Source organism: Alicyclobacillus sendaiensis NBRC 100866 (assembly GCF_001552675.1).
GTDB lineage: Bacteria > Bacillota > Bacilli > Alicyclobacillales > Alicyclobacillaceae > Alicyclobacillus > Alicyclobacillus sendaiensis.
This window is the reverse complement of sequence record NZ_BCRQ01000018.1, coordinates 1-44506: the sequence shown is the minus strand read 5'-3', so window position 1 is coordinate 44506 and position 44506 is coordinate 1. Positions and strand designations below refer to the sequence as shown.

At 63.1% G+C, this 44506-nt stretch carries 38 protein-coding genes and 2 tRNA genes; 8 read left to right on the top strand and 32 right to left on the bottom strand.

Features of this window, described 5'->3' with window-relative positions:
- Positions 1-165: 165 nt before the first annotated feature.
- Positions 166-1575, bottom strand: a complete 1410-nt coding sequence (locus tag AS26_RS05410) for an amino acid permease (RefSeq protein WP_062306929.1) — start codon at positions 1573-1575, stop codon at positions 166-168.
- A gap of 13 nt (positions 1576-1588) precedes the next feature.
- The gene (locus AS26_RS05405; protein WP_062306928.1) at positions 1589-2512 is read right to left on the bottom strand and encodes a proline dehydrogenase family protein; all 924 of its coding nucleotides are present in this window, start codon (positions 2510-2512) and stop codon (positions 1589-1591) included.
- Positions 2513-2668: 156 nt separating this feature from the next.
- On the opposite strand from AS26_RS05405, the gene AS26_RS05400 reads away from it, so the two are divergent.
- Entirely contained in the window at positions 2669-4003 is a 1335-nt protein-coding gene (locus AS26_RS05400) for a sigma 54-interacting transcriptional regulator (protein WP_062306926.1), read from the top strand.
- Here the strand turns inward: AS26_RS05400 and AS26_RS05395 are convergent.
- The gene (locus tag AS26_RS05395; protein WP_062306924.1) at positions 3969-5342 is read right to left on the bottom strand and encodes an FAD-binding oxidoreductase; all 1374 of its coding nucleotides are present in this window, start codon (positions 5340-5342) and stop codon (positions 3969-3971) included. The genes AS26_RS05400 and AS26_RS05395 overlap by 35 nt on opposite strands.
- A 131-nt stretch (positions 5343-5473) precedes the next feature.
- On the opposite strand from AS26_RS05395, the gene AS26_RS05390 reads away from it, so the two are divergent.
- A complete protein-coding gene (locus AS26_RS05390; RefSeq protein ID WP_062306921.1) occupies positions 5474-6709 on the top strand; it encodes an MFS transporter in 1236 nt (411 codons plus the stop codon).
- Positions 6710-6736: 27 nt separating this feature from the next.
- On the opposite strand, the gene AS26_RS05385 is transcribed toward AS26_RS05390, so the two are convergent.
- Both AS26_RS05385 and AS26_RS05380 read right to left on the bottom strand, forming a co-directional pair.
- Complete coding sequence (locus AS26_RS05385) at positions 6737-7678, bottom strand: alpha/beta hydrolase (protein WP_062306919.1); 942 nt, start codon at positions 7676-7678, stop codon at positions 6737-6739.
- A gap of 115 nt (positions 7679-7793) precedes the next feature.
- Positions 7794-9416, bottom strand: a complete 1623-nt coding sequence (locus AS26_RS05380) for an L-lactate permease (protein ID WP_062306916.1) — start codon at positions 9414-9416, stop codon at positions 7794-7796.
- A 368-nt stretch (positions 9417-9784) separates the two neighbouring features.
- Here AS26_RS05380 and aceB point away from each other — a divergent pair, with 368 nt between their 5' ends.
- On the top strand, positions 9785-11389 hold the full coding sequence (gene aceB / locus AS26_RS05375; protein ID WP_062306915.1) for a malate synthase A: 1605 nt from the start codon (positions 9785-9787) through the stop codon (positions 11387-11389).
- 100 nt (positions 11390-11489) lie between these two features.
- On the opposite strand, the gene AS26_RS05370 is transcribed toward aceB, so the two are convergent.
- From AS26_RS05370 to AS26_RS05355, 4 genes are read right to left on the bottom strand one after another with little or no spacing between them, the layout of a single operon-like run.
- A complete protein-coding gene (locus AS26_RS05370) occupies positions 11490-12278 on the bottom strand; it encodes an IclR family transcriptional regulator (protein WP_373278152.1) in 789 nt (262 codons plus the stop codon).
- A gap of 1 nt (position 12279) precedes the next feature.
- The gene (locus AS26_RS05365; protein ID WP_062306912.1) at positions 12280-13809 is read right to left on the bottom strand and encodes an FAD-linked oxidase C-terminal domain-containing protein; all 1530 of its coding nucleotides are present in this window, start codon (positions 13807-13809) and stop codon (positions 12280-12282) included.
- Entirely contained in the window at positions 13806-15134 is a 1329-nt protein-coding gene (locus tag AS26_RS05360) for a (Fe-S)-binding protein (protein WP_062306909.1), read from the bottom strand. Before AS26_RS05360 ends, AS26_RS05365 begins: the two co-directional genes overlap by 4 nt.
- Before the next feature lies 1 nt (position 15135).
- On the bottom strand, positions 15136-16446 hold the full coding sequence (locus tag AS26_RS05355; protein ID WP_062306906.1) for an FAD-binding oxidoreductase: 1311 nt from the start codon (positions 16444-16446) through the stop codon (positions 15136-15138).
- 394 nt (positions 16447-16840) lie between these two features.
- Here AS26_RS05355 and pgaC point away from each other — a divergent pair, with 394 nt between their 5' ends.
- A complete protein-coding gene (pgaC, locus tag AS26_RS05350; RefSeq protein ID WP_062306904.1) occupies positions 16841-18073 on the top strand; it encodes a poly-beta-1,6-N-acetyl-D-glucosamine synthase in 1233 nt (410 codons plus the stop codon).
- Positions 18070-18510 (top strand): poly-beta-1,6-N-acetyl-D-glucosamine biosynthesis protein PgaD, encoded by a 441-nt coding sequence (gene pgaD / locus AS26_RS05345; protein ID WP_062306901.1) that lies wholly within the window; start codon positions 18070-18072, stop codon positions 18508-18510. Before pgaC ends, pgaD begins: the two co-directional genes overlap by 4 nt.
- Positions 18511-18603: 93 nt before the next feature.
- On the opposite strand, the gene pdo is transcribed toward pgaD, so the two are convergent.
- Positions 18604-19251 carry a protein disulfide oxidoreductase gene (gene pdo, locus AS26_RS05340; RefSeq protein WP_062306898.1) on the bottom strand — a complete coding sequence of 216 codons (648 nt, stop codon included), beginning with the start codon at positions 19249-19251 and terminating at the stop codon, positions 18604-18606.
- Between the two features lie 510 nt (positions 19252-19761).
- Between pdo and AS26_RS05330 the strand changes: the two genes are divergently transcribed.
- Positions 19762-19835 (top strand) — tRNA-Gly (locus tag AS26_RS05330).
- Between the two features lie 60 nt (positions 19836-19895).
- Entirely contained in the window at positions 19896-20243 is a 348-nt protein-coding gene (locus AS26_RS05325) for a hypothetical protein (RefSeq protein ID WP_062306893.1), read from the top strand.
- A gap of 707 nt (positions 20244-20950) precedes the next feature.
- Here the strand turns inward: AS26_RS05325 and AS26_RS05315 are convergent.
- From AS26_RS05315 to AS26_RS05275, 9 genes are all read right to left on the bottom strand, one after another.
- Positions 20951-21916, bottom strand: coding sequence for an SdpI family protein (locus AS26_RS05315; protein WP_245629630.1), 966 nt, complete (start codon positions 21914-21916; stop codon positions 20951-20953).
- 48 nt (positions 21917-21964) lie between these two features.
- Positions 21965-22041 (bottom strand) — tRNA-Ile (locus tag AS26_RS05310).
- Between the two features lie 101 nt (positions 22042-22142).
- Positions 22143-22793, bottom strand: a complete 651-nt coding sequence (locus tag AS26_RS05305) for a cyclase family protein (protein WP_062306887.1) — start codon at positions 22791-22793, stop codon at positions 22143-22145.
- The gene (zwf, locus tag AS26_RS05300) at positions 22794-24356 is read right to left on the bottom strand and encodes a glucose-6-phosphate dehydrogenase (protein ID WP_062306885.1); all 1563 of its coding nucleotides are present in this window, start codon (positions 24354-24356) and stop codon (positions 22794-22796) included. It lies immediately after the preceding gene.
- Between the two features lie 118 nt (positions 24357-24474).
- Positions 24475-25627 (bottom strand): peptide chain release factor 2 gene (gene prfB / locus AS26_RS05295; protein WP_157068452.1). Its coding sequence is split into 2 segments (ribosomal slippage): positions 24475-25548 and positions 25550-25627, totalling 1152 coding nucleotides; the frame shifts between segments, so codons are not numbered across the junction.
- Positions 25628-25816: 189 nt separating this feature from the next.
- On the bottom strand, positions 25817-28207 hold the full coding sequence (gene secA / locus AS26_RS05290; RefSeq protein ID WP_062306879.1) for a preprotein translocase subunit SecA: 2391 nt from the start codon (positions 28205-28207) through the stop codon (positions 25817-25819).
- A gap of 143 nt (positions 28208-28350) precedes the next feature.
- Entirely contained in the window at positions 28351-28893 is a 543-nt protein-coding gene (hpf, locus tag AS26_RS05285) for a ribosome hibernation-promoting factor, HPF/YfiA family (protein WP_062306877.1), read from the bottom strand.
- 157 nt (positions 28894-29050) lie between these two features.
- Complete coding sequence (locus AS26_RS05280) at positions 29051-30163, bottom strand: glycosyltransferase (RefSeq protein WP_062306874.1); 1113 nt, start codon at positions 30161-30163, stop codon at positions 29051-29053.
- Positions 30164-30168: 5 nt separating this feature from the next.
- Positions 30169-31242 (bottom strand): glycosyltransferase, encoded by a 1074-nt coding sequence (locus tag AS26_RS05275; protein WP_062306872.1) that lies wholly within the window; start codon positions 31240-31242, stop codon positions 30169-30171.
- A 160-nt stretch (positions 31243-31402) separates the two neighbouring features.
- On the opposite strand from AS26_RS05275, the gene AS26_RS05270 reads away from it, so the two are divergent.
- A complete protein-coding gene (locus tag AS26_RS05270) occupies positions 31403-32257 on the top strand; it encodes a methyltransferase domain-containing protein (RefSeq protein WP_062306931.1) in 855 nt (284 codons plus the stop codon).
- A 7-nt stretch (positions 32258-32264) separates the two neighbouring features.
- Here AS26_RS05270 and AS26_RS05265 read toward each other — a convergent pair whose 3' ends face one another.
- The 13 genes from AS26_RS05265 to AS26_RS05205 form a co-directional block, all read right to left on the bottom strand.
- Positions 32265-34529, bottom strand: coding sequence for a glycosyltransferase (locus tag AS26_RS05265; protein ID WP_062306869.1), 2265 nt, complete (start codon positions 34527-34529; stop codon positions 32265-32267).
- On the bottom strand, positions 34495-34881 hold the full coding sequence (locus AS26_RS05260) for a hypothetical protein (protein WP_062306867.1): 387 nt from the start codon (positions 34879-34881) through the stop codon (positions 34495-34497). Before AS26_RS05260 ends, AS26_RS05265 begins: the two co-directional genes overlap by 35 nt.
- 13 nt (positions 34882-34894) lie before the next feature.
- The gene (gene fliD, locus AS26_RS05255; RefSeq protein WP_062306864.1) at positions 34895-36424 is read right to left on the bottom strand and encodes a flagellar filament capping protein FliD; all 1530 of its coding nucleotides are present in this window, start codon (positions 36422-36424) and stop codon (positions 34895-34897) included.
- Positions 36425-36485: 61 nt separating this feature from the next.
- On the bottom strand, positions 36486-37340 hold the full coding sequence (locus tag AS26_RS05250) for a flagellin N-terminal helical domain-containing protein (protein WP_062306861.1): 855 nt from the start codon (positions 37338-37340) through the stop codon (positions 36486-36488).
- 107 nt (positions 37341-37447) lie between these two features.
- Positions 37448-38416: a flagellin N-terminal helical domain-containing protein gene (locus tag AS26_RS05245; RefSeq protein ID WP_062306859.1), complete on the bottom strand. Its 969-nt coding sequence runs from the start codon at positions 38414-38416 to the stop codon at positions 37448-37450.
- A gap of 18 nt (positions 38417-38434) precedes the next feature.
- Positions 38435-39898 carry a flagellar hook-associated protein FlgK gene (gene flgK, locus AS26_RS05240; RefSeq protein ID WP_062306857.1) on the bottom strand — a complete coding sequence of 488 codons (1464 nt, stop codon included), beginning with the start codon at positions 39896-39898 and terminating at the stop codon, positions 38435-38437.
- Between the two features lie 18 nt (positions 39899-39916).
- Entirely contained in the window at positions 39917-40207 is a 291-nt protein-coding gene (locus tag AS26_RS05235) for a hypothetical protein (protein ID WP_062306855.1), read from the bottom strand.
- Positions 40194-40391, bottom strand: a complete 198-nt coding sequence (locus AS26_RS05230; RefSeq protein ID WP_062306853.1) for a flagellar biosynthesis anti-sigma factor FlgM — start codon at positions 40389-40391, stop codon at positions 40194-40196. Before AS26_RS05230 ends, AS26_RS05235 begins: the two co-directional genes overlap by 14 nt.
- Positions 40392-40537: 146 nt before the next feature.
- Positions 40538-41098: a sigma-70 family RNA polymerase sigma factor gene (locus tag AS26_RS05225; protein WP_245629629.1), complete on the bottom strand. Its 561-nt coding sequence runs from the start codon at positions 41096-41098 to the stop codon at positions 40538-40540.
- Between the two features lie 19 nt (positions 41099-41117).
- Complete coding sequence (locus tag AS26_RS05220) at positions 41118-41507, bottom strand: TIGR03826 family flagellar region protein (RefSeq protein WP_062306851.1); 390 nt, start codon at positions 41505-41507, stop codon at positions 41118-41120.
- 148 nt (positions 41508-41655) lie between these two features.
- The gene (locus AS26_RS05215; protein ID WP_062306848.1) at positions 41656-42393 is read right to left on the bottom strand and encodes a ComF family protein; all 738 of its coding nucleotides are present in this window, start codon (positions 42391-42393) and stop codon (positions 41656-41658) included.
- A gap of 28 nt (positions 42394-42421) precedes the next feature.
- The gene (locus AS26_RS05210) at positions 42422-43711 is read right to left on the bottom strand and encodes a HAMP domain-containing sensor histidine kinase (protein ID WP_062306846.1); all 1290 of its coding nucleotides are present in this window, start codon (positions 43709-43711) and stop codon (positions 42422-42424) included.
- The gene (locus AS26_RS05205; protein WP_062306843.1) at positions 43708-44427 is read right to left on the bottom strand and encodes a response regulator transcription factor; all 720 of its coding nucleotides are present in this window, start codon (positions 44425-44427) and stop codon (positions 43708-43710) included. Before AS26_RS05205 ends, AS26_RS05210 begins: the two co-directional genes overlap by 4 nt.
- Positions 44428-44506 lie beyond the last annotated feature (79 nt).

Here is a 44506-nt window from a genome sequence, read left to right as displayed (position 1 = left end):
CGCCGATTTGAATCTCAAAAATCTACATGATAATCTGACATATTTGCCTGGACGCTTGCAAGTGTCGCCTCTGGTCGCTTGCGCCCGTTCCAGACGCACGGGCGGCCCTTTGCACGAGTTTCAGCGGGCGGCGACGTCCGCCACCGCCCGCTTTGGAGACCGAGCTCACCGCTCGACGGCACGGCCCGCGTTCCCAGCACGCCCCACATACCACCGCTTCACGCCGTACAGCACGAGAAGCACCGCCACGCTCACCAGGCTCAGCACCAGTTGCGACAGATCGCCCGGTTGGAACGCCATGGCCACAATCACGGCGGTCATGGCCGCGATGCAGAGGTACGTCAGGAACGGGAACAGCCACATGCGCACCTTCAGATCCTCGCCCTCCCGCTCCATCCGGCGGCGCATGACGAGCTCCGAGCAGGCGATGAGGAGATAAATGAAGAGCCCCACCGCGCCGGAGGAGTTGAGCAGGAACAGGAAGACGTGCTGAGGCGACACGTAATCCATGATGATGGACAGGTACCCCACGATGGTGCAGAACAGGATAGCCCGCGCCGGCACGCCGCGCCGGTTGGTGCGGAGCAGCGCCTTGGGGGCGTTTCCCTGGTACGCCAGCGCAAACAGCATGCGCGAAGCCGTGTAGAGCCCGGAGTTCAAGCAAGATAGAACGGCCGTAATCACCACCACGTTCATCGCAGCCGCCACGCCCGGAATGTGAAGCATACTGAGCGCGCTGACGTACGGGCTCGCGAGCGCCTTGCTGTCGTTCCACGGGATCATGGTGACGATGAGGAAAATCGACAACACGTAAAACACCAGCACGCGCCAAATGACAGAGTTGGTCGCACGCGCCACCGCCTTGGCGGGCTCCTTTGACTCAGCCGCCGCAATGGTCACAATCTCCGAGCCAAAGAAGGAGAAAATCAGCGTCGTGACGTCCGCGAACAGCGCTCCCACGCCCTTCGGCGCAAACCCGCCGTGCGCGACGAGATTCGAGAAATTGAGGTGCGATCCCGGCCACAACCCGAGCACAAACAACCCGCCCAGGACGATGAAAACCACGATGGCGGCCACCTTGATCAAGGCAAACCAATACTCAAATTCGCCGTAGGACCGCACAGACAAGAGATTAGACAGTGTGAGAAGCAAAAGTAGAATCAGCGACAAGACCCACAGCGGCACGCCTGGGAACAGCCAGTTGTGAAGCGTCAGCGCGCCCGCCGTGGCCTCCACCGCGACGACAATGACCCAGAAGTACCAGTACAGCCAGCCCATCAGGAAGCCAGCCCATTCGCCGAGGGCCATGCGCCCGTACTCCGCGAACGAACCGACGGCTGGCCGCGCCGTCGCCATCTCGCCAAGCATCCGCATGATGAGGATGACGAGAAATCCGGCCAGCGCGTACGACACCACCGCCGCCGGCCCGGTGGTCTGAATCACCGCACCGCTCCCGACAAAGAGCCCCGCGCCAATCACGCCGCCGAGCGAAATCATCGTCATATGGCGCATGCGAAGCGCCTGGCGAAGCGAGGCGCGTTCACGCCCCGCCTTGATATTCGCCTGTGTACCCATCTCCCGCTCCCCCTCACGCCTTGACGAGCGATTTCAGGACAAAGCCGACGTTCGCCGGGCGCTCCGCGAGACGGCGCATGAAGTAGCCGTACCAATCTTCGCCGAAGGGCACATAGATGCGGACCTTGTACCCCTCGCGGGCGAGCGCCTCCTGCAGCTGCGGTCGAATCCCGTACAGCATCTGAAACTCCCAGCGCTCGTCAGGCACGTGGAGTTCGCGCACGCGCTCTTTCGCCCATCGGATGATGGCTTCGTCGTGCGTCGCAATCGCCGTTTTACCGCCAGACTGCAGCTGCAAATCGATGATGCGCTTGTAGTTCTCGTCCACGTCGCGTTTCTCAGGGTATGCGACGGATGGTGGCTCCTTGTACGCCCCCTTGACCAGGCGCAGATTCGGCTTGAGCGGCGCGAGCGCGCGAATGTCGTCGGCACTCTTGTACAAATACGCCTGGATGACCGTCCCGATGTGCTCCGTCCCAAATTCCGCGTGCAACTTTCGATAGATGGCGAGCGTCACCTCGTTGTGCGCGTAGTCTTCCATGTCAATGCGGACAAAGCGCCCCGTGTCGCGCGCCCGGGCCACAATCTTGCGCATGTTCTCCATGCAGAGATCCTCGTCGATGTCGAGCCCGAGTTGCGTCAGCTTCACCGAAAGATACACGTCGTACGGCAGGTCGGCGAACCGCTCGAGTGTGCGCACGCAGAAATCGGCCGCTTGGCGAGCCTCGTCGGCGCGATCGACGAATTCGCCGAGGTGATCCAACGTCGCGGCGAGCCCCCGCCGGTGCAGCTGTTCCACGGCGCGCACCGCGTCCTCCAGCGACTCGCCTGGGACGAATCGCCCGGCGCCGAGCCGGAAGCCAAAGCGTCGCGCCCACCGCTCCGCGCGGCGGTTGCGCGAGAGCCAGAGCAGTGTATTGCGCATCACTTGCTCCATGCGCATCCCCCTCCTCCATGTTGCGAACCCTCGCTGTCTGGGCACATGCACAAAGTGTCTAAAAATTTGACAATGAGTTCGTGATGTGTCTCCATTGTAGACACATGAACTATGAAAGCGCAATATGTTCCAATTGTCGCCGCTGGAGGGGTGCGAATGGCGGGCGAGATCGCGCAGATATCCGGGCTGCCAACCGACGTTGTCCTCCGTGCGCTGCTCGACGTCCTCGACGACGCCGTGACGGTGGTGGACGCGGCTGGGACGGTCGTCGCGTGGAACCGGGCGGCCGCAGCGCTGTACGGCATCCCTGCGGAGGACATCGTCGGGCGCCCCATCACCCACTTCTTCGCGCTGGAGTCCCTTGCCGTGCACAGCGTCCTCTCGACCGAGGCGCATATCGATCACGCGTACCACCGCCCGCGCCCGGACGTGCATGTCCTCATCTCCGCGGCACCCGTGCGGGATGAGCGCGGCGCGGTGGTTGGCGCCATCGCCGTGGAGCGAGACATGACGGTCCTCGTGCGCATGGGCGAGGAGAACGCGCGCTATCTCGCCAAGGCGCAAGGAGACGTGCTGCGGACGCAGACGGTCGATCGCGCCCTCCAGGCCCTGAGCGCGCCAACCGGGTCGAGGCACGCGCTCGTGGTTGGCGCACGCGGCACGGGCAAGCGCACCATCGCGGAAGCCTCCCACCGCCTGCTTGGGCTTGACGGGCCGTTTCTCGCCGTGCGCGCCGAGCCTGGCGCCGCAGCGCTCATGGACGCCGCCCTGTTTGGCGCGGACGGATCGCTCCTCCTATCGCCGGACGCTTGGCGAGCGGGTTGGCTCGAACGCGCCGCCTCCGGCACGCTGCTGCTTCAGGACGCACACCTTATGCCGAGCGCGGTGCAGGCAAAACTCGCCCGGGCCATCGAGGAACAACGGTTTCGGCCGCTCGGCGGACAGCGCGACCTGCCGCTGCGCTGCCGCGTGATTGCGACGGCACCGGAGGTGGACGCCGTCGACCCGGCGCTCGCCCGAGCCCTGCCGGTGGTCGAAATCCCAACGATGGCGGAGCGGCGCGACGAGAGCCTGCCTCTCTTTCACTTCTGGCTGGCGCGCTTTTCGAAGGAGCGCGGCATCATTCTGCCGCGCGTGTCGGAAGAAGCGTCCGGGCTCATCCAGACCTACCCATGGCCCGGCAACGTCGCGGAGATTGTGCAGGCCGCGCGGCGCGCGGCGGCGCTCGCGGAGCACGACGTGCAGCCCGAGCACCTGCCCGAGGCCGTTCAGGCCCTGCGCCTGAGGCCGGCGCGGCGGCGCGTGCCGCTCGCGCACCAATCGAGGGAGCTGGAGCGCGCCCGCATTCTGGAGGCGCTCGAGGAGTGCGAGGGGAACAAGTCTCGCGCCGCCCAGCTTCTTGGCATCTCCCGGGCGGCGCTGTACTACAAGCTTCGGCAATATGGCCTCGACGACGTCACGCGATCCCGTCGACCAGCTTCCCGGGATTGAGCAGATTGGCCGGATCGAGCAGGCGTTTCACGGCCTGCATCAGCGCGAGCGCCTCCCCGTGCTCCTGCTTCTGGTATTTCATCTTGCCGAGCCCCACGCCGTGCTCGCCCGTGCAGGTGCCGCCGACGGACAGCGCGTACTCCACCAGGTGGTGAGAGAGCTCGTAGGCGCGGCCGAGATCGTCCGCGTCATTCGGGTTGACCATGAGGCTCACGTGGAAGTTGCCGTCGCCGACGTGTCCGACAATGCCGCCGCGGATGCCGAGGCGCTCAATCCACGTCTCCGCCACGTCGACCGCCTCCGGCAGCTTCGACATGGGCACGCAGACGTCGGTCGAGAGATGGGACAGCCCGGGATACGTGCGCATCAGGGCGTACGCGGCGTTGTGGCGCGCGTGCCAGAGCTTCTGGCGATCCCGCTCGTCCATGACAACAGAGACGCGAGCCGCGCCGGCGTCGCGCAGGATCTCATCGACGGTCGTCATGTCGGCCTTAACCGCGGCCTGCGATCCCGACAGCTCGAGGAACAAGGTCGGCGCGGGCGTGTACGCGGTGTCAAACTGGCGGTTGATGATCTCGATGTACGGCTTCGTCACGAGCTCGCAGCGCGTGAGCTGGAGTCCGCTGCCGATGAGCATGCACACGGCGTCCACCGCCTCGCGCACGGTCGCGAACTCGGCGGAAGCGGCGAGCGTCGCCTCGGGCACGCCGTAGACGCGAAGCCAGAGCTTCGTGAACAAGCCTAGCGTTCCTTCCGATCCGACAAAGAGCTCGACGAGGTTGTAGCCCGAACTGGATTTGGCGGCGAGTGTGCCCACCTGGATGACCCGCCCGTCCGCGAGCACCACCTCGAGCTTGCGCACGTTCGCCTTCATGGGGCCGTATCGGACCGCCGTGGTGCCGCTCGCGTTGGTCGCCGCCATGCCGCCGAGCGACGCATTGGCGCCGGGATCGACCGGGAACATGAGGCCGTACGGGCGCAGCGCGTCGTTCAACTGCTGCCGGGTGACGCCGGGCTCCACGCACACGAGGAAGTCGTCGGGCCGAACCTCGAGAATGCGGTTCATGCGCGAGAAATCCACGGAGATGCCGCCGCGCACGGGGATGGCTTGGCCCTCGAGGCCCGATCCCGCCCCGTACGCCACAAGCGGCACGCCGTGCGCGTGCGAGAATCGAGCAAGTGCCACGACATCGTCCGTCGTCTCCGGATACGCGACGGCATCCGGCAGGTGTTCCGGATGATACGATTCGTCCTTCGCGTGAGACCGGCGCACGCTCTCGCCGAAGCTCAGCTTGTCGCCAAGCGCGTCTTTCAGCGTCTCCCAAGGGATGGTCATCATCTCGTGCCCCCATTCCGGTTGAACCGATGTGCGCGCAGCCTGTCCCAGGGGCTTACGCGGCGCGCAAAAGTCGTATAGGATGAAAAGGGATACATGTCGGCCTGTTCTGATTCTAAAGCGAGGTGACTCGGATGTCGACTGCGTACGTGCCCGTGCCCAATGCGGCGAGGCAGAAGGCTCCCCTGCGCGCACTCATCTCCATCGCGCTCGCCTGGGCCTTCGACGCCATGGACTTTTCGCTCCTCACGTTTGTCATCCTGGACATCATGAAGGACTATCACGTGGCGCTCACGCTCGCGGCCTCCGTCTCGTCGGCCACCACCTTCGCGCGGCTCGGCGGCGGGTTTCTCGGCGGCCTCTTGAGCGATGCGAAAGGGCGCAAGTTCAGCCTGGTCTTCTCCATCTTCTGGTTCAGCGTGTTCGAGTGCCTGACCGGCTTCTCGCTCGGCTTCACGCTTCTGATGGTCGTGCGAATCCTGTACGGCTTAGGCATGGGCTCCATGTACGCGAGCGGAACCCCCATGCTGATGGAGATGATCCCCTCCCGCTGGCGCGGCTTCGCTTCGGGCCTCTTGCAGTCCGGTTTTTCGTTTGGCTACATTTTCGCAGCCATCATCTATCGCCTGGGGTATAGCCACCTCGGCTGGCACGCGATCTTTTTCATCGCCTGCATTCCGGCCGTGATCGTCGGCGTCTTCATTGCCTTTGCGCTCCCGGAGTCGGACCGGTGGAAGGAGGTCCGCAGCGAGGAATCGAGGACGCTTCCGGTCGGCGAGCTGTTCAAACGGGGCCGCGTGTGGAGCACGGTGCACGCCGCCATTGTGGCCATCGTCGCGTTCAGCGTGACGTATCCCATCAACACGTTCTACGCCACGCTGCTCAAACAGACGGGGCATTTTTCACCGGCGACGGTGGCGAATACCATCATCATCCTGAACGTCGCCGGGATCGTCGGCAATGTGGTGGGCGGGTTCGTTTCGGATTGGATAGGCCGCAAGTGGACCCTCATCCTTTCTGCGATCGGAACGGCGCTCACCTCCGTCGTCTTCTTGCATATTCAAAGCGCAGGGTACCGCAACATCTTCACGTTTCTCATCGGCTTATTCTCGATAGGCGGCGTCTGGTCGGTCATCCCGACGTATCTGGCCGAGCACTTCCCGACCGCCGTTCGGTCCACGGGACAGGGGACGACGTATCACATCGGGGCCGCGCTCGGCGGCGCGGTGGTGCCGCTCATCGTGTCGTCCATCGCGCCGTCCGTCGGCGGTCTGGCGCACTCGATGACGTACTCGGTGGCCGCCGCGTCCATTTTGACCATTGTGGTGGCGCTGTTGTGGAGAGAGTCGAAGGGAGAGGCGCTGGAGTAAAAGGAGGGCCGCACGTCGCGGCCCCCCTCACCCACGCTTTCGCCGAATCACCTGCTCCACGAAGTGCCAGACGTCCTGGTACACCTCGGCGCGGTTCGTCTCATTGAGCACTTCGTGCCGCGCGCCTGGATACAGCTTGACCGTCACGTCGCGCACCCCCGCGGCCGTAAGCGCCTTCGCAAGCCGCTCGACGCCCTTGCCCATCTTTCCCACCGGATCGCGCGATCCCGCGATGATGAGCACCGGCAGCTCGCTCGGAATGCGGCGGAGGTTCTCGGCGCGCTGCAACGACCGCACGCCGCTGAAATAATCGATGAAAAAGCCGCAGGTGTGCATCTGCCCGCAGCGCGGGTCCGCGATGTACGCGTCCACCACCGCCTCATCCCGCGACAGCCAATCGAGCGGCGTGCGATTGGGCTGAAACGGCTTGTTGAAGTTGCCAAACGTCATCCTGTACAGCTGTTCGCTTGGCGATCGCGCCCCAAGCCGCGCCGCTTCGCGTCGCGCCAGATACAGCCCCGCCGCCAGCTCCAGGCGGCTGACAAAGCCCCCGCCCGACAGCACGGCGCCCCGGAGCCTCGCGCCGTGCTGCTCCATGTAGGCGAGCGACAGCCAGGATCCCATGCTGTGGCCCAGCAGGACGATGGGCACGCCCGGGTGTTCAGCCTCGATGCGCGACGTGACCCGCGCCATGTCGTCAATCACGCGCTGAAACCCGTCGTGATCGCCAAAGTGGCCGAGCAGCCCCATGTCTTCGCCCGTCCGCCCGTGGCCGCGGTGATCGTGCCCGTACACGGCGCACCCGCGCGAGGCGAGAAACTGCGCGAAGTCGCTATATCGCTCGATGTGCTCGGCCATGCCGTGGGCGATTTGCACGCACGCGCGCGGCTCCCCACGTAGCACGGGCGCCCAGGTGCGCCCGTGGATCCTTACCCCGTCCGGCGCATCGAGCGTCCATGTCTCCGCCATGCCTTTCACCCCTTCGTCGCCGTCTGGTTTCGACGCTGAAATCGCATCTCCTGCCACCCCTTCCACACGGCGGCGGCGCCAGCCAGAAGCTGACGCCGCGTCCTTGCGCAGGGCGTCACGGGTTCGGCACCATGCCGCTCCATGCATGGGCCTGCAGCACCACGAGCACGCCGAGGATCACCGTCAGCACGATGCTGTGCCAGAACGTGCGGCGGATGACGAGTCCCTCCTTGCCGCGAAGTTCGCCCGTGGATACGCCCGTCGTCACGTTTTGCGGCGAGATCATCTTGCTCATCACCGCGCCCGAGGAGTTCGTCGCCGCCATCAGGATGGGATTCAGGTGCAGGCGGTTCGCCGCCACCACCTGCAAGTTGCCAAAGAGCGCGTTGGACGAGGTGTCCGATCCCGACAAGAAGCACGCAATCCACCCGAGGAACCCGGAGAAGAACGGAAACCAGCTTCCGAGGGCCGCCACGGCCACGCCGAGCGTGTACGCCATGCCCGAGTAGTTGTACAGATAGGCGAGCCCGAGGATGAACATGACTGTGAGGATGGGGAACGTCAGCTGCTTCCACGTGTCGGCCGCGGCGAGCCAAAACGTCTTCCAGCCCGCGCGCAGGAAGAAGGCCGTGAGAATGACGGCCACCAGGATGGCCGTGCCCGTGGCGAGCGGCTGGAACGTCCATACCGCCTCGTACGGCTTGTTGTAGAGCGTGAGGAACACCTGCTTGTCGAGCCCCGGCCAGTGCACCTTCTTCGCGCCGATGTCGGCGATTTTCAGGAAGGTCCAGACAATCACGACGCCTGTCACCGTCAGCCACGGCACCCAGCCCCGCCATAGTCCTCCGGCCGGCGCTTCGGACGCCGCCGCCATCTCGCGATACACTCCCGTGTGCACGTACGAGCGGAATTGATCCGTGTCCTTGGGGCGCCACACCCTGGTGAAGAGCACGATGCAGACGAGCGAGACGAGCGCGGCCAAGACGTCCGGCAGCGCCGGGCCGATGAAGTTCGCCACGGCGAATTGCGTCAGGGCGTACGACAGTCCGCCCACAAGCGCCACCGGCCAGGCACCGCGGAGCGCCTTCCACCCGCCCATCACGGCGATCACGTAGAATGGCAGGATGAACGCGAAGATGGGCAGCTGGCGCCCAACCATCGAAGATAAAGCGCTTACATTGAGGTTCGTGACGGACCCGAGCGTCACGATGGGAACCCCCAGCGCGCCGAACGCGACCGGCGCCGTGTCGAAGATGAGCGCATACGTGACCGCGTCGAGCACAGGGAAGCCGAGCCCGACGAGCAGCGCGGAGGCAATGGCCACCGGCGTGCCAAACCCGGAGATCCCCTCCATCAGGGCGCCGAAGCTGAACGCGATGATCAGCATCTGGATGCGGCGGTCCTCCGTCGCATACCGGTACATCCAGTCGCGGAACTGCGCGAAGGCGCCCGTCCGCTGACTCAGGTTGTACAGCCACATGGCGTTCCACACAATCCACATGATGGGCCACAGGGCGAACACCATGCCCATGGCGACCGAGTCAAACGCCAGATGAGCGGGCATGCGCCAGCCCGCCACGGCTTCTATCAAGCCCGCGACGAGGCCCGACAGCGCCGCAATCCAAGCCGGGGCCCGTACGACGCCGAGCAGCACAAGCACGATGAAAATGGGAATGATACCGACCAAAAACGAGAGGCCCGTCGAATTCCCGATGGGCGTCAACAGTTGATGAAACACGCGCTTCCCTCCATCCAACGCCTTCAAGATGGGCTTCGCTTGAGTCCGTTCGTCCGGCTGGCTATTTCGCGCTGCCGTCCCTCCCTTGTTCCAGGGGCCAAAGCCCCCGCTTTTGAGGTCATTGTAGTTCGGGTCTTGCGCGCCTGAGAACAGGGGATGCGCGCCGTTTCAAAAGATTCTGCATCCCGGAATTCATCCACCAACAGCTGGATGAAGGCGGGCCACGCTCCGAGGTCCTTCGCATGAACACGCCCATCCGCGGAGCGCATCCTGTTCCGTAATTCAGAACAGTGTTTCTTCTTGCACAACGACATGTTATCATGAAAGCGTACCCAGGGATGCGAAGTTGCGAGGGAGGAGAGATTCGGATGGCGGCATCGTACGCTTGCCCACAGGGCGTGGAGATCACGGGCGAGTACCGGCCCGAATTCGCAGAAATTCTCACGACGGACGCACTGCAATTCATCGCGGAGCTCGAGCGGCGCTTCGCGCCGCGGCGAGACGAGCTGCTTCGCCTACGAAAGGAGCGGGACGAGCGGCTGCTCGCGGGCGAATGGCCCGACTTCTTGCCCGAGACGAAGGAGATCCGCGAGAGCGACTGGACGGTCGCCCCCATCCCCGCGGACCTGCAGGACCGGCGCGTCGAGATTACCGGGCCGAGCTCGGACCGGAAGATGGTCATCAACGCCTTGAACTCCGGGGCCAAGTGTTTCATGGCGGACTTCGAGGACGCGTGCGCGCCGTCGTGGGAGAACGTCGTGCAGGGCCAGATCAACATGCGCGATGCGGTTCGCCGCACCATCGAGTACACGAGCCCCGAAGGCAAGCACTACAAGCTGAACGACGAGATCGCCGTGCTCATCGTTCGCCCGCGCGGCTGGCACCTGCCCGAGAAACACATCCGCGTGGACGGGCGCATGGCCACGGGCGCGCTGGTCGACTTTGGGCTTTACTTCTATCACAACGCCAAGGAGCTCTTGGCGCGCGGGACCGGGCCCTACTTCTACTTGCCGAAGATAGAGAGCCACCTCGAGGCGCGCCTTTGGAATGACGTGTTCAACTACGCGCAGGACGCGCTCGGCATCCCCCGCGGCACCATCAAGGCCACGGTGCTCATCGAGACCATCCTCGCCACGTTCGAGATGGACGAGATCCTCTACGAACTGCGCGATCACGCCGCCGGGCTCAACTGCGGCCGCTGGGACTACATCTTCAGCTACATCAAGAAGTTCCGCAATCACCCTGAGGTCATCCTGCCGGATCGCGCGCAGGTGACAATGACGGTGCCGTTCATGCGCGCCTACACCCTGCTCACCATCCGCACCTGCCACCGGCGCAAGGCGTTTGCGATGGGCGGCATGGCCGCGCAGATCCCCATCAAGAACGACCCGAAGGCGAACGAGGAGGCGCTCGCCAAGGTGCGCGCGGACAAGGAGCGCGAGGCGCAGGACGGCCACGACGGCACGTGGGTGGCGCACCCCGGCCTCGTCCCCGTGGCGATGGAGGTGTTCAACCGCCTCATGCCCACGCCCAACCAGCTGCATCGCCTGCGCGAGGACGTCCAGGTCACCGCGGCCGATCTCGTCGCGGTCCCCGAGGGCACCATCACGGAAGGTGGCCTGCGCACCAACGTGGCCGTGGCGCTCCGCTATATCGAGGCGTGGCTGCGCGGCTCTGGCGCGGTGCCCATCTTCAACCTGATGGAAGACGCGGCGACGGCGGAGATCTCCCGCGCGCAGATCTGGCAGTGGATCCACCACCCGAAGGGCGTCCTCGACGACGGACGCAAGGTGACGGTGGAACTGTTCCGACAGATCCTGGACGAAGAGCTGCGCAAGTTGAAGGAGGAGATCGGCGAGGAGGCGTACGCACAGAGCAAGTTCGCGCTCGCAGCGCAACTCCTCGACGACATCTCCACGAGGGACGACTTCGTCGACTTCCTGACGCTGCCGGGGTACGAGCACCTGGCGTGAAGCCCATCTCGCCTTCCGGCGCAGGGCGCCGGGACCATCCCCACATGAAAACCCCGCCAAACTGGCGGGGTTCTTTTTGGCGCCGGAGGAGGAACGCGGCTCAGGGCGCGACGCGCTCCCGCCGATAGCCGAGGCGCTCTGAGATGCGCTCCCCCGCCCGCTTCACGAGCGGCACGAGTTCCACCATCCGCTCGCGCGTCATGCGCAGCGCGGGCCCGGACACGCTCACCGCAGCCATCACGCACCCGTCGTGCGCAAAGATGGGCGCCGCGACGCAGCACACGCCTTCCTGGTGCTCCTCGATGTCAAACGCGAAGCCGGTCGATCTCGTCTCCTCGAGCGACGCCCAAAACGCGTCCGCGTCCGTGATGGTGTGCGGCGTGAGGCGCGGCAGGCCGTAGCGCCTCACGATGTCCTGCACCTCGCGCTTTGGCAGAAACGCGAGGATGGCCTTGCCAAGCCCTGTGGCATGCACCGGCACGCGCGTCCCGACGCGGGAGTGCATGCGGATGGTGTTGGGGCTTTCCACCTTCTCGATGTAGACCACGGATCCCCTGTCCAAAAGGGCGAGGTGCACCACTTCCCCAGAGGCGAGCGCGAGCTCCTGCAGCGCGGGCATCGCCTCGCGGCGCAGATCGATGGAGGAGAGGAGCTTCATGCCGAGATCGAGCACCGTGTAGCCGAGCTTGTACCGCCCGCTCACGGGGTCTTGCTCGATGTAGCCTCGCCTCATCATGGTGCCGAGCAGGCGGTGGACCGTGCTCTTGTACATGCCGACCGATTGGGCCAGCTCCGTGATGGCAATGCCGTCCGGGTGTTCGCTGACCACCTCGAGCAACAAAAGCGCCTTGTCGACCGACTTGACCGTGTAGTCCTCCAAGCGGTTCACCTCATCCTTGCGCGCTCGTCGAGGCCTCGTGCGCAGCTTCGGGGGCCAAGGCGCCCCGCGCCTTGACGGCCGCCTGATCCGGGAACGAATTCAGGATCTCCCAATTCTCTTCGATGATCTCGCGCGCTCGCTTCACCTCGACGCATCGGCCGGGCAGCGGAATGAGCTTGCCGGCGTTCACGATGCCCTTCGGATCGAAGCAGGCCTTCACGGCTCGCTGCGCGTCCAACTCGTCCTTGGAAAACATATAGGCCATCTCGCCAATCTTCTCAATGCCCACGCCGTGCTCCCCCGTGATGCTTCCGCCTGCGTCGACGCACGCGCGCAGCACCTCCGATCCGGCCCGGACCGCGCGCTCGGCCTCCCCAGGTACGCGGCTGTCGTACAGGATGAGCGGATGCAGGTTGCCGTCGCCTGCGTGAAACACGTTCGCAATCTTGAGTCCATACCGGCGGCTCACGTCGTCGATCTTCTGCAGCACCTCCGTGAGCCTCGTGCGCGGAATGACGCCGTCCTGCACGATGTAGTCGGGCGAAATGCGTCCCATGGCGCCAAAGGCCATCTTCCGGCTCGACCACCACAGCGCGCGCTCGGCGTCCGACTGCGCCACGCGCACCTCGCGCACGCGGTGGCTGCGGCAGATGTCCACGACGCGGGCCATGACCTCGTCCACGCCTGCGGCCAGACCGTCCACCTCGATGAGCAACACCGCTTCGATGTCCGTCGGATAGCCGACGTGGTAGTTGCTCTTGTCGACCGCCTGCATCGCGAGCTGATCCATCATCTCGATGGCCGCCGGAATGATGCCCGCCCCGATGATGTCCGTGACCGTGTCCGACGCGTCGGCGACGCGATCGAAGTAGGCGAGCGCGGTGCGCAGTGCCTCGGGCTTCTTGAGAATGCGAACCGTGATCTCCGTCGCGATGCCGAGCGTCCCTTCGGAGCCCACCAAAAGCCCGAGCAAATCGTACCCCGGCGCGTCGCCAAACGGCGCTCCGACGTCGATCACGTCCCCCTCCGGCAACACCACCTTCGCCGCGACCACGTGGTTCGTGGTCACGCCGTACTTGAGGCAGTGGCTGCCGCCCGCGTTTTCCGCGAAGTTGCCGCCGATGGTGCAGACCGACTGGCTCGAGGGATCCGGCGCGTAATAGCAGTCGGCGTGCGACACGCGGCGCGTGAGCGAGAGGTTCACGAGCCCCGGCTGCACCACGGCCCGCAGGTTGTCGAAGTCGACGGCGAGCAACTTGTTCATGCGGGCGAGGCTGATGACCACCTCCCCGCCCGATGGTGTCGCGCCGCCCGACAGGCCTGTGCCGGCGCCGCGCGGCAGGTACGGAATGTCGTTCTCGTAGAGATACCGGCAGATCCGCGAGACCTCCTCCGTCGACTCGGGAAAGACCACCGCGCGCGGCAATCCCTCCTCCGCCGTGTAGCCGTCGCAGGCGTACGCCTTCACCTGGTGCGGGTGCCAGAGGCAGCGCCGCTCGCCGACGATCTCGACCAGCCGATCGATGTGGACGTCTCTCATCGCGCTCCCTCCCTCTGGTAGGCGAGATCGAGCACCTCGACCGTGTGCATGACGCGCAAGGGCCGGTTCCTGCGCTTGACGCCGAGCCGGATTTGCATCATGCAGCCGGGATTGCCCATGACGATGGCCTCCACGCCCTCCGGCACATCGTCCATCTTCCGCTCGAGAAGCTCATTCGCCATGGCCGGATGCGTCAGGTTGTAGATGCCGGCGCTTCCGCAACACCGGTCGGAATCCGGCATCTCGCGAAGCGTCAAGCCCGGCACCGCCTTGAGGAGCGTTCTCGGCTCGTGCCGGATCTTCTGGGCGTGGCACAAATGGCACGCGTCGTGGTAGGTCACGGCCATCGGCAGCTCGGCTTTGGGCGGATCGAAGCCCACCTCGACGAGGAGCTGCGAGATGTCCCGCACGCGGGACGAAAACTGCACGGCGCGGTCCCGCCAGGCCGGATCGTCCCGAAACAGCTCGGGGTATTCCTTCAGCGCGGCGCCGCACCCGGCCGCATTGATGGCGATGTAGTCCGCGCCCGACCGCTCGAACACCTCGATATTTCGCTTCGCCATCTCGCGGGCCATGTCGCGATCGCCCGCGTGAACCTGGAGCGCGCCGCAGCAGACCTGATCCTTCGGCACCCGCACCTCGATGCCGTTTCGCACGAGGACGCGCGCCGTGGCCTCGTTGACGTCGGAGAAGAAGACGTCCATCACGCAGCCGGTGAAAAGTGCCGCGGACGCCTTGCGCGCTCCGCGCGGGGCGAGGGTCTCTGGCAGCACGTCGATGGCAGGCCCCCGCCCGATGTTCGGAATGACGTCCTCCATCTCGCGCATCTGCTTTGGCAGCACGTTCAAGAGACCTGTGGCGTGCGCCACGCGACGGAGGCCAGAGCGCTGATAGAAACGCATGAGGCGGCGGATGGCGCGGAGGCGCGCAGGGCGCGGAAAGACGCCGCGGAGGAAGAAGCGCATGACGGGATCGCGCTTCCCCTGTGCATCGCGCGCGTAAAACACCTGACCGCGGGCCTCTTCGACGAGCGCGCCCACCTGCACGCCGGACGGGCACACGGTCTCGCAGGCCCGACAGTCGAGGCAGGTGAAGACGGGATCGATCACGCTCTCGTCAAGCGGCAGCTCGCCTTCGGCGCACGCCTTGATCAGATACACGCGCCCGCGGGGTGAGTGATTCTCGTCTCCCCATGCCTGGTACGTCGGGCAGACCTCCAAACAGAACCCGCAGTGCACGCAGACCGAGTACTTCTCCTCTTCGGGCGCGTCCGGAAAGCGAAAGTCGGACGACGCGGGCGCAACGGCCGTCTGCTCGTTGGCCATCTCAAATCCCTCCCACAAAGCGGCCTGGTGACAAGAGGTTGGCCGGATCGAACGTGTGTTTGAGCCGCTGCATCAGTGCGAGCGATGCGGGCGCGAACCTCGGCTGGTGCCTCGCGCGGATCTCGGCGGGCGCGCGCTCCACCACCATGTCGAGGCCAGCGCCTTGCGCCACGTCGGCGAGCGCGCGAAGTGGCGCGGGGTCGTCTGGAGCGACGCGGGCGGGATCGAACGCGATGCGCGCGACGCCGGTGAGACCTCCGGCGGTCGCGACGACGCCCTCCGCGCGCTCGGCGAGCGAGACCGCCGCTTCGACCGCGCGCGGCATGGCGGCGAGCAGGGACGTGGGCGGACCCTGTAAGCGGATACAAACCCGACCGCGCGCAAGCCTATCCGCGAGCGCCGCCCACCACGCGTCCGCGCGCTCACCCTCGATCACGTCCAGGGCCAGGCCGAGATCGCGCGCCATCGACCGAACGGCGCCCGTCTGCGCTTTGGCGGACGGCTTCGGCTCGTCGCAGTCGACGGCGAGGGCGAAGTTGGTGTCCGAGTCGGCGCCCCACACCATCTCGAGGCGGCTCGGCACGAGCGTGGACTGCGCGATCCGCGAGCGCAGTTGGATGAGCGACGCGGCGGGGCCCCGCACGAGGACGGTCTCGCGGTGCATGGGCAAGGGGCGGAGTTTCAAGGTAATCTCCGTGATCACGCCGAGCGTGCCGCAGGCGCCGATGAAGAGCTTGGTCATGTCGTAGCCGGCGACATTCTTCACGACCTTCGCGCCGGTGCGAATGACGCGCCCGTCCGCGAGGGCGACGCGAAGGGCAATGGCGAGATCGCGCAAGCTGCCGTACAGGGCGCGGCGCGGGCCGCTGAAACCTGCCGAGAGCAGGCCGCCCAGAGTGGCGTCGGCGGGCGCGGGCGGATCGTACGGCAGCATGAGCCCGTGTTCGGCGAGAACGCTGGCGAGCTCGCCGAGGGTGATGCCGGGCTCTGCGGACGCGACGAGATCGCCCGGCGAGAAGCTGGTGACGCGGCGCATGGGCCGAAGCGAGAGGGCGATGTCCGGCACCTCTGCGGGCGGGCCGTAGGCGAGGAGGCGCCCGGAGCCGTAGGGCAACACGGTCAGGCCGCGCTCCCGGGCGTACGCGAGCACGGCCACGACGTCGGCCTCGCGCTCGGCCTGCACGGTGCAGGTGTCCTTCGATGACTCGACCGGATGGACGGTGCACATGGGCACGGCGCGAGCGGGAAGCCCCGTCGCCTGATGAAGCGCATCCGCCGTCTCGGCCGGCGACGGCTTGGATTGGAGCGGCAATGCAATCGCCTCCGTGTGTCGCAGGCAGAGCAAAGCCCGTTCTGCGATGCGGAATACTGTTCTGAATTCTTATATGTATTCTACGACAACGAAATGACCAAAAACAATCGGAAGGTTGCGCCAAACTGCGAGCCACTTCCTGTTGGTGTGGGTAAAAGGAGATGATATTCTAAGGGCAAACAGGGTTCGCAAGGGTGGAAGCACGCTGCATGCCGTCGTCTCAATTGCACAAACCCAGGCTGGCGCCTGGGCACACGCCGTCGGATGTCCATGGCAGCCAACATGTTCGTACACGAGGCTCGCGGTGCGACAAGCGAGCTCGCGGCACTCGGAACAGGGACTCGGCCGAGCAGCCGTGGGGAAAAGCCCGAGTCCAGTGAGGAGCAAACGTCGCATGCTGCATAGTTTTTTGTTCCTGTATCCGTTCGTCATGAGCGTTGTCTGGATGGTCGGCGGCTGTGTGTACGCCTGGCGGCGCGAACGCCATGCGTGCCACGAACCCCCGGACCTTCCCGAGACGCCGCTGGTCTCCATCCTCGTCCCCTGCCACAACGAAGGGGATGTACTCGAGGACACCATCGGGCGGATGCTTCATTTGGATTACCCTGCGTATGAAATTGTCGCGCTGAACGACGGCAGCACGGACAACACGCGCGCCGTGCTCGAGCGCATGGCGGAGCAGGACGCGCGGGTGCGCGTGGTCAACCTCCCGGTTCAGCGCGGAAAGGCGCACGCCTTGAACGCCGGGCTCGTCGTGTCGCGCGGCGAGATCCTCGTGACCGTGGACGCGGACGCCGTGTTGGCGAAGGACGCGCTGCGCTACCTCGTGTGGCACTTCGTCTCGCCCGGCAGCGAGCGCGTTGGCGCCGTGACCGGAAACCCGCGCATTCGAAACCGCGGCACGCTGCTTGGCAAAATTCAGGTGCTCGAGTACGCGAGCATCATCGGCCTCATCAAGCGCGCACAGCGCGTGCTCGGCAAGTTGATGACGGTCTCCGGCGTCATTGCCGCCTTTCGCAAGCGCGCCCTGGTGGACTGTGGCATGTGGGACGAAGATTTGGTGACGGATGACATTGCGGTGTCGTGGAAGCTTGAGCGGCGGGCTTGGGACATCCGGTATGAGCCGCGGGCGCTCTGCTTCATGTGGGCGCCGGAGCGCCTGGCGAGCCTGATCCGGCAGCGCGTTCGCTGGGCGCAGGGCGGCGTGGAGGTCCTCATCCGCAATGCCTCGGTCCTGTGGACGTGGAAGAATCGGCGTATGATTCCCCTCTACATCGAAGAGGTTCTGAGCGTCATCTGGTCGTACCTGTGGGTTCTGAACCTGGTGTGGATCGTCTTGCTTGGCGTGGTGCATGGCGTTCCCTGGACCGTCGTGGCGGAGGCGGGAACCTGGCTCGGCCTGACGTCGCTCGTGCAGACCTCGGTCGCCCTCTGGATTGAGCAGCGATACGAGCGCGACCCGCTCTGGCGCTACTATTTCTACGCCATCTGGTATCCGGCCGCGTATTGGATGGTTGGCGCGTTCGTCGTGGTCTGGGCCGTGCCGAAGGCGTGCTGGGCCATGTGGGCGGCACGCCGCGGGCGGTATGCCACGTGGCAGAGCCCGGATCGGGGGGTGTCGGCATGAACCGCGAGAAGTCCCCTCTCGATTGGGAGGAACTCATCGTCCGGCGCGGGTCGCGATCAGCGCGGCCCAAGCGGTGGTTCGAAGCCGCCGTGACGCTGACGGGGTGGCTTTGGGTGAGCGCGGTGGCGTTGCAGCTCCTCCTGTCCACCATCCTGTGGGTGCTCGGCTGGCACAAGTTTCACGTGTACGTGCTGAACCTGCTGCCCAGCGCCACGCCGCTTGAAGTCGTCCGCCTTGGGGCGATGATGACCGCCATGGCGACCGCCTTGTTCGTAGGCTGGGCATCGTACAACCGGCTGCGATTCGGCCGCCTACGCAGGCGCAGGCCACCCGCGCCCGTGTCCGACGCGGAACTCGCCGAGATCGCCGGCGTGCCGGTCGACGAAATTGAACACTGGCAGCGAGAAAAGGTCATCGATTGGCCGTTGGACCGATAACGACAAGGGCGCAGGGGAATCCCTGCGCCCTTTGAATGGAATGGCCGCTTCGCACCTGTGTCGGTTGGCCTGCGATGGTGGACTCGTGTGGCGTCAAGCCTGTGTAGCGAGGACCTGCTCCAAGAGGACGTCCTCCGGCACGGCGCCTTCCAAGGCGTACGCCTCCGAGTCGTTGATGACCGTCTTGGGCACGCCGTAGACGTTGAACCGCGTAGCCCAATCGGGAAATTCGGTCGCTTCAATCATGCTGGCTGTCACAAGCGGCGACTCAAGCGCGAACCTGTGCGCGAGTCTGACTGCCGCCGGGCAGTACGGGCACGTCGGCGTGACGAAGACCTTGAGGTCCACCGGCGCTTTCAGCTCCGCGAGGCGCGCCTTCGTGCCCGCGGAAAGTCCAGAATCGCCCGTTCCGACCATTAGAATCGCATCCAGAAACGTGGCAAATTCGTACCCCGAGGGAGCGCCAAAGAAACGTATGCCGTAGTCAGTGCCCTCCTGGTCCGTGACGACAATCGCCGGAGCCCTATCCACCTGGTACCGCTTGGCCTCGTCCTCATCGATATACAGGTTGTGCACGACCACCTCCAGTCGTTCCGACTGTTCCGCCACGTCGCGCAGCAAACTCCGAACCTCCGGACAAGACAAACAGCCCAGGGAAGCTTCGAAAAAGTGCAGAACCACATGGCGATTTAAGGCTTGCAGCCGATCCCGCACTGCCTCACGCTGCTTAACCGATAGCATCGACACGACCTCCTCCAAAAACGTCTCTGAACATCTATATACCCATACGGGTATCAGGTGTCAAGAGCAAGTTGCCGCTCGCATCGCATTTTGCACCCGCAGGGGGCTCCGGCGCGAATGGATGTGGAGATGCACTTATATTAAACTAACTATTGACGTTAGGGCTATCTAACTGTTAATCTAATCTTGCCGAGGTTGAACGTTGGTCCCAGAGGTTGTTCAACCCACCCCCGACCTCGGCCGAACCCCATCTCTCACATGGAGGTCGAGCGAGGTGCAGCCGCAGCCAGGCACCCTGCGGGAGCCGATGAGCTCGACAGCCCGCCTGATGGCTCATTGGGCCACGGCCACTCCTCTTGCTACCTTCCTACCTTCCTACCTTCGCATGGCCGGTCCGCCTGGGCCGGTTGACTTTTTGGAGGGGATCATAGGCTTCACAGCCGCGTGGCTGCAGAAGAACATGCTCTTGCGAAAGCCGGGGCGCATTCGGTATACTAATCACCGTCGCATGCGGGTGTAGTTCAACGGTAGAACTCCAGCCTTCCAAGCTGGCGGCGGGGGTTCGACTCCCCTCACCCGCTCCACCTCATCGCCACCGTGTCAGACCTCATCTGGCCGGTGGCTATTTCGTTGAACGAGGTTCGATGTTCCTCCTTGAGACTGATTCAACTCGGTCGCTCCTCGTCACGCTTGCTTTGTCCGCTGCTACCTCGGCTGCCGATTGGCTGATCAACCTCCTGGAAACCAGACACGCTGTACCACTCATTGCGGACGCCGCCGCAGCGCTCGTCGTCCTCTTCTTCACCCTGGCGACCACGAACTGGTTCGCCGCAAAGACGTGTTTTCCGTTTCGCGGCACCCCACGCTGGCATACGAGTCTGCGGCGTTCACTGGGGCCCATCGTCGCTGGGGGCATGTTCGTGTGGATGAGCGCCGCCGAGATCGCCTATCCCCCCTGTCCTCCCAACATCGAGCTGCGCTTTCAAGTGTGAAGATTTTGATTTTTATTGCCGCCTTCATGTTGGATTTCGGTGCCCTCACAGTCACCGGCGTTGCGCTGGTCTTGGTGTGGCCAGCGGACTTGGCAAGAATAGTCGCCACAGTTTCGCTCCCGCTGTGCAATGGTTGCCATCCCGCCCTTGGCCCTTGGTCCTCACGTCTGCCGCTCTGACGGCGTTGGAGAAGGTGGCTTCACTCGCCGTCAGCGCGATTGAAAACAGGGCGGTAACCCAGTTTGTGCGTGACATAATTCTCCTCGCGTACGGGCCTCTCTGGATATGGTGTTTCGCCAAGGTGGTCGGTGAAGCTCGGCCGCCGTCTCCGGAGCGGCTATCAAAGGCTGCGTCCCGGAGCGAGGGGCGCAGCCTTTTGTTCAAGGTGAAAAAGGCAGGCCGCATCCCGAGTGAGCAGCCCGCCAGTCCATCCCCGAAGCCTGAGCATTCCATGCCGCGAGAGGTAAATGACTGATTACGGCGTTCCGACGCCACCAGCTCAGACGCCGTTGTTGTACGCCGGAACCAGCAGGAAGAACAGCACGAAGATGATCAGAAACACCACGGCCCACTGCGTGTAGGCGCCAAAGCATCCGCCGTACATGATGGCCGCTCCCTCCCCGAGGATCACCACCATGCTACGGAGAAACAGGCCGCCGAAAGGACGCGGTCTTTGTCCCGGCCAGCGCGAAACGGTCGACACATCCTCAGGCGGTGCGCGGCGTGCCGAGGTTCGCCCGCCACACGGCGCCCCAAAGCACGGCGACGAGCACTTCCACGATGGCCCCAAGGAGACATCCTGCCCACGTCATGCACGAGATGAACGTGAACAAGACGCCCAGGCCAATCGCCATGCCAATTCCCCAACGGTAGAAACTGGCCCTCCGCATATACCCGTCGGGACGCCCCGTCACGCCCCAGTGCGACGTCACGCGATCCGGCACGCGCATGCGGTAATGACGCCACATGGCCACATGCACGACGACCATGGCCGCACACACGACAAGAGTGACGACGCCCGCAAGGGGATGGACCGGGAAGACACTCACTGGCGGCACCGGGGGAATCGCACCCATGGCGACGTGACGCGCGAGCGCGCCGAGGCCGGGTGTCGCGAGCACGACGAGCGTGTGGCCGTCCGATACGGCGAGCCGAGGCACACCCGCGAGTTCATACACGTGTGCAAACTCCCCATTGTTGAGACGAAACAGGCCGCTCGCGTACGCGCCTGCGCTCGTCCCGAGCACCCGATCCGCCAGCGCGTACAGCCCGTTTTGCGTCACCCAGGCTGCGTGGGCGCGGGCGAGATCGATCTCGGCCATACCAGCGTCCGTGCGCACCTGCAGCACGCTGCCCACGATCCGCCACCCGCTCTGAAGTCCTGTGACGAAGATGTAGAGCGCCATGAGAAGCGGTAGACAGGATAGGGTCCAAAAGGCGGTCAACAGTCCTTTGGCTCCGTGCGCTTCCAACGCGCGGCGCCTGAGAAGCCCCACCGCGATCAGCAAAATCGCGATGCCGACGCAAATCCAAATGCTCGGATCCTGCAGCACCATGCCCACCGTGGGCCGGTAGCCAACCCCAACTGGCCCGTCCTCACCCCCTCGCCCATGCGCCCTGGCCAACGCCTGCCCGGAGCGCCTTGCGCTCGTCCCCTGCCGCCCAAAAGCCACAGCCCCGAAACGTCCCGTCGTCGGGCGTTTCGGGGCGTTCTGCACCCGTGGTGGGCCCACCAGGACTTGAACCTGGGACCAACCGGTTATGAGCCGGCCGCTCTGACCGACTGAGCTATGGGCCCTCGCACTTCTGTTCACAGTATATCACATCGCGACCATGTTGTCACTGCGAAGAAGCGCACCGCGGGGCAAAGGCGGAAGCGTCGCGATCGCACCACACAGATCAGGCAAACGCGAGGGACCCCAACTCCAGTCCATCAAACAACACGACGCGAGCCGGCGCCGCATCGATGCCCGTCAGCTTGAGCGGCAGGGCCACCATGACATACTCGCCGGCCGGCACGTCCTTCAGGCGCAACCCCTCGAGCACCACGATGCCCTGGGACAGCAGGGTGACGTGCGTCGCGTGATCCGGCTGGGATCGCTCGACGCCGAGGCCGTCCGTTCCCACGCCGCGCACGCCGATCTCGGCGAGGTACCTGGCGCCGTCTTCCTTCAGATAGATGAACTCGAAGTTGAACGTCTCCTCGAACGAGTTCCGCGTCTTGAAGAGGAGAAACTCGCCCGCCTTGGGGGCGTGCGGCTCGAGGTCGGCGCGCGTGATCCCGTCCTGCACGCCGGTGAGATCGATCACGCGGCACGGGCCGATGAGCTTGTCCAGGCCGACGGCCTCAATGGTCTTGCCGCCCGGCACCATGTGCAGCTCGGCGTCGATGTGCGTGCCGGTGTGCGCGTCCAGGTGCAACCGGGTCTCGTGTGCAGACCCGGTTTGAAAGTCGGACGTGGTCTCGAATTTCGGCCGCTTGTCGTCTTTGTTTTTGTACACCTGCATGCCCTCGTGGATCAGCATGCTCACGTCGTACACCTTCGCCATTTACCGCTTCACCTCCACGAGGTGGCCGACGGCCCGCTCCAGATCCTGCATCGGCGACTCGTTCCCGTAGAGCGGCCACCACAGGCCCGGGTTGGGCTGGACGAGATCGTCCGAAGCCTTCGGGCCCCACGTGCCGGCCTTGTACGTATCGAGCGGCACGCGGTCCTCGGCGAACGCATGAGCGATGGGATCGACGAACTTCCACGCGAGCGCCACCTCGTCCCAGCGCGTGAAGAAGGTCGAATCGCCGTGCATGGCGTCGTGCAGCAGGCGCTCGTACGCCTCGGGAGACTTGTCCGCCGGTTGGCTGAACTCGAGCGCAACCGGCACGACGACGTTCTCCGTGCCCGGCCGCTTCACGTTGAGCTGCAGGTACATGCCTTCGACCGGGTTGATGCGGATGACGAGCAGATTCGGGCCGAGCTTGCCATCCTGGTTGAAGTACAGGTGCTCCGGCATGTTGCGGAACTGGATGACAATCTCCGTCGACTTCTTCGGCATCCGCTTGCCGGTGCGGATGTAAAACGGCACGCCGGCCCAGCGGAAGTTGTCGATGAAGAGCTTGGCCGCGACGAAGGTCTCCGTCTTCGAGTCCGGCGCTACCCCTGGTTCCTCGCGATAGCCCGGCACGGGCTTGCCGTCGATCTCGCCCGCGGCGTACTGCCCGCGCACGACGTACTGCCCGACCTCGTCCTCGCGGAAGGCGCGAAGCGACCTCAGCACCTTCACCTTCTCGTCGCGGATGGCCTCCGTGTGCAGCCGGCTCGGCGGCTCCATGGCGACCATCATGACCATCTGCAGCATGTGGTTCTGCACCATATCGCGCAGCGCTCCGGCCGACTCGTAGTACGAGGCGCGGTCCTCGACGCCGACCGTCTCGCTCGACGTGATCTGCACGCAGGCGATGGAGCGGTTGTCCCACAGGGGGCCGAACATCGAGTTGGCGAACCGAATCACCTCGATGTTCTGCACCATCTCCTTGCCGAGGTAGTGATCGATGCGGAAGATCTCGTCCTCCGAAAACGCGGTCGACAGCTCCTGGTTGAGTTCTGCCGCGGACTGGTAGTCGTGTCCGAACGGCTTCTCGATGATGAGCCGGCGCCAGCCCTTCGTGTCGGCAAGCCCCGCCTTCTTGAGGTTGAGCGCCGTCTCGCCGAAAAAGCGCGGCGCCATTGAAAGGTAAAACAGCCGGTTCCCGCCGTGATCCTTCTCGTTCTCGATCTCGGCCACGAACTCGGCGAGCTTCCTGAAGTCATCCTCGTTGTCCACGTTGCCCGAGATGTAGTGGATGCGCGGCGCGAGGCGCGACCAAACCTCGTCCTCTACGCCCTCCTTGACGAACGAATCGAGCGCCTTGCGCACCTCGTCGCGGAACGAATCGTCCGTGTAGCTGCGGCGCGCGGTCCCGACGATGCTCATCCCGTCCGGCAAGAGCCCCTTTTTCTCCAACTGATACAGCGCCGGGAACAGCTTGCGGTGGGCGAGATCGCCCGTTGCGCCAAACAGCACGAAGACGTGCGGCGGCACCTGCCTGCGGGTGTTGACCTGGCTCTCCACTCCCATAGCACTCCATCTCCTCTTTGTATATCAGTCCGGTTCCATTCTACACAAAGTCGTCACAGACATACAGAGGCCGAGCGGGATGCCCACTCGGCCCTAGTCTTCGATCTTTTGCCCGATGTTATGTCGCGTCCCGCACGGCCTCGTTCGCACGCTGCTGCTCGCGCGCGAGTTCCCACCGGAGGTACGCGTGAATGAACGGGTCGATCTCGCCGTCCATCACCGCCTGCGTGTTGGACGTCTCGTAGTTCGTCCGGTGATCCTTCACCAGCGAGTACGGGTGAAACACATACGAGCGGATCTGGCTGCCCCAGGCGATTTCCTTCTGCTCGCCGCGCAGCTGCGCGAGCTCCTGCTCCCGCTCCTCCCGGCGCCGCGCCGCCAGGCGCGATTTCAGGATCTCCATGGCGCGCGCGCGGTTCTGGATCTGGGACCGCTCGCTCTGGCACGTGACCACAATGCCGGTCGGGATGTGCGTGATGCGAACCGCCGAGTCGGTGGTGTTCACGTGCTGGCCGCCCGCGCCCGTCGAGCGATACGTGTCGATGCGCAGCTCCTCGGGCCGGATCTCGATGGAATCGTCGTCCTCCGCAATCTCAGGGATGACGTCCACCGACGCAAACGACGTGTGCCGCCGCCCCGACGCGTCGAAGGGGGAGATGCGGACCAAGCGGTGGACGCCCTTCTCCGCCTTCAGGTACCCGTACGCGTTGTGGCCCTTGACGAGCAGCGTGACGCTCTTGATCCCCGCCTCCTCGCCCGGCAGGTAGTCGAGCACCTCGACCTTGTACCCATGATCTTCGGCCCAGCGCGTGTACATGCGCAGGAGCATGGAGGCCCAGTCCTGCGACTCCGTGCCGCCCGCGCCGGGGTGAAGCTCGAGGATGGCGTTGTTCTTGTCGTACTCGCCGGACAGCATCAGCTGCAGCTCGAACTCGTCCATCTCGGACTTCAACTGGTCCGCGAGGCGGTTGGCCTCGGCGAACAGGTCGGGATCGTCCTCCTCCTGCGCAAGCTGGAGCGCCACCTCGGCGTCCTGGTGAAGCGATTCGAGCCGCTTCATCGTGTCGACGACCGACTTGATGCCGTTCATCTCCGCGATGATCTTCTGGGCGCGGTCGGGATCGTCCCAGAAGTCAGGCGCAGCCATCAGCGCCTCGAGCGTGGCGATGCGGTGCTCCTTGCCCGCGACGTCAAAGAGACCTCCCGAAGTCCGCCAACCGGGTGGCCATGCTCTTCAACTCTTGGCGAAGCTCGCCGTACGTCTCTGCCATGAGATGCATCACTCCTTGCTATGTTTCGCTGGCTATTGTATCAAACGGAGGGCCGCCGCGTGCGCGGGCTGGACGGCGCCACCTCAGCCCCTTGCGGCCTCAAGCGTGCCTCGGCTTCGCCGTGAACGGGCCAAGGCCTGCGGCGCAGCGAAAGCCCATGCGGCGGGATGCGGCACCCGCGCCGCGCCGTCACCCTCCCTGCACCGGCACGGCGCCGTGCCCCACCGGCTGCTGCGGGACCGCCTGCACGTTCGCTTTGAACACGTAGAGGATGACCTCTTCCTCGATGGAATGGATCATCGCCTCAAACATCTCGAAGCCTTCCTTTTGGTAGATGACGAGCGGATCGGCCTGCCCGTACGAGCGCAGGTGGACGCTCTGGCGGAACTGGTCCATTGCGTCGATGTGGTCCATCCACTTCGAGTCCACCGCGCGCAAGAGCACGAGCCGCTCGAGCTGATGCATGATCTCGCCGAGCTCCTCGCGCCGCTTGTGGTAATTCTCTTTCCCGAGCTCGAGCAACCGCGCCTTGATCTCGTCCCGGTCCAGCTTGCGCAGCTCCTCGACCGTCACCTGGCCCGGGTGCAGGAAGTGGTGCTCCGCGTACTGAATGAGCGCCTGCAGATCCCAGTCCTCCGGCACCTGCTCTTCGGAGCAGTACACCTCGAGCATGTGATCGATGAGGTCCTCGAGCATGCCCTCCACGATACTCTGCAGATCTTCGCGCTCGAGGATTTGCCGGCGCTGGCGATAGATGACCTCGCGCTGCTTGTTGAGCACGTCGTCGTAGCGGAGCACGTGTTTGCGGAGGTCATAGTTGTTGCCCTCGACCTTCTTCTGCGCCCGCTCGATGGCGTTGGTCAGCATCTTCTGCTCGATGGGCTGATCCTCGTCGAGGCCGAGGCGGTCCATCAGACGCTTGATGTTGTCCGATCCGAAGAGCCGCAGCAAGTCGTCCTCGAGCGAGAGGAAGAACTGGGACGAACCCGGATCTCCCTGGCGCCCCGCGCGGCCGCGCAGCTGGTTGTCGATCCGCCGGCTCTCGTGCCGCTCGGTGCCGATGATGTGCAGTCCGCCGAGCTCCGCCACGCCCTCGCCGAGGATGATGTCCGTGCCGCGGCCCGCCATGTTGGTGGCGATGGTCACCATGCCGCGCTGGCCGGCGAGCGCGACGATCTCGGCCTCGCGCTCGTGGTGCTTGGCGTTCAGCACCTGGTGCGGGATGCCGCGCTCGTGCAGCATGCGCGAGAGGATCTCCGATTTTTCGATGGACGTGGTGCCCACAAGCACCGGCTGCCCCTTGGCGTGCCGCCGCGCCACCTCTTCCACCACCGCGCGGAACTTGGCCCGCTCCGTCTTGTACACGACGTCGTCGAGATCGACGCGGATCATCGGGCGGTTGGTCGGAATGACCACCACGTCCATGCCGTAGATCTCGATGAACTCCTTCTCCTCCGTCTTGGCGGTGCCCGTCATGCCGGCCAGCTTCTCGTACATGCGGAAGTAGTTCTGGAGGGTGATGGTCGCGAGCGTCTTCGACTCGTTCTGGACCTTGACCCCTTCCTTGGCCTCGATGGCCTGATGCAATCCCTCGCTGTAGCGCCGGCCGTGGAGGATGCGCCCGGTGAATTCGTCGACGATGTGCACCTCGTCGCCAATCACGACGTAATCCTTGTCGCGCTTCATGAGGCCGTGCGCCTTCAGCGCCTGCGTGATGTGGTGCATCAGCGTGACGTTGTCGGGATCGAACAGATTCTCCACGCGGAAGAACTGCTCGGCCTTCTTCACGCCGGACTCGGTCAGGTTGGCGGTGCGCATCTTTTCGTCGATCTCGTAATCTTCCCCGGGCTTCAGGCGGCGCACGAACATGTCCGCGCGGAAATACAAATCGGCCGACTTTTCAGCCGGTCCCGAGATGATGAGTGGCGTCCGCGCTTCGTCGATGAGGATGGAGTCCACCTCGTCCACGATGGCGTAGTGGAGCTTGCGCTGCACCATGTCCTCGAGCGACATCACCATGTTGTCGCGCAGGTAATCAAAGCCAAACTCGTTGTTGGTGCCGTACGTGATATCGGCGCGGTACGCTTCGCGCTTTTGCGCGGGCGTCATATCGGGACCGTTGTAGCCGACCGTGAGGCCCAAGAACCGATGCACTTTGCCCGTGTATTCGGCGTCGCGCTTCGCCAGATAGTCGTTCACAGTGACGACGTGCACGCCTTCGCCCGTGAGCGCATTCAGATATGCCGGCAACGTGGCCACGAGCGTCTTGCCTTCGCCCGTCTTCATCTCCGCGACGCGGCCTTCGTGCAACACAATGCCGCCCATGAGCTGCACGTCGAAGTGGCGCTGGCCCAACACGCGCTTGGCCGCCTCGCGCACGACGGCAAACGCCTCGTACAGCAGATTGTCCAACTTTTCGCCGTTCGCCAGGCGCTCGCGGAACTTCGCCGTCATCGAGCGCAGCTCGTCGTCCGACATCTTTTCGAATTCAGGCTCTAATGCATTGATCCGATCCACCATGCGGCGCAATCGGGCGATTTCACGTTCGTTCGCGTTGAAGACCTGTTTGAGGAGTCCCACCGAACGGTTACACCCCCATATGCGGTGAACTTCTAACAATTCATTGTACCGCACGAAAGGGGCCGGGACAATATCGAGTTGGGAATGAACTTCAAAAGAGGCGTCACGAGGAAAGGGGCCGGCGAACGCCGCGCCCCGGACGCTCAGATCTGGGGTTCGATGAGCCCATAGTCGCCGCTGCGACGTCGGTACACGACGTTGACCTCTTCCGTCTCAGCGTTCATGAAGACAAAAAAGTCGTGCCCAAGCAATTCCATCTGCAGGACGGCTTCCTCGACGTCCATTGGTTTGATGGGAAACCGCTTGACGCGCACGACTCGAATTTCATCATCCGCTTCGGTCACCGCGGCGCGATCCTCCAGCTTCGGTTGCGACCGCGATCCGCGCGCTCGAAACCGCCGATTCAATTTCTCTTTATACCGATGGATTTGTTCTTCCAGTTTGTCGGTGGCCAAGTCGATGGAAGCGTACATGTCAGGCGATTTTTCTTCCGCTCGGAAAATCACGCCGTTGACGAACACGGTCATCTCCACGCGGTGATCCAAGCCCTCAACAGCCATGGTGACGTATATTTGCTTGTCCGCGTCTCGTTCAAAGTAACGAGTGAGGCGCGCGATCTTTTTGTCTACGTAATCTTGCAGTGCGGCTGTGACGGCGATGTTGTCGCCATGAACCTGTGCCTTCATCGACAACCCCTCCTTCGTGGGTGCATCCATTATAACGCGATTGCCCCCACGAAGAAGTTGAAATTTTGTAGCCATTGATTGTCGATAAACGAAGTAGTCCCTGTGAAGCAGGTGGCACTAACGCCTGTCTTGCGCGTCGTTCGACTTACTGACGTGACTAGCGTAGGAAGGGCGGAAACGCCTTGGGTTGGTACAGAGCGCGCACCGCGTAGAGCGCTTGCTCAAGACGGTCGATCACTGCGTCCGTCCGATAACGCTCCACAGAATGAACGCACACCACCTGTGCTGGCAACTGGAGATCACCGCACGCGAGCCGGTCCAGAAGCGCCGCCAATTCATCTGACCGTCCGGGGTCGAACAGCCAACCGTTGTATCCATCCTGGACGATTTCCACAGGACCTGAACAGCGCGTCGCGACGACAGGGATACCCCGTGCCAGCGCCTCCACGAGCACCATGCCGAAACCCTCGACATCCGAAGTTAAGAGCAGGAGTGAAGCTTCGGTGACGCACGACCACGGATCATCCATCCATCCCAGCCATTGCAACCGGCTAACCAGGCCAAGCTCGTGAATCAGCCTTTCAATCGCCTGCCGGTCCGGTCCGTCTCCGATAATCGTTAAACGAAAATTCATCTCCGTTTGGGCGAGAGCTTCCAACATCACATCGAGCCGCTTGTGGGGGTTGTCGATTCTGCCGATAAACAAGAGCTCCCACCGATCCTTCGGGCGCGCGACCTGTCGTACCCCTTCCCGAGTCACCGGATTCCCAATGGAAAACACAGGTGCACCGTCGGACACGTACCGGCGAAGGGACGCCTCGACGCCCTTTGAGATCGCGAGGTGCCCATCCGCATACGCGAGGAGCTCTCCTCCGCCGTATGCCTCCGCGGGTCCATGAAGCCACGAGATGATAGGCGGTCTCCGCTCGCCAAACACGGCAACGGCCAGGTGTGCAAGGAGCGACAAATAAGGCGTATGGGTCGCGAGCAAGACGTCGGGCGGGCCGAGCTCGAGTATCTTCCTGCGATAGCCCAGTGCTTGGCGAAAGATGGGAACCTCACCTGGAAAAGTTCGTTCCTGACCAGCTGCGATGGGATCGTAAAAGTGCATCTCGGGCAAGGTGGACACCCACTCCGGGTGCTGTGGAGGTTCAAATTGAAACATCCTGACGCGATGGCCCCTCTGCTGCAGCGCCTGGCTGACAGTCGTGAGCACGGACTCCAAACCACCGCGGCCGAGCGCGCGACCGAGCACAATATCGATGACCAACGCACTCACCTCCCGACCTTTAGGCACGCTGAAAGCGAAGCCAGCATCCGCCCCACGACGCGATCGACGGAAAATTTCTGTACGCTCTGGACGGCGATCTCGGCCATGCGTTCACGCTCGGCGTCGGACCGCGAGAGTAACAGCGACAACTTTCGGCACAAGTCGAGGGAGTCGCCACTTCGAAACAAATAACCGTTTGCGCCGTCCTCGACGAGATCGCGCGGGCCGGTGGGACAATCCGCCGCAACAACGGGAACACCGCGAGCCAGTGCCTCCGCGAGCACCATGCCGAAACCTTCGATATCCGACGTGAGCAGGAGTGCGGATGCCTCGCTCACTCTCTCCCACGGAGACGGCACGTAGCCATGCCATGTGATCCGTCCGTCGATGCCGAGGCTTTCCGCCCAGTCCTTGACCAATCCACGATCGGGTCCGTCCCCGTAGACGTCGAGGTGCCAGTCCTCGTCGAGTTGGCTTAGGCCGTGGAGCAGCACATCCAAGCGCTTCTGACCATTTTCGAGTCGTCCCATGTAGAGAAAGCGTGGCTTCCCCGTGGGCGCGGGAACCCTTGACACGTCGATTCGCACCGGATTTCCAATCCAGTGAACATGCGCCGCCCCACCGACGAGCTCCGCGATAGATGACGCAATCCCCGACGAAATACACCAGTGAAGATCCGCGTATTGGACCAGATGGGGCTCGGCGAAGAGGTGTAGCGGAGCGTGGAGCCAGGACACCACGGGGACGCCGCGCAAATGGCCAAAGGCCATCCTGGCGTAGAGCGCGGTTTGCGGCACGTGCGTCGCGACCACCACATCCGGCTGCGGCAGAAGGCTTGCCGTGTGGCACAGGCCAAGGATACGGGTGGCGACGTGGTCCAGCGCAGACCTCGGCGGAGGTGCGGACATCGCGTAGTACACCGTGCAAAGTGGAACCTCCCAGGCCGGATTGTCACTGGGATGGGGCATTAACAGCACGACCTCGTGGCCCTTGTCGCGAAGGTACGTGCTCACCGTGGTGAGGACGGACTCCACGCCGCCCTGTCCCCCGAGGTGTTCTAAAACAAAGAACCATCGCATACGTATTCCTCCGCTCAAATCGTCACACAGGCGCCCCCGCGCGCCATGCACATGCTACACTCAATGAAGGCCAGTAGTTCGACGAAGTGCAGCCGAAAAAACGGCGCACAAGTCGGACGGCCATCTCACTCCAGCTGACGGGGAGCGTTGAACGAAGTTGATGGACCAAGCCTTCCAAGTCATTGATGACGTCATGAAGACGTATGTTTCGCGGGAAGATGTCCCCAACCGATGGCTTATTCACCAAGCGCTCGCCACGGCAGCCATACGCCGAGCCGTCCTCCGCGCGCTGCCCGTCCGCGCGGGGATGCGTGTCCTTGACATCGGATGTGGATTCGGTGCCCTCACCTTCGACATCGCGGCGCTTTATGACGTGCAACTGGTAGGCATCGACCGTTCTTCCGCGGCGCTCACCGTGGCAAAGCGCATGGAACAAGACCTCCAGAACGCGGGCGCAATAATCTCGGGATGCACCATCGAGTGGCAAACGGGCGACGCAGAGGCGCTACCGCTGCCGGACAGCCATGCCGATGTCGCCGTTTCGCGCTTCTTATTCCAGCACCTCACGAATCCGTCTTCAGCTGTTCGGGAGATCGCCCGCGTTTTAAAGCCGGGTGGCTTCGCGTGCCTGATAGACGCCGACGACGCACTGAGCCTCGAATATCCCGTCGATCCCGTTGCCGCCGAGGTCAGGGACGCCCTGAGCAGACTACAGCAAACCAACGGAGGCGACAGACACATGGGGAGGAAACTCGCCAGTCTGCTCGCAGACGTTGGCTTCTCTGTGGTCCAGACGTTTGTGGTGCCTCAAGCGCACTATGCAGAAACACCTAGTCGCCTTGCTCGTCTAACGCTCCTCGAACAACTGCAGGAACGCCGCGGTGCGCTCATCGAGACCGGCATCATCAGCCAAGCGTCGTATGACGCGCTCGCGAGACGCTTAGAGCAAGAACCCGGAGAGCCACAATTTTCTATGCACGCGGAGATCGCCGTGATCGCGAAGAAGCCGGCCTGAACAGCGTTCAGGCCTGCACCTTGGCCCACGTGTCGGCCCAGGACTGCCAGAACTGCCGCATCTCTTGGTATTCCTCTGCCACCCGCGCAGGCTGGAGAAACCAGCCAACGAGCATTTTATAGAAATAGCCGTAAGATGCATTGGCAGCCTTCCCCGCCTCGGTGGACACGTCGAGATTGCTGCGCAGGAACGTGATGATGTCCTGCACATATTGGATGTACGTGCGCGCTCCCATGATGTCCCCCTGCTTCACAAGCTCCATCACCTGATCCACGCACTCGACAGCGCGCTCGTGCAGTTTCACAATCTTCACTTTGAGCGGCATGGTCGCCACGGACATTTGATAGGCCCGGTGTGGGTGCATGGTCGTTCCCTCCTCGAGCAGTTCATCCAAGGAACGCGCTTGGCGCTCCGTCACATGCAGGCGCTCCTCGATGTGCCGCAGAATGTCTGATGACGGAAACCAGGCCCTGGCCTGTCGAACGACCGTGCTCGCGTGATCAACGTTTCGATGTGCGAGGGCAAGGTCGATCTCCATCACTGCGCGGCGAACCGTGGGTTCGTACGCCAAGCCGCGCTCAAGCCATTCGAGGCTCGTGGCGATGTCGCGGCGGTGAAATGCGGCTGTGGCGAGAAAGTCACACTCCCAGCCCCGCTCCCCTCTCCATGCGACGTGATGGAGCATGTCGCGGAGCGGCGAGGCGAGCACACGCGATAGCACCTCGTCGCGATCCGCCGCCTGGGGGAGAGACTGCAAAAGCAACCGATGAGCGCGGACAAGCAGAAGCTCATCAAGGAGCGGCCCGATGTGCAATGGGGTCCCGCCGGATAGCCACGGTTCAAGTTGTGCGAGTCGTTCAGGCTGATCTTGCAAAAGGGACCGCGCCAGATCTCCTTCCCTCCGGTTGATCGCCAACAGGGCCTCAAACCAGCGCTGCTCTAGCTTTGCAGCGGGCTCGTCTGGGAAGTAAGATGGTTCCAACTTCCCCAATGCCACACCAGATGCCCCGAGCTTGGTGAGAATCGGAGACGTCACGGGCGTGTGATCGATTTCGTTCAGCGCGGACCAGACCCAGTCCTGACGCCACATCGCGCCAGCGATGGCGAGGTACGCAAGGCAGACCGGGTCATGCTCGGCGGCGCGCCAGAGTTGGGACCACACGGGCGGCTCCCCGAGCGGCAAGAGCGATGCCAGAAAGAAGAACACACCCTCCTGGCGGGGATTCGCGCGCAGGCTCTGCACAAAGTAGTCGCGCGCGCGTTCCACATCGCCTTCGAGCAGCCAAAGTTCCCCAAGCTTCGCGGCCGCGACGAACGAACCCGCGCCTGCGATGGTATCTACAATCTCGGACCGCACGGGGCCAATCTCGAGGCATCGCTCAAATAAACGGATGGCCTTGTGCCACCTGCCTTGCTTCATCTCATACACGCCATGGATAAAAGGCAGGTCAGGGATGGACGGAAAGAGTTGTTCGCCTTCCGACGCGAGACGCTCGAGGCGGTTCGAATCGCCGATATCGCCGTAGGCCGCAGCGAGCATGCGGTAGAGCCGCAGGACGAGGTGCGGTTCCGTCACGACGTGCGACGCCGCGATGGCATAAGCCCGTTCTCCCACCTCGATGACGCGCTCAGGCTGATTGATCCTGGCGTATTCAGCCATGAGGTTGGTGAGATGAAACAGGTTTTCGGGATCCTGATCCAGCACCTGCTTGAGTATGGAAAGATTTCGATCCGGCTTTCCCTTCATGGCAACAAATTCTGCGAGATAGCCGAGATGGTGCAACTCCACATCGAGCACCTGGACGCGGCCGCCCCGCGCCGCAATTTGCGGCAATATCTGTTCGTGAATCGTCCCCTGATAGGTAAAGCCTCGCCGGAACACGCGCACAACTCGCACGCCCGGAGCGCGCACGAAGCGAGCGACGGAACCGACATAATTGACGAGATCGACCGTATAAGCGTCCGCTTCGCCGGCTTCGATGGCGCGCCGCAGCCGCTTGCCATCCTCTTGGGGAAGAAATTCGTCGGCGTCAATGACGAGCACATAGTCGCCCTGCGCGTGCTGGAGCGACCGGTTCCTGGCCTCTCCGAAGTCTCCCGTCCAGGGCGCTTGGTAAACACGTGCACCAAACGCGGCCGCGATGCGCGGCGTATCATCCGTGGAACCGGTGTCCACGACGATAATCTCGTCCGCCACTCCCTCAAGCGACTTCAGACATCGCTCGATGACATGCGCTTCATTTTTGACGATGAGACATGCGGAAAGCAACACGCGAATCCGCCTTTCCATTCGATGATGTCGCTGCGCGCGCCTGACTGGCCTCGTAGGCGCGGATGACCGGCCAAGCCGCCAAAACCCGGTCGCGCTCCTCGGTCAAGGACCTGTGTTTTTCCTCCGCCGCGATGCGAATCGCTTCCGTCTGGGCCATGAGCCGAAACATCCACGCCTCGGAGACGCCTCGATGCCCGTCCAAGCAAACGGCGAGCACCTCGGCCCGGTGCTGCATGATAGCCACGGCCTCATGCAACCAGTTCGACGCAAGAAGCGACAAGACCTCGTGGCCCAAGTGCCAGGCCTTTTCGATTTCGCGGCAACCCGCCTGCAGAGCGTCGTGGAGAGGCATGCGCTCACCTCGCTTAGCCATTGGACGAGGACGTCTTGAACATCGCGGACAATTGCTGCATCTGCGCCTGTGCCTGCTGCATGACCGCATTGAGCCGGTTCAATTGATCGGTGTACTGCTGCACCCGATATTGAATCTGCTGATCGACCAGGTTGAGATAATTCTGAAGCGACGTCTTTTCGTCACCAAGCGCGTTGATTTCCGCCTGAATGGGCGACTGCCCTGTGCCGTTCGGATTCCCCACGAGCATCGTGCTCAAGAAGTTATAAAGGTTCCCGAGCACGCCGGACGTTGGAACAGCCTGCGACGCTGTGGTGTTGACGACGCCGAACAGCTGCTCCACGTTCGAGAGGCTCGAGGTCAGTGCGTTCTGGAAGATGCTTTGCCCATCCGGCAGCGTTCCCGACGCAGAGCTGAACCCCGAAGCGGACTGGAATTCGAGGTGACCGGTCGATGGGTCGAGGACGATGCCAATGGACGCGAGCGAATTGTACGGCGATGTGGCGTTACTGACGACGCTCGAGACGGCCGCCGGAATTTCCTGCAAGAGCTCCTGTGCGAGCGGGTCCCCGAAGAGGGGGCCAGCCTGCCCAGAGCTCGTACCGGCCCCCGGCGTATAGGCGGTGTCCTGCCTGATGGTGTCAATGAGCGTGTTGTATGCGCTCATCCACGTCTGAACCGCCTTCAGCGCCCCGCTCGTATCCTGTGACACGGTGACAGTCGCCGTGCCTGTTGAATTCACCTGGAGCGTCAGGCCGGGAATATAATTGGCAAACGTGTTGGTGGGAGACGAGAGCGTCTGACCGCCGACGGAGATTTGGGCATCTTGAGCCTGGGTATCGGTCTGGAACGTTAGCGCGTCTCCGGAGGAGCCGACATTCGTCTCCGTGACGGTAAACCCGTACGCGGCTCCCGTCTGCACCGATGAAAGGGCCAGGAAGTACGACTGCCCTGTTGAGAGAACGGCAGCGGCCACGCCCGTCTGACTCGTGTATTGGTTGATGGCATTGGCAATGCTTTGTAACGATTCATTCTGGACAATGTTGATTGAAACCGATTGCCCTTGATTCAGTGTCTTCGGCGTGATTACAAGGGTTCCACTCGCCAACGTGGAAGCCCCGGTGGCACTTGTTTGAAGCGCAGAATTTTGAAACGTCGTCTGCGCGGAAGCTAACTGAGTGACACTTATTTGATAGGTGCCAATGCTCGCACCCGCGGAGGCCGTTACGGAAAGCACGCTCGAGTCGCTGCTCGACGCCTGCACCGTGCTCCAGCTCTGGAGGCTGGCGAGCGTTTCGGTCGCTTGTTGAAACGCCTGAAGCGCCGACTGAAGGGACGTCAGCGCGGACTGTTGGGACGAGAGCGAGGAGATTTGATTTTGAATGGGCTTTTCGAGTTCCTGTTGAAGAATCGTTTGCAGATCCTGAACGTACTGGCTAACAGGCAGCCCGGTGCCAGATGGGTTGGAGACCGTATTCAGTTGCTGCAGCAGGCTGGCGGCCGTCTGCAAATTGGTCGACATGCTTGTGGAGTTCACCGACACAGTGGGCTCCTCCTTTGAGAAAGCCCCAGCCAAGCCGGCCGGGGCTCAAAAATCGGGCGGGTTATTGCAACAGCTTCAGGATGGCATCAGGCTGCTGGTCTGCTTGCGCCAGCATCGCCAAGCCGACTTGTTGCAGAACCTGCTGCTGGCTGAATTCAGTATAGGCCTTCGCCATGTCTGTGTTAGTGATGGTCGACTCGGCATTCTGCAGGTTGTCGGCAGTGTTCTGCAGGTTCGAGACGGTGTAGTTCAGCTGATCTTCCACGGCGCCCACCTGGGCCTGGTACGCCGACAGGCTCGTGATGGCCGCCTGGACAACGGAAATTGCCTGCTGCGCGAGCGTCTGCGATGTGATGTGCAGATATCCTCCGGACAGAACAGCCGAACTGAAGAGCGCCCCGATGCTGACCGCGGCGATGGTCACGGTGAGCTGGGAGTTGGTCGTGCTGTCGGTGTTGATCTGGAATACGACACCACTGCTTGCAAACGAACCATCGAGCAGCGTCATGGTGTTGAACTTCGTCTGGCTCGCGATGTTGTTGATCTGGTTCTGCAGGGCGATGAATTCCTGATCCAGGTTGCTCAGGTCAGTCGAATTCTCCGTGCCGTTGGCCGCCTCGACGGCGAGCGTGTTCATGGTCTGCAGAATCGAGGTGACTTGGTTCATGGCGCCGGATGCGGTCTGCAACATGCTGATGCCGTTTTGCGCGTTTTGAATGGCCTGGTTGAGCGCGTTCACCTGAGCGGTCATCTGCTGTGCAATCGCGTATCCCGCCGGATCGTCAGCGGCACTGTTGATTCGGTTGCCAGTCGACAGTTGCTGATACGATGTGTTGATTTCGTTGTTGACGTACTGCAGGTTCGAAAGAATGCTTGCGGCGGACGCATTGTTGTTTACACTGAAATTGAGGGACATCTCACGTTCCTCCTCCGTTTTTCAAATGTCGTGTCTTGGGCGCCTCGCGGCGCCTCTTTTTTGCGTGCACTGATGCCGCACGTCCCTTGAGCGGGGCACCCAGCAGCTCAACTCGGCAGATAGCTCACCAATGTGGGGAGCAGAATCTGAGCGCCCATCTGCAGCGCAGCCTCGTAGATCACCTGATCTGTGGAGAACTGCGTCATGACCTGGGCCATATCCGCCCCTTCAATCCCCCCTTTCAAGTTGCTGAGATTGGTCTGATATTGGGTCAACTGGTTTTGCGCAGCGGTCATGCGCTGAATGCGCGCCCCGAGCGCCGCGTTCAGGTTAATAACCTGATTCAAGTTGGCCTGGAGGTTCGTCAGGTCCTGCTTCAGACCGGCCGTGTTCCCGCTTTGCAGGTCGGTTTGAATGTCGTTCAGCGTATCCTGCAAGTTTGGGCCACCGCCAGGCGACGTGAGGAAGATGTCGTAAGCAGTGACGGTTACGCGAATGGAAACCTGATTCCCGATGATCTCGTTCACGTTTGGCGGACTCGCGTTGGCGTCGTCAAACGGATTGTAAGGCGTCGAATGCGGCCCGGCGCCCGGCGGAATCACCTGCGGGGTCCCGTTGGGGGACGTTTTGAGGTACGTGGTAGGTGCCACGTTGTCCGCTTGACCTCCGAACAAGTAGCGGCTGCCGACGGTCTGGTCGGCAATCTGGTACACACCCTGAATGAGCTGCGCGATGGTGTCCGCATAGCCCTGGAGTCCCGCGCTGCTCTGATTGGATGTGTTCATCGCAGCCACCAAGTTGGATTGAATCTGCTGAAGTTGGGTCACCATCCCTTGCATCGCGGACTGCGTCGCGTTCATCCAGGAAAGGCCGGAAGAAATCGTCGACAGATTCGCAGAGATCTGCGACATCTCGCTTGCCAAATCCATGTCCTTGGACACCGCGACGGGATCGTCCTGCGGGAGGTTGAGGACCTTGCCGGTGGACAGCTGCTCCTGCACGTTCTGCATCGCAGTGTTGATGTTCTCAAGGTTGTACAGGAACTGCTGCTGCTCCATCGCCGTTGTAATCCGCACCTTCGTCACCTCCGCCGCTTACGGTTGAACCATGTTCAACAAGGCGTTCAACATCGTCTGAAACGTCGCGATATATTTGGCCGCAGCCGCGTACGCATTTTGAAACGCAATCATGTAGGATGCCTGCTCGTCAATGGAGACCCCCGAAATCGACTGCCGCAATTGGGAGCTCTGTTGAAGAAGCGCGTCTGCCGTCTTTTCTCCCGCCGCCACACCGGAAGCCGTCATGCCGACTTGAGACACCGCGCTTGCGAGCAGTTGATCGAACGTCCCCGTCGCGGATTGCGAATTGCCGCTGCCGTCGATCCATGTAATGGACTGCGCCTGCGTCTGCAGGTTGACGACATTCACGGCGTACGTATTGTCTCCCGCGACATACGTGGAAGATCCGGGAGGACCGCCCGGCCCGAGCGCGAGCGTTGCGCTGGTCATCTTGACATCGACGCCAAACGGGTTCGCGTCAAAGAACGTCTGTCCGCCCAGCGCGGAGTTAATTTGCGTCGCAAGTTGGGACGTGAAAGCATTCAAATTGTTCAAGAGACCTGTGAGTTCCGTAAAACCCTGGGCGTTTCCCGCAATTTGTCCACCGGAGACAACGGACGAAAGCAAGTACGTCTGTGTATTGGAGCCGGAACCCACACTCAGAACGAGGACGCCGTTGCTGCCTTCCGTCACCGACGCCTGAGTCAACGCGTTAAGCGGTATCACCGTGCCCGAAGAACCGCCTGGCCCGATGGAGACGGATATGGTTCCATCCTGGTTTTGCGATAGCGTTAAGTTTGCCAACTGCGACATTTCGTCGATGATAGCAGCCTGCTGGTCGAGTAGCTCGTTTGGGTTTTCCACAGCGGACGATGACGCCCCACCCGCCCCCACGTTGCTCTGCGATATCGCTGCAATTTGTGCCTGCACCGCGGAAAGTTCTTGCGCATATTGTTCCAGCTGCTGAAATTGATCATTAATTTGGCTCAGAACATTCGATTGCAAAGTTTGGAGTTGCGACGTCACCGTGTTTGCGGTCTGCGCCAATACCTGCCCCTGGGTGATCACCGCCTGGCGCGCCGCCGTATTCGACGGATCCGTGGAGAGCGTCTGCCACGCGCTGAAGAACTGGTCGAGCGCGCTTTGAATCCCATTCGAGCTTGGTTCGCTTAGAATGCCTTGGACCTGCGTGAGGATGGAACTGTACGTTGAATACATCTGATAGGTACTCTGGTTCTGCCAGTCCTGGCGGTCATAGAACCAGCTGTCCTGACGAGTGACGGACTGCACCGACACACCTTGACCGTATTGGCCTCCAATCATCGGGCCGTCGCCAGGCACCGGCGGATACGGATGACCTTCGACCAAATTCACGCTTTCCTGCGCGTAGCCCGGCGTGTTGGCGTTATCGATGTTGTTGCCAACCACACTTTCCGCCTCTTGCATCGCCTGAAGTCCCGACAACCCTATGTACAGAGGGGAGAATGTCGGCGTCCCCATCACACGTCACCTCATCCATCAAGCCCAACTCAAAAAGCCGTTACGTTGATAAATTCGTCCTAGAAACGCCTGCGAAAGACCCAGGCCCTGTTGAATCAGTTGCTGTTGCAACATGGCCCGCTCTGCAATTAGCCTTAACCGCTCCCCGTGTGCCTCAAGCGAGACACCATCCAATTTTTGCAAGAATTCACACTGCGCCGACATGAGCGGCAACAACTCTGCGGTCTCGCCGCGGATCAGGCCGTCCAGCACCTGGTCCACAAGGCTTTCCAAGCGCGCCAACAGACTGTCCACGTCAGTCACGCTCATTGAACACGCCTCGCTCCACCATGACTTGTGCGATGCGTTCAAGATTCACCTCGTAGGTTCCATCGCGCACAGCTTGCTGCAGTTGCTGAAGCCGATCCGATGTCACCTGATCCACCGTCGAGCGGAAGGTCCCGTCGTTCGCTGGATTGGGTGAAACGGGAAATGAACTCGGCGGTATGGCCATCCGAAGCCCCCCTTGTCCCCTCACTTGTTACAACGTCCGGTTTTGTCGAATCGTTCGTCGCAGGAGAAAAAATTTTTTTGCAAACGCGATGAAGGGGCGGTGCGAGAGATTTTTCTCACACCGCCCCGCGCAGCATCAACAACCATTCAAGCCCAGATTTCCTTGTCAGCGGAAAGCCCCAGCTTTGCACGCAGCTCCTTCAGAATGGCCCGATATCGGTGGTACACCTGTGACTTGGTGAGTCCGAGCACCGTCGCAACATCCTGAAAGCTGAGTGACTGTTCAAAGACGAGCGACAACAAGATCTGGTCTTGTCGCGGCAGTTCGGCCATTTTCGACACAATCTCGCGCACGAGCTCGTCCTGCTCCCACTGCTCAATGGGATTGCCTGCTGGCACGCGCTCCAGCTCGTCCGCGCTTTTCGCCTTCTGGTAGGCCTCAATGGCCTGCGCCATGGGCACGGAACGAGGCATTTTCATCAGAGATGAATTTCTCAGCAGCGTGAGCATGGCATACTTGATGATTTGCTTAGCATACTTCTCGTCCAGCGCTTGTTCACGACCGCGCTGCCAGAGTGCGCTCATCGCGACCGATACCAAGTCTTGCTCATCGACCATCGCACTTCGGCGGTACCGAACAAGGCGCTGAGCAAGCCTGTAGATGTAGGGTATGTACTGCTCGAATGCCGGCGAGCTCCCCAAGAGCACTCAACTCCTCGACGGCTCATCAAGATTTGCTGTAGTATCCCTTGCCACGCCCTTGGTCGTTCTCCTGACCGCGCGCGTTCCGATCCAGCTCCCGCGCCATCTCCTTCGCACAATTGGCGCAGAGCCTGCCCGACTGCGTCGGCGTGCCACACCGCTCGCACGGGTACACCATGTTCGGGTTGTTGCGCAGCAAAAGCCGCCCGTCGCGGATGAACTGGACGATCTCGTCGTACGTCACGTCCGTCCCGTTCGCGACCTCGTAGATATTGGCGAGCGGGTGCTGGCGCAGATACGCCCGGATGGTTGCGAGTTTCTCGTCCTCGTCCTTGACGCACTGGGGGCAGATGTCGCGCCCCACGCGGTTGAAGAGCCTCCCGCATCGGCGGCAGTTGGCGATGGCCACGGTCATCCCTCCACCGTCATGATTCGCGGTCCCTCGACAAAATCCTGCCACGCCACTGCCGCGCGCCATGGTCGGGATTCCCGGCCGCCGCTGCGGCCGCCGCCCACGTCGCCGCCAGGCCGCGGGCATCGCCAGCCTGCGGGCGGCCGCCGCCTCACTCCACGCGCGCGATCACGGCCGCGTGCACCGCCTTCGCACCGGCTCCGTACAACACCTGCGCGCACGTCGCGAGCGTCGCGCCGGTCGTCACCACGTCGTCGACGAGCAACACGCGCCTTCCCCGAATGGCGCTCGCATCTCGGGCAGCAAACTGGCCCGCGAGCTCGCGCAGGCGGCGGGACTTGTCTTTCGCGGTCTGGGATCGGGTGCGGCCCGATGTGCCGAGGCGCACGAGCGCACGCGCACACGGCAGTCCCTCCGCGCGGGCGAACGAGGAGGCCACGAGCAGGACGTGATCGTACCCCCGCAGGCGGAGGCGGTCTGGCGCGGTCGGCACGGGTACCACGACATCGGCAGGCGGGTGCGCACCGTGGGTGGCGGCGAGCGCCGAGGCGAAGAAGGGGGCGATCTCGACGACGCGATCGTACTTGTACGCGCGGATGAGGGTGCGGACGAAGTGATCGTAGACGAGGACGCTCGTGACAACCATTGGGCGCCCGGCGGCGCGCATGCGCACCGCCTGCACGCAGACGGGCACGAGCGCGAGATTCTGCTGGCAGAAGACGCAGAGCTGCTTCATCGCGTCCCGCTTGCCGGGGCGCCCGCCCGCCAGTTGCGCCGGAATGGGACGGCTGCAGACGGGACAGGGCTCGTCGTCCGAGGGAAAGATCCAGTTGAGCGTCTGCTGCACGAGGCGTTGTGCGAGGAACGACGGCGTGTACGCGCGGGCCACGTGGCGCGCCTCCCTCCCGATGGGGCAATCACGGCCGCGCGTCGAGCCTGGAGAGCGTGAACCAGAAGTCGCTGCCCTTGCCTTCCTCGCTCTCGACGCCGACTTCGCCGCCGAGCGCGGTGACGATGTGCTTGACAATCGCGAGCCCTAGGCCCGTCCCGCCGGAGGCCCGGCTGCGGTCCTTGTGCACGCGGTAGAACCGCTCGAACACCCGCGGCAGCGACTCCTTGGGAATCCCGATGCCATTGTCCTTCACGTGCACCTTGACGCGATCGACCAGGACATCCCAGGTGACGCAGACGCGGCTTTTTGGCGGCGAGTAGTGGATGGCGTTCGTCAGCAGGTTGAGGAACACTTGCAGCAGGAGATCCGGCTCGGCCCACACGTGCAGGCGCTGCTCGCGAGGCAACTCGATGGCAATGTCCTTCTCGTCCGCCACGGGCCGGACGCGGTCCACGGCGCGCACGAGCACCTCGTACAGATCGACGGCGACGGGATCAACATGGCTGTCGCTCGCCTCGAGCTTCGAGAGCTCCAGCAGGTCCGAGACGAGGTTCCCCATCCGCAGCGACTCCTCGTAGATGGTGCGCAGGAACTTTTCGCGCGCCTCCTGGTCCACGTCCCCGTCGAGCAGGGTCTCGGCGAAGCCGCGAATCGCGGCGATGGGCGTCTTCAGCTCATGCGAGACGTTGGCGACGAAATCGCTCCGCATCCGCTCGAGGCGGCGCCACTCGGAGACGTCGTTGACGAGCATCAGCACGTCGTGCCGACCGTCGGCCTTGTTTCGCATGCGGGGCGCCGCCGAGATGGGCACGAGGCGCACGGCGACCGTGACGCCGTCGCGGATCTGGAACTCCCCGGACCACGGCGTGCCGAAGAGCAGGGCGTGATCAATCGCCGAGCCGAGCTGGTAATTGCGAAAGACGGTCCAGTGATCCCGGTCCTTCCACTGCTCCACGGGCCGGCGGAACAGCCGCTCGGCGGCGTGGTTGACCATCTGCACCTGGCCGTCGCTCTTCAGATAGATGACGCCGGTGGTCATGTTCTGCAGGATGTGACGGAGAATGTCTCGCTCCTGCGACAGATCCGCCAGCGTCTCCTGGATGCGCTCGGCCATGCGGTTGAAATGGCGAAAGATGGCGATCTCGGCAGGACGGCTCCGGTACTCGTACATGCGCACGTCGTAGCGGCCCTGGACGATGGCGTCCATGGCGTCGAGCAAATACCGCCTGAGGCTGCGAAACCAGCTCATCTGCCAGACGGCGAACAGCGCGCCGACGAGAAGCCCGACGCCGAGCCCGATGACAAACGCCATCATGATCCCGACGTGCCTTCCGTGAACTTGTAGCCGATGCCGCGCACCGTGCGAATGTACTTGGGATTCTTGGAATCGTCCTCGATCTTTTCGCGCAGATGCGAGACATGGACGTCGACGATGCGGGTGTCCGTGGCGGCGCTGTAGCCCCAGACGCGATCGAGAAGTTGGTCTCTCGACAGCACGTGCTCGGGATTCTCCATGAAGTATTGCAAGAGCTCGAATTCCTTCGGCGTGAACTCCACGAGCTGGCCGCGCACGCGGACTTCGTGGCGCGCCACATCCAGGACGATGTTGCCCGCGCGCAGGACCTTGCCGCTCGCCGCGGGCTGGGCATCCTCTTCCCGGCTCTCGGTGCGGCGCAAGACCGCGCGGGCGCGCGCGACAAGCTCGCGCGGGCTGAACGGCTTGGTGACGTAGTCGTCCGCGCCGAGCTCGAGCCCCAGGACGAGGTCCACCTCTTCGTCGCGCGCGGTCAGCAGGATGATGGGGATCTTGACGCCCTCCTGGCGGAGGCGCCGGCACACCTCCAGCCCGTCCATCCCGGGCAGCATGAGGTCGAGCACGACGAGATCATACTTCGACGCGCCCTGCTTCAGCTTCTCGTACGCGACGCGGCCGTCCTCCACCGTCTCCACGTCGAAGCCCGAGCGACTGAAGTTGTATTCGACCAACGTGCGAATGGACGCTTCGTCGTCCACCACCAACACGGTAGGCACACGTTTTCCCTCCGCTCACTGGTACTGGCCTTATTGTAGCAGGAAGCGACAGCCTGCAGCCACGATCAGGATGGAGAAG

Bases quoted from the DNA above. Each gene is read 5' to 3' on its own strand.
- AS26_RS05210 (WP_062306846.1), bottom strand. From the start codon at position 43,711: ATGATGGCGTTTGTCATCGGGCTCGGCGTCGGGCTTCTCGTCGGCGCG.
- pdo (WP_062306898.1), bottom strand. From the start codon at position 19,251: ATGCTATCGGTTAAGCAGCGTGAGGCAGTGCGGGATCGGCTGCAAGCC.
- AS26_RS05400 (WP_062306926.1), top strand. From the start codon at position 2,669: ATGGCGGGCGAGATCGCGCAGATATCCGGGCTGCCAACCGACGTTGTC.
- zwf (WP_062306885.1), bottom strand. From the start codon at position 24,356: ATGGGAGTGGAGAGCCAGGTCAACACCCGCAGGCAGGTGCCGCCGCAC.
- AS26_RS05395 (WP_062306924.1), bottom strand. From the start codon at position 5,342: ATGATGACCATCCCTTGGGAGACGCTGAAAGACGCGCTTGGCGACAAG.
- aceB (WP_062306915.1), top strand. From the start codon at position 9,785: ATGGCGGCATCGTACGCTTGCCCACAGGGCGTGGAGATCACGGGCGAG.
- AS26_RS05360 (WP_062306909.1), bottom strand. From the start codon at position 15,134: ATGGCCAACGAGCAGACGGCCGTTGCGCCCGCGTCGTCCGACTTTCGC.
- AS26_RS05270 (WP_062306931.1), top strand. From the start codon at position 31,403: ATGGACCAAGCCTTCCAAGTCATTGATGACGTCATGAAGACGTATGTT.
- AS26_RS05275 (WP_062306872.1), bottom strand. From the start codon at position 31,242: ATGCGATGGTTCTTTGTTTTAGAACACCTCGGGGGACAGGGCGGCGTG.
- hpf (WP_062306877.1), bottom strand. From the start codon at position 28,893: ATGAAGGCACAGGTTCATGGCGACAACATCGCCGTCACAGCCGCACTG.
- AS26_RS05385 (WP_062306919.1), bottom strand. From the start codon at position 7,678: ATGGCGGAGACATGGACGCTCGATGCGCCGGACGGGGTAAGGATCCAC.
- pgaC (WP_062306904.1), top strand. From the start codon at position 16,841: ATGCTGCATAGTTTTTTGTTCCTGTATCCGTTCGTCATGAGCGTTGTC.
- flgK (WP_062306857.1), bottom strand. From the start codon at position 39,898: ATGGGGACGCCGACATTCTCCCCTCTGTACATAGGGTTGTCGGGACTT.
- AS26_RS05410 (WP_062306929.1), bottom strand. From the start codon at position 1,575: ATGGGTACACAGGCGAATATCAAGGCGGGGCGTGAACGCGCCTCGCTT.
- AS26_RS05405 (WP_062306928.1), bottom strand. From the start codon at position 2,512: ATGGAGCAAGTGATGCGCAATACACTGCTCTGGCTCTCGCGCAACCGC.
- AS26_RS05260 (WP_062306867.1), bottom strand. From the start codon at position 34,881: ATGCCTCTCCACGACGCTCTGCAGGCGGGTTGCCGCGAAATCGAAAAG.
- AS26_RS05365 (WP_062306912.1), bottom strand. From the start codon at position 13,809: ATGAGAGACGTCCACATCGATCGGCTGGTCGAGATCGTCGGCGAGCGG.
- AS26_RS05250 (WP_062306861.1), bottom strand. From the start codon at position 37,340: ATGTCCCTCAATTTCAGTGTAAACAACAATGCGTCCGCCGCAAGCATT.
- pgaD (WP_062306901.1), top strand. From the start codon at position 18,070: ATGAACCGCGAGAAGTCCCCTCTCGATTGGGAGGAACTCATCGTCCGG.
- AS26_RS05325 (WP_062306893.1), top strand. From the start codon at position 19,896: ATGTTCCTCCTTGAGACTGATTCAACTCGGTCGCTCCTCGTCACGCTT.
- AS26_RS05390 (WP_062306921.1), top strand. From the start codon at position 5,474: ATGTCGACTGCGTACGTGCCCGTGCCCAATGCGGCGAGGCAGAAGGCT.
- AS26_RS05235 (WP_062306855.1), bottom strand. From the start codon at position 40,207: ATGAGCGTGACTGACGTGGACAGTCTGTTGGCGCGCTTGGAAAGCCTT.
- AS26_RS05230 (WP_062306853.1), bottom strand. From the start codon at position 40,391: ATGGCCATACCGCCGAGTTCATTTCCCGTTTCACCCAATCCAGCGAAC.
- AS26_RS05305 (WP_062306887.1), bottom strand. From the start codon at position 22,793: ATGGCGAAGGTGTACGACGTGAGCATGCTGATCCACGAGGGCATGCAG.
- AS26_RS05220 (WP_062306851.1), bottom strand. From the start codon at position 41,507: ATGACCGTGGCCATCGCCAACTGCCGCCGATGCGGGAGGCTCTTCAAC.